The following is a 56125-nucleotide window of genomic DNA, read 5'->3' on the forward strand; positions in this document are numbered from 1 at the left end:
AGGACAACCTGCGCCCCTTCATCGAGGAAGCCCCCGAGTACCTGGTCGACGCCGAGGGCAGCCCGCTGCTGCGTGACAGCGTCTTTACCGCCATCCAGCGCGCCGAGCAGATCCGCCAGGCCTACTTCGGCCGCGACGGCGTGCTCGACGTGGAGTTCGCCCTGGAGCCGGTGAGCCTCAGCCCCGACAAGCGCCGCAGCGTGATCAATATCGATGGCCAGATCATCGATTACGCCCACAGTGCCAGCTCACGGGTCTCGATGATCTGGCCCAACGCCCTGCGCGGCGGCAACGAGAGCCGCATCACTCTGGTGCCGAGCCAGGTCAACCGCTCGCCGCGCAGCCTCAGCCGTGATGGCGCCTGGGCCTGGTTCCGCCTGCTCGACGAGGCCGAGATCACCAGTGCCAGCGAGCGCGACCTGGAGCTGCGCTTCCAGGTCGACGGCGGCTCGGCGCGCTATCGCCTGTACGCCACCGGCTCGCGCAACCCGTTCACCCGCCCGCTGGTGGCCGGCTTCCAACTGCCCACTGCGCTGTATGCCGAAGGAGGTTTCGATGTTGGCAGCCTTTAAGCGCCTGTTCGCTAGCGAACGCCAGAAGGCGGCACCTGCCAGCGCGGTAGAGGAGACGAAGGGGCTGGAAGCGGCCGCGATGGAGGACATCGAAGGCTTTCTCGAGGCCGCCCGGCGTGCCGATACCCAGGGGCACTCGCCCTGGGTACTGCGCGATGAGGCCCGCCTGACCACGCTGCGCCGGGCACTGGAGTTCACCGTGCAGCGCGGCCAGTGGCTGCAGCGTGACGGCGGCAACATCGCCCGCTGGCAGGGCCGGCTGCTCAAGCTGCGCCACGGCGAAGGCCCCTCCCTCGGCATGCTGCTGGCTTGCCGGCCGGATGACGAATCGGCCTGGCAGCTGCGTTTCTTCTTCGTCGAGAAGGAGTGGCAGGGCAGCGGCCACGGCGCCCGCCTGCTGCGGGCGGCGCGCCACAGCCTGAGCGGCGTGCCGCTGAACGTACGGCTGCCCCTGGCCTGCCAGGCCGCCGTACGCAGCCTGGAGGAAGCTGGCTTCCAGCGCATGCATGTAAACGCCTTCGAGGTGGCCAGCTTCGAGGCGCCCGCCGAGTGGGACTAGCCCGCAGCCAGCACGCATAGACAGGAGAACGATCGATGGGACGCAAATTCGTACTCGTGGGTGACATCGGCACCGACCATGACGGCTTTCCGCCGACGCCGGTCACCGCGGGCAGCCCGACCGTGCTGATCGACGGCAAGCCGGCGGCGCGCCTGGGCGACCCCCTGGCGCCGCACGACAAGCCCAAGCACCCCACCCACCCGCGTGCCATCGCCGAAGGCTCGGGCAGCATCCTGATAGACGGCAAGCCCGCCGCCCTCACCGGCCACGCCGTGGACTGTGGCGGCGTGGTGATCGGCTCCGCCAGCGGGGAGGGCAGCTGACGTGGCCAATCAAACCGGACTCCAATTCACCCTCGAGCTCGCCGGGGCTGACTCGGCCGACCTGGCGGTGGTCGACTTCTCCCTGGAAGAGGCGCTTTCCGCGCCCTTCACCCTCAAGCTGCGCTTCGCCAGCCGTAACGGCAGCCTGTCGGCCACGGCGATACTCGATCGCCCGGTGACCCTGACGATCTGGCAGGACGGCGAGACGCTGCGCCGGGTCAACGCCATCGTCAGCGAGTTTGGCCGCGGCGACCGCGGCCACCGCCGCACCATGTACTCGCTGGTCGCCCGCCCGGCGCTGTGGCGCCTCGGCCTGCGCCACAACTCGCGCATCTTCCAGCAGGCCTCGCCGCTCACGGTCATCAATACCCTGTGCGACGAGCGCAGCCTCACCGATATCGCCTTCGCCGCCACCCGGGAACCGCAGGAAAGGGAGTACCTCACCCAGTACCGGGAAACGGATCTCGCCTTCCTGCAACGCCTGGCCGCCGAGGAGGGGCTGTTCTACTTCCATGAGTGCTTCGAAACCGACGGCGACACCCCCAGCGCCGCCCACCGCCTGGTGTTCGCCGACGCCCCCCAGGCGCTGGCCCACCTGGGCGAGCGCAGCTACCACGGCCGTGCCGGCGGTACGCCGCCCCAGCGCCACGTACGCAAGCTCCAGCAGCTCGCCCGGGTCGCCCCGGCCTCAGTCACGCTCAAGGACTACTCATTCAAGAACCCCGCCTATGCGCAGCTGCACGAGCATGTGGGCGATGAGCTCGAGGCCCATGGTCAGCGAGACGACTACGAACACTACGACTACCCCGGCCGCTACAAGGCCGACGCCTCCGGCGCGGCCTTCACCCGCATTCGCCTCGAGCACTTGCGCAACGACGCCCTGACCTGCCGTGCCGAAAGCGACCTGCCCGAGCTCGCCCCGGGTACGCGCTTCACCCTCAAGGGCCACGACCTCAGTGAACTCAACCGCGACTGGCAGGTGGTGGAGGTCACCCACCATGGCAGCCAGCCCCAGGCGCTGGAGGAGGACGGCTTCACCCAGGGTGATGCGGCAGGGTTGGGGCAAATGACCAAGTTCGACAACACCCTGGTGCTGACCCCCGCCGACCGCGCCTGGCGCCCCAAGCCCAACCCCAAGCCCCGGGTCGACGGCCCGCAGATCGCCTTCGTCGTCGGCCCCGAGGGCGAGGAGATCTATTGCGACGAGCACGGCCGGGTCAAGGTGCAGTTCCCCTGGGATCGCTACGCCGAACCCAATGAAACCGCCAGCACTTGGGTGCGCGTCTCCCAGGGCTGGGCCGGCGGCGGCTATGGCAGTATCGCCATTCCGCGGATCGGCCACGAGGTGGTGATTTCGTTCCTGGAGGGCGACCCCGATCAGCCGCTGATCACCGGGCGCACCTACCACGCCGTCAACACGCCGCCTTACGCGCTGCCCGAGCACAAGACCCGCACCGTCCTCCGCACCCAGAGTCACCAGGGCGAAGGGTTCAACGAACTTCGCTTCGAAGACCAGGCCGGCGAAGAGCAGATCTGGCTCCACGCTCAGAAGGACCTGGAGCTGCTCACCAACAACGACCGCACCGAAGAGATCGGCAACGACAGCTTCCTCACCGTGCATCACGACCGTATCGGTGAGGTCGATGCCAACGATCACCTGACGGTGCACGGCAGCCGCCACACCCAGATCGACGGCGACGACCACCTGATCGTCGACGCCAGTCGCCACGAGAAGGTCGGCCGCGCGCAGCTCGTCGAAGCCGGCCAGGAGATCCACCACAAGGCGGGCATGAAAGTGGTGATCGAAGCCGGCGCCGAGATCACCCTCAAGGCCGGCGGCAGCTTCGTCAAGCTCGACCCCAGCGGCGTGACCATCGTCGGCAGTCAGGTCAAGATCAACTCCGGCGGCAGCCCCGGCTCCGGTTCAGGCCAGGCGGCCCAGGCACCGGCGCTACCGCGGGAGGCGGAGGCAGCGCCCGAGTTCACCCCGGTTCAGGCGCCTCAGCATGCGGCATTGCTACAACAGAAAGCGCTGTGTCCCGTATGCGAAAAGGATGGTAGCGCGTGACGGATATGGTGAGCTGGTTGTTTTCCCAAGGGCTGACGGGTGGCCCGTGGCGTTGGCCCGTCGAGCAGCACGTATACCTGCTGCTCGACGGCGTGCGTATCCAGGAGCTACCGCGTCGGCTTTATGAATGGTCCGAAGGGCTGTTGGAGGCCGATCTGCTCTACGCGGGAACCCCTTGGGCGGCGGTCAGTAACGTTTCTCCTTGGCTGGTACGGCTATCTGGTCCTGATGACCCGGTATTGCAGCGTTTCCTCAAGGAAGGGCTCGAGCCGGAATGGGGTTATCTCATCATCAGCCAAGCCAGCCTGCTGGAAGTGGCCGATCATCTGCGCCGCCTGGTGCAGGTCGTACACCCCAGTGGAATTCCGATGCTACTGCGCCTGGCCGATCCAGCCGTCATGTCAGCTCTGCTAACCGCTGAAAGCTCACCGGCACATGTCCCTTGGGGGGCTATCGATCAGATGGTCGTGCCCAATGCCGTGACGGAAGAGTGGGGCTATGGGTCGCCCGCTCAAGTGCAAGCTGACCCTATTGCACTAGACAGCGAAGGCTACCGGCTGTCAGAAGTGCAGCTTGCCCGGCTCCAGGCCTGCGATCTGCGTCGAGATACACGCCAACTGCTGAGCTTCGTCGAGCGTCATTGCAACGACTGGTTGCCGGACACGCCGAAGTCGCAGCGATATGCCTGCCTTGAGCGGGTTATCGGCGAAGCCCGCGACATGGGCTTCAACACGCCTCGCGAATGGGCGCTGCTGTGCACCCTGATGGCACGGCTAGGAACCCTGACCTGGCATGACCATACCGACACCCCTCTTTATCACGAGCTGAGCGATAGACGCCTGGGCGGAATCGAGCGTCTCGAGGCTGCTTTGAGCGCGGCCACAACCTCACAATCCCATGTTACGACATAGGAAGCATGTCACATGTCTGCCTTCGAGCGACCCAATGATGACCGCGACAACGGCGCACTGGCCGCCTATGAGCTTCCCTGCCGAGTTAGCGACGAAGGCGCGACCTGCCCGCTGATCAGCGGCAAGGTGCAGCTGCTGCCGCTGCGTTATGGCTTGGTCGAGGAGCTGGTACCCGGATGTTCCACGCCCTACACCCTGAGTGCGAGGCCGCTGGGCATTCGCCTGCTGCGTAACGGCTATCTCTATGTACTTGATGGCGAGACCAACGAACTCGCCGAGTACGAGTTTCGTGAACAAGGCGATGAGATTACCGGTGGCAAGCTCGAATACGAGACGGATCGGACACTCTACGTCTGCTTCTCCGAAGTAAAGTGGACCGATGCCAAGCGTGCCCAGGTACTGGAGAGCGAGGAAGATCGCGATGCCTTCATGCAGGCAGTCGACCTTTCCGGCGCCAACCCCGTTTCCGGTGGCGGGGAGCACCTGCTCACCACTGCCCAGGCGGAAGAGTGGGTGGCGGAATTCGCCGAAGAGGTCGAGCTGGAGCAGCCCGAAGGCGGCCATGAGCAGGAAGGCGAGGCCTACCACTGGGAAAACGACCATTACTACCACAAGTCTCGCCTTGGCAAGCTACTCAAGCAGCATGAGGTCGAGGACCGTGACGAGTGCCTGTGCCTGATTGTGCGCGACGATATCGGAGTCATGCGCGATCTGGCGATGTATCAGGACAACGTGGTGGGGTGGCATGAAGCCTGGTCAACGGAGGAAGGGGGAAAAGCAAAACGGGATTACGTGCTGGGCAGCTACATCGACTCATTGATTACGGTAAACGAAGACAGACTGCTGCTCCGTGCTCAAGGAGGTGATCAAGAAGTGGTCGCTCTATTGGATGATACCAACGAAGATCAGAGGCAGACCATCTATGACCATCTAATTGCTCGGAGAGATCATCGGGGTGCGATCCCCATGGGAACAGAAGCGCATTGGCGACATGAGCGTTTTTCAGACAATGAGTATGTTCAAACATTTCTAGCCATGCACGATGCCTTGGGTGAAGGGCTCTATACAAAACACAGAGATTTGATCAATCGTCTCAACCTTGAGACCTTCCATACCTTGAATGGGCGTAACCTCGGCCAGCGTGGCATTAACCAACTGATCGATCGCGGCCGGATGGAGCAACGCTTGGAGGCCGAGGGTGCGAAGCTATCCCGCTGGAGTGCAGCCCTCGATGCCTTGAGTCATGATCGTGCTGACATGCTATGCCAAGGCCTCTTCCACAGGGCCGCCTGGTATTTCGATCCTCAGGACGAAGTGCAGCTAGAGCTGGCATTCATGGCCCAATATTCCTGTACTCGGGATATCTGCCGCAACGACGAAACCATCGACAGGATCGGTGACTGGTTGGAGCAACATCCGGAATACGATCGGCCGCTCTTCCACACCCTCTCACTACAAGATCAAGGCGCACTGGCTATCGAACTAAGCGGCCTGGTCTCGGCGAGCTACGGTGTGGGAACGCGCTCCATCGAACTGCTAGAGAATCTCGAAGAGTGGGCGAATCGCCTGCACCAGCTAGAACAGGGCAAACTGCCCGATATCGCTGAACTGCCGGAACATATACGCTCTACTGCCATGCTGTCCCAGGAAAACCTGACGCCCGCAGTTAGCCGTGGTATCGCGCGCTCTATGGAAACGCTTGCACAGGCCTTGGATGGAGCCGGCTCTTTGCCTCCGCTTGAGGAAATTTTTCGTGATCTACCCAAGGCTCTGGGTCAACGCTTGATGAGTGCCGCCCGGGAAGGGCGCATTACCTTCCAACTTGCCAATGAAGGCGAAGTGGCAAACTTCCGCCGTTTGCTGCAGCAAGTATTGGCATTGAGGATCAACTTAGGGCGCTTGAATAGCCAGACCTCTCAGATGCGTGATCGTAGGCAGCATGGCACAGAGAACTACCACCACCTGGAGCAGGAAAAAAGGCAGGTTCAACAGCGTCTCACTCCCTTGGAAGAGCAGTTGGCCCGGGCCATCAGCCCGGTGGAAGAGTTGCCAGCCGATGCTGAGCGTCTCGCTTCTCCAGGTGAAGCTTCTAGTGCGGGTAAAGCGCGCGCCGGACTTATCGTGGCGGCCGCTGGCGGCGGGGTTACCAGTACGCAGCTACAGCAGACGGGAAGCATGATTCGCAATATGAGACAGGGCTACCGCTCGGCATCGCCAGTGGCGAAGGGTGGCGATGCCTTGTCTCTGCTGGTTTTCCTGGCCCAAGCGGTCAATCTTTGGGCGACGATCAAGGAGTCGAAGCGCTCCGGGACTTCCGATCTATTGATGGAGAGTGAGGAGTCGAAACTCTCGCAGGCTTTTTTTGGCACGGCAGCGGCAGGCTTGTTGGCTGCTCAGGCAATCGGCCATACCGCTCTCTCCAGCCATGCCCAGGCAATGACTCAAGCCCTAGGTGAAAATGCTTCGGGCACCAAGGCCGTCTATTCGCAGATGGGGCGCCTGCATCTCGTGATTGGTTTTGCTGGCTACCTTGCCGGTTTTGTTGCAGCGCTCTATAGCCTTGGCAACGACTTCAGCAACTGGCAGTCGGCGCTTCGCAGTGACAACCGTGTCGCCCAATATGGCGCCCTTACCGCTGCAGGCGGCAGTGCCGGATTGGCAGGCAACTTCGGTTATGGGTTTTATAGATCCGCCGATACAGGCATCGCTGTATTACGTCGGCGCATTACCCTCGAGGTGGCAGGCAAGTACCTGGGCCAAGTGCTGGCCCGGGTCAATCTGCTGGGTCTTTTCTTCTTCCTGCTCCAGTTGGGCGGCACCTGGGTCTACAACCGCTACAACCTCGATCGGCACGACCGCTGGCTGGAAACCACGCCTTGGGGCGCTGCCAGCCGGGATGCCTCTCTGGAGGCCTATTCCGACGAGCTGCTCTCCATTAACCAGGCGGTGCATGCCACCCTGGCTAGACGCGACGACCAGTATAACGTGGGTATCATACTGCCCAGCCTCGCCAAGGAGGCGTTTCAGACTCCCTTGGGCGGGCGGCCCACGGTACGGATTTCCTTCCAGGCCTGGCAGATACACCCCGAGCCCCGGCATCGCCGTGCTGGGCCGGGGCCGGCGCAGCCAGGTGAGCTATGGAGTCCAATGACCGGGGACTTTGGGCCTTCCCTGCGCTTGCTTACCACAGCTAGCACAACGGGAGTCGCCATTCGGGGTGTTATGCCTCCACGACGCTTTACGCCGGAACACTATGCGGTGGCCGTTCGCCTGGAGCGCTTGAATGATAATGGGGAGTACCAGACCAATGCCCATGACATTCAGCTGATCTATCTGAATCCCTCGCTGGGCACGGGGCCGGGTTCTCACTACCAGCCAACCGATAGCATGACGGCACCCATCGAGCCCAATGGCTGGTACGCTATCGATCCGCGCACCATGGTAATGAATCCGTAAACGGGAGCCTACATGGCCAAGAAAAAAGGCCTTATGAGGCCTGACCCAACCAAACCACAGCAAGCTGGCAATATTGAACGCTTGCCAGGTGGCAGCATCACCTTTCTGGCGCCTCTACCCCTCCCAACGGGAGAGCCGGCGCTTAACGAAGGGGCTGTCAGTGAACTCAATGACACATGGCTGGACTATGGAGCCGGCTGGTTCGGGGTATTTGGCAACCAGCTGTTGTTAAGTGGCATGTCCATAATGACTCTCATGATCATTGTCCTTTTTCCAATGGTGCTTTACCCATTTGTGCCAGAGCGGGTGTTTCATGCCTTTGTCGATAATGCTGTAAGAGATGCAATACTTGTAGTGTTGCTAATACTGTTTTTGGGCATCTTTTTAACGATAAAACACTTCCATATCAGGAAAAATTCTATTCCGGCACGCTTTCATCGCCAACGACGTGAGGTATGCTTCGTTCCGGAAAAGAAGAACGGTGATGGACATGAAGCGCCGGTTTTTGTGCCCTGGGAATCACTTCGAGCGTGGGTGTTTGAGACGCGAGGCGTCACTCAGTATGGTGTGCAGCAGCAGTACGGCATGGGTATCGGCTATGTGCTGCCCGGCACCGACCAGTGGGTGAAAACGGAGTTCATGACGCCGGCCCTGCCTTTGGCCCTTGCCGAATGGGAGGCGCTCCGCGGCTATATGGAATACGAGATCAACTCGCTCGACGAGATCCAGACCCCCCTTGCCATCCGGGAAGAAGGCGATCCCCCCTGGGAGGGAGCGCATACCATTCGCAACGCCCATCGCCGGCTTCACCGGCGCCGCCGTAACGGAGAGGTAGGCTGGTTCTATACTTTGGGTTGGTACCTCTATCACCTGCTCACTTTCTGGACCCTGCCGGGCTACCTGGCTGAGTTGGAAACGTGGCTACTCAGACGCTCCGGTACCAAGTCACTGCCACCGGAGATGGTGGAATGGTCCAAGCCACTCCCCAAGGAGCAGTGGGCCAAGCCCAGCGAGGAGCTGGTGCGTTTGTCGGAAGAGGTTCGGCGGATTCGCCAACGCGACCCGCAGCGGTCCATCGAAAAAGTGTTCGCCGAGGCTTATCGTCGCCAGGGAGTCGAAGCCTGACGATGACCAAGCAACGCAAGGTTTTTCTGGGCCCCCCTCAACCTCAGCGCGCAGTCTAACAGCGCAGCGAGAAGTTCATCGAGAAGGGCGACATCGAGGACCACCATCGTCGCGCTCGGCTCACATGCCCTGCCGTTAGTGGCCAACGTGGCCTGACGGTCAATTATCTTGGCTAAGACAGCAACGAAAAGCCCGGCCTTGCGGCCGGGCTGGATCTTCGCTTCCTTACACATCCTCCTCGGGCATCCTTCCACCCCGAGCATCCTTGGATATCGAGTCTTCCTGACTCGGTCGTCCCTGCCTGAGCCTCCGTGCCCAGTACGGTTTCATTCTCCAACACGACGTGGCTTGCCGCATTAACCTGTAGCAAGTCACGTGCATCCCCTGGCGTGCGCTTCATTTCCACTTGATGTTGCAGCCCATGGAGGGCATCTGCTTGGCATCCGGTGCCTGACCGGCCAGTACCGCATCCGCCGCGGCACGCAGGTCCTTGCCGGTTATCGGCGTTTCCTTGCTGGGGCGGCTGTCGTCGAACTGGCCGCGGTAGGCCAGCCGATGGTCCCGGTCGTAGAGGAAGAAGTCCGGGGTGCAGGCGGCCTGGAAGGCGCGGGCCACGTCCTGGGTTTCGTCCACCAGGTAGGGGAAGTCGTAGCCGCGTGCCTGGGCTTCCTCGACCATGCGCTCGGGGCGGTCGGCCGGGTGCGCCTCAAAATCGTTGCTGTTGATGGCCACTATTGCGAGGCCCCGGGCTCGGTACTCGCGAGCGAATTCGGCGAAGGCATCGGCGATGTGTTTCACGAAGGGACAGTGATTGCAGATGAAGGCCACCAGCAGGGGCGTGTCGCGGAACTGCTCGCTGTCGACTTGTGCTCCGTGGGGGTCGGGCAAGCGAAATGCGGGCAGTGTGCTGCCCAGTTCCGTCATGTTCGAAGGCGTCAGTGACATGGGTGCGAAGCCTCCTGTTGGTTTGAGGACTTACTGGTTGAGGGTTTTGTCCAGCAACAGCAATGCAGACTGCCACGAAGCGGCATCGGCGGCCGCGTTATAACCCAGTGGCAAGTCGAACTCCTTGGCCAGCGCGTCGGCGCCGGGGTTCGTGAAGCCGTGGAGGGCCTGGGGGTAATTGATCACGTCGATATCGGCTCCTTGTGCTTCGAGCGCTCGCGCCATGGCCGACAGGTCGTTACGTTCGACGAGCGAGTCTGCGCCGCCATTGTGGATCTGCACGACACCGTTGAACTCGCCGCGTGCAGAGGCGGCCTGGGTGGGGCCGCCGTGAAAGCTGATGACGGCCTCGAGCGGCATGCCGGACAACGCCATGTTCATGACCACGCTGCCTCCAAAGCAATAACCGAGGGCCGCCATGCCGGTATCCGCCACGGCAGGATGCTGGCGCAGCTGAGACATCGCCGCTTCGAACCGGGCGCGTGCGGCTGGCCAATCCTGCATGACCTGCGAGGAGAACTCGCCCGCCTGATCGGGGTGCGTGGCGACCTGCCCGCCGCCATACATGTCGACGGCCAATGCGACGAAACCCAACGCGGCGAGCTGATCGGCACGAGCACGGGCATAACCGTCGAGCCCCCACCACTCGTGCACCACCAGGACGGCCGGCCGCGGCTTGGTGTCGTTGACGTTGCGGGCCAGGTACCCCTGATAGGTCTGACCCCCGGTCGTATATTCGAACGTCTCGCCTTCGACGCGAGGCCCCCAGGAGGTGATGAGTTCCGATTCCGACTCAGGCTCCGACTCGGTTTCGGCCCCTGTCGGCAGGCTGCTTTCCTGAGCCATGGCCGGGCCTGTCATCGACCCTGCGATCAGGCACAAGAGCATGAGTAATGGGCGCATGCGAAGCTCTCCTTGCTCGTTTTTCTTGGTGACGTCGCGGAGACGGAAGGCGTTTGTCTTCCACCCTTTACTAACATAGCCGCCCATGGAGGTCCGCGTATACCGCCCACGCCTGATGCCTTCGGTCGGGGCCGGTATGCCTGGGAGCAGACAGCATGACGCCGCGGACCTTATCGGCTCGCGGCGTGCGCCCAAACGAAAGCCCGGCCTTGCGGCCGGGCTGGATCTTCGCTTCCTTACTTCCGCCTCGAGCTCCCTTCCGCTCGAGCTTCCCTGGATCGAGTCGTCCTGACCCGGTCGTCCCTGGCTGAGCCTCCGTGCTCAGTACACCCCTACTGTGCCAACTCGAGGAGCCCGGCGACGTTAACCTGGGACAAGTGGTGTGTAAGAAATTGTCGATCAGGTTTGTAGGAAATAACTTACAAAAGATCGCTAAAGGCCACGGAGGCATTGGCCGGCCGTCGACGAAGGCGGGTTTTGGGTAGTGGCCCCTATCCGCTTAGCCCCCGAACGGCAGCACCGCGGCGTATACCGCGAAGTAGTGGCAGGTACTGCCGCCGAGCACGAACAGGTGCCAAATGGCGTGGTTGAAGGGAATCGCGCTGATGGCGAAGAAGATTACGCCCAGGGTATAGGTAATGCCGCCGGCCGTGAGGAGGGCGATGCCGGCGGTGGGCAGGCTGGCGCTCAGCTCGTCGCCGGCGAAGAGAATCAGCCAGCCCATGATCAGGTAGATCGCCACCCGCAGCACGCCGAAGCGGTGTGGCCAGGCGAGTTTGCAGGCGATGCCGGACAGCGCCAGGCCCCAGACGACGGCGAGCAGCGTCCAGCCGGTGGGGCTACGCATGTTGACCAAGAGAAAGGGTGTGTAGGTGCCGGCGATCAGCAGGTAGATGGCGCAGTGGTCCAGGTGTTGGAATACGCGCTTGAGCCGTGGATGGCGCACGCCGTGGTAGAGCGTCGAAGCGGTGTAGAGCAGCACCAGGGTCACGCCGTAGAGGCTGATGCCGACGATCTTCCATGGATCGACGTGGGCCGCCATGCAGGCCAGCACCAGCAGCACGATCACGCCGGCCAGGCTCAGCGCCGCGCCGATGCCGTGGCTGATGCTGTTGAGCAGCTCCTCGACGAGGTGGTGGCGATGACCGCCTGAGCTTCCGGTGGGTGGCATGGGCGTCTCCGTCTGGGCGCCCCGATGCCGTTCCGCTCAGGGCTTGCGTTCGATATCCACGTCGCCGGCCTGGGTGAAGTCGCCCAGCGCCATCATGTGGCCCAGCTTGCCGGCCTTGGTGGAGAGATACTGCTCGTTATGAGGATTGAGACCCGTAGTCAGCGGTACGCGTTCCGCAATGGTGACGCCGGCCTGGGTCAGGGCGTCGACCTTGCGCGGGTTGTTGGTCATCAACCGCAGGCTAGTAATGCCCAGGTGCTCGAGCATCGGCACGCAGAGGTCGTAGCGGCGCAGGTCGGCGCCGAAGCCGAGCTGCTCGTTGGCCTCCACGGTGTCGGCGCCCTGGTCCTGCAGGTGATAGGCGCGGATCTTGTTGAGCAGGCCGATGCCGCGGCCCTCCTGGCGCAGGTAGAGCAGCACCCCGCGCCCCTCGTCGGCGATGCGCTTGAGCGCTTCTTGCAACTGGTAGCCGCAGTCGCAGCGCATGGAGAACAGGGCGTCGCCGGTCAGACACTCCGAGTGCACCCGGCCGAGTACCGGCTCGCCGTCGGCCACGTCGCCCAGCGTCAGGGCGATGTGGTCCTTGCCGGTGGCCTCGTCCTCGAAGCCGTGCATGGTGAAGGTGGCCCAGGGCGTGGGCAGCCGGGAGGCGGCGATGAATCGAATGGTCACGGGGTACCTCGGTCAAGACCACGGCGATGCCGGAAGTGAATCCCGCATTCTAGCAGGAACGGCGGCCCGGCTCACGACTGTGCGGCGCTGGCGAACCTGGCCCGGGTCAAGCCGAGCGAAAAATGATGCGCTACAATAGGCCGACATTTCCTGTGGATGACTGACTGCATGGATCTCAAGAACGATCGCTTTCTGCGCGCCCTGATGCGTCAGCCGGTGGACCGCACGCCGGTATGGATGATGCGTCAGGCCGGCCGCTACCTGCCGGAGTACCGCGCCACCCGCGCCGAAGCCGGTGACTTCATGGACCTGTGCCGCAACCACGACCTGGCCTGCGAGGTGACGCTGCAGCCGCTGGAGCGCTATCCGCTGGATGCCGCCATCCTGTTCTCGGACATCCTCACCATCCCTGACGCGATGGGGCTGGGGCTCTACTTCGAGACCGGCGAGGGGCCCAAGTTTCGCAAGCCGGTGCGCTCCGCCGAGGATGTGGCGGCGCTCACGCTGCCCGATGCCGAGCGCGACCTGGACTACGTGATGCGTGCGGTGGCGACCATTCGTCGCGAGCTGAACGGCCGCGTGCCGCTGATCGGCTTTTCCGGCAGCCCCTGGACGCTCGCCACCTACATGGTGGAAGGCAGTTCGAGCAAGGACTTCCGTCACGTGAAGACCATGCTCTACGACACGCCCAGCGTGATGCACGACCTGCTCGATACGCTGGCCAGCGCGGTGACCGATTACCTCAACGCCCAGATTCGCGCCGGCGCCCAGGCGGTGCAGATCTTCGACACCTGGGGCGGCGTGCTCTCCACGCCGGCCTATCTGGAGTTCTCGCTGCGCTACATGGAGCAGATCGTCGCCGGGCTGATCCGCGAGCACGAGGGTAAGCGCGTGCCGGTCATCCTGTTCACCAAGAACGGCGGCCAGTGGCTCGAGGACATCGCCCTGGCGGGGCCGGATGCGGTGGGCATCGACTGGACCACCGAGCTGTCCGACGCCCGCGCCCGGGTGGGCCACAAGGTCGCGCTGCAGGGTAACCTCGACCCCAACGTGCTGTTCGCGCGTCCGGCGGCCATTCGTGCCGAGGTGGGGCGCATCCTCGACAGCTACGGCCACGGGCCGGGGCACGTGTTCAACCTGGGTCACGGCATCAGCCAGTTCACCGACCCGGACCGCGTCACCGCCTTCATGGAGGCGCTGCACGAGCTGAGCCCGCGCTACCATCGCGCCATCCAGCACCACAATGCCTGAGGTTCGCTGGCTGCGGTGGCTGGCCTGGGGTGAGGAGAGAAAGCGGCACCGCCTGTGGGCGGTGCTGGCCGTGCTGGCCGCCGTGGTCATCGCCTTCGGTAGCCTGACCCCCGGTGACGAGATGCCCCGGACGCTGCCGTGGGACAAGTTCAACCACTTCGTTGGCTATGCCGGCCTGGCGGTTCTGTCTGGCCTGGCCGGGCTGCCACTGGTGCGGGCCTTCATCGCCGTGACGCTCTACGGTATCTGCATCGAGTACCTGCAGGTCCCGGTGCCGGGGCGCAGCGGCGGCGACTGGGCCGACATCCTCGCCAACAGCCTGGGCGCGGCAGCGGCCGTGCTGTTGCTGGCAGCCATCAGGCGCTATTGGCAGCGACCGTAAGTCACCGACCCCCCGAACGACGACGCCCGCCATCGGCCGATGGCGGGCGTCGTCGTCTCTGGAAGCGGCTCGCTTACGGCACTTCGGCGCGCTCGATGATCACGGGCTCGCGCGGCACGTCCTGGAACGGGCCACGGCTGCCGGTGGGCACTCGCTTGATGGCATCGACCACGTCCATGCCCTCCACCACGCGGCCGAACACCGCATAGCCCCAGGCCTGCCCGGAGTGGGTGCCCTGATGGTCGAGGAAGCGGTTGTCGTTGACGTTGATGAAGAACTGCGAGGTGGCCGAGTGCGGATCGCCGGTACGCGCCATGGCCAGGGTGCCGCGCTCGTTGCGCAGGCCGTTGTCGGCCTCGTTGCTGATCGGCGCGCGGGTCGGCTTCTGCTGGAAGTCCTGGTCGAAGCCGCCGCCCTGGATCATGAAGCCGTCGATCACGCGATGGAACAGGGTGCCATCGTAGTGACCCTCCTGGGCGTAGGTCAGAAAGTTCTCGACGCTCTCGGGGGCTTGATCATGAAAGAGTTCGATGGCGATGGGGCCGTGGTTGGTGTGCAGCACCACGTCGGCAGCGTTGGCATGGGCGGCGGCCAGCGGGAGGCTGGCGGCGGCGAGCAGGGAGAGGAGAGTTCGCTTCAGCACGGGAGCTCCTGTTGTTCGTGGTGGGTGGTGCAGCGAGTAAACGGTGCGCCTAGCTTACGTCCGGATGCGCCCGCTGTCAGGCCTTCGCCACGCGATCCGGGGCGCGACATCCGGCCACGCCGGATTGTTTGACGTGGATCACAACCCGCTCCGGAAAAGAAGTATCGGGTATGGTCTTTTTGCAGCGTTGGCCGGACCATGCCTGCATGCCGGCCGAGGCAATGCCCACCACCTTGATCTTCAGTCCTGCTTGCCTCGGCCATAACGTTCCTCGGTGACCGGCTGCGCCCAGGCGCGGTGCCGGAAGACGGGAGGTGTCGGCCCATGGTGGCGGAACTCGGAAACTTTGCCCTCGTCCTGGCGCTGTGCCTGGCCCTGGCGCAGAGCATATTGCCGCTGGTGGGGGTTCGGCTCGACGATGCCCGCCTGATGCGCAGCGCCCGCTTCCTCGCCAGCGGCCAGTTCGTCTTTCTCTCGCTCTCGTTTGCCGTGCTGGCCTGGGCCTTCGTCGCCGGCGATTTCACCGTGCGCTACGTGGCCGGCCACTCGAGCCTGGACCAGCCGCTGCTCTACCGGTTCACGGCGGTGTGGGGCGGGCACGAGGGCTCCCTGCTGCTGTGGGTTCTGCTGCTGGGGGCATGGGGCGTCGCCGTGGCCGGCTTCAGCGACTCGCTGCCGCGCGAGATGCTGGCCCGGGTGCTGGCCGTGCTGGGCATGGTCGGGGTGGGCTTCATTGCCTTCACGCTGTTCACCTCGAACCCGTTCGAGCGCATCGTGCCGGGGCTCCAGGACGGCCGCGGCATGAATCCGCTGCTGCAGGACCCCGGCATGATCCTGCATCCGCCGCTGCTCTACATGGGCTACGTGGGCACCGCGGTGGTCTTCGCCTTCGCCATGGCCGCGCTGCTCGGCGGCCGGCTCGATGCCGCCTGGGCGCGCTGGTCGCGCCCCTGGACCACGCTGGCCTGGGTCTTCCTCACCCTGGGCATCGCGGTGGGTGCCTGGTGGGCCTACTACGAGCTGGGCTGGGGCGGCTGGTGGTTCTGGGATCCGGTGGAGAACGCCTCCTTACTGCCATGGCTCACCGCCACCGCGCTGATGCACTCCCTGGCGGTGGCCGAGAAGCGCGGCGGCTTCAAGGTCTGGACCCTGCTGCTGGCCATCGTCACCTTCGCCCTCACCGTGCTCGGCGCCTTCATCGTGCGCTCGGGGGTGATCACCTCGGTGCACGCCTTCGCCACCGACCCGGAGCGCGGCGTGTTTCTGCTCGGGCTGCTCAGCGTCACCCTGCTCGGCTCGTTGATCGTCTACACCTGGCGGGCGCCCCGGGTCGGGCTTGGTGGCGCTTTCGCCGGGTACTCGCGCGAATCGCTGCTGCTGGCCAACAACGTGCTGCTGACGGTGGCCTGTGCGGCGGTGTTCATCGGCACCCTCTACCCGCTGGCGCTGGATGCCTTCGGCCTGGGCAAGATCTCGGTGGGTCCGCCCTACTTCGATGCGGTGTTCGCTCCGCTGATGCTGCCGCTGCTGCTGCTGGTCGGCCTCGGCCCGGCGGTGGCCTGGAAGCAGGCGAATCCGGGGGAGACCTTCCGCCAGCTGCGCTGGGCGCTCTTGATCAGTGTGGTGGCCGGCGGGCTGTGGCCGCTTGCGCTTGGCGCGTGGCGCCCGATGACGGCGCTGGCGCTGATGCTCGCCACCTGGATCGTGATCACCGCGCTGCAGGACATCAGAAAGCGCCTGGGCTCGGCACGTCAGCCGCTGCCCGTACGGCTGCGCAAGGTCATGCGGCCGAGCTTCCTCGGCATGCACCTGGCCCACATGGGGCTGGCGCTGGTGGTGGTGGCGATCGCCATGGTCAACACCTACGAGGTCGAGCGCGACGTGCGCCTGGCGCCGGGGCAGAGCGCCTCGGCGGCGGGCTTCGATTTCACCCTGCAGCGCATGGAACGCATGCGTGGCCCCAACTGGGAGGCCGATCAGGCGGTGGTACAGGTGGCCCGCGACGGCCACGCGGTGGCGCGGCTCACGCCGCAGCGGCGCTACTACGACACCCACGCGGGGATGCCGATGAATCAGGCCTCGCTCGATCGCGCGCCGACCCGCGACGTCTACGTCTCGCTGGGCGAGCGACTCGACGGCGACGCCTGGAGCTTCCGGCTCTACTACAAGCCCTACATGGCCTGGATGTGGTTCGGCGCCATTCTGCTGGCGCTGGGCGGTCTGCTGGCGGCGTGCGACAAGCGCTACCGCCTGGCGGGGCACCGTGTCACTCGAACGCCGCACGAGCCGGTGGCCGCTCGGCCCCGGGAGGTGGCGAGCCGATGACATTGCGTATGCTGATTGCGCTGGCGGCTACGGCCGCCCTGCTGGGGCTGCTGTTCATGGGCCTGGGCATCAACGCCCGCGACCTGCCGTCGCCGCTGGTGGGCAAGCCGGCGCCGCCGTTCGTGCTGGAGTCGCTTGAGGATGCCAGTGTCACCCTGACCGAGCAGGACTTCATCGGCGAGGTGGCGCTGGTCAACGTCTGGGCCACCTGGTGCAGCACCTGCCGCGCGGAGAAACCGCTGCTGATGGAGCTGGCCCGTGGCGGGATTCCCATCCACGCCTTCAACTATCGCGACGAGCGCGAGACGGCACTGCGCTACCTCAGCGTCAGCGACAACCCCTACCGCACCATCGCCTATGACCCCGTGGGCGACGCCGGCATCGACTGGGGCGTCTACGCCACGCCGGAAACCTACGTGCTCGATGCCGAGGGGGTGATCCGCTACAAGCGCATCGGCCCGCTCACGCGGCAGCTGCTGCTCGACGAAGTGCTGCCGCTGATCGAAAGATTGAGAGCTGAGGCCCAGCGTGCCAGCGAAGCCAGGAGGGGGGCGCCAACATGATTCCACGCCTGTTCTGTCTGCTGCTTGCCTGGCTGTTGCCCGCCGGGCTCGCCATGGCGCTGGCCATCGGCCAGCCGCTGGAGTTTGCCAGCGAGGCCCAGCAGCGCCAGTACGACACCCTGGTACGTGAGCTGCGCTGCACGGTGTGCCAGAGCGAGACCATCCACGAATCCAACGCCGAACTCGCCGCCGACATGCGCCGGCGGGTCCACGCCATGACCCTGGCCGGGCACGATGCCGACGCCATCGTCGCGTTCATGGTCCAGCGCTACGGCGACTACGTGCGCTATCGCCCGCCGCTGCAGGTCAACACCTGGTTGCTGTGGGCCAGCCCCTTCCTGCTCATGCTCGGCGGCGTCCTGGTGTGGTGGCGCATCGTCGTCGGCAGGCGAAGCATGGCCGAGCGCCCCGGTTTTACCGCCCAGGAGCGCGCCATGCTCGACCGGCTGCGCCAGGCCGATGAGTTGAGGAGGTCTTGATGAACGGACTGTTCCTATTGCTGGCCATGAGCCTGTGCGGCGTGGCGCTGGGCTTCGTGCTGGTCCCCCTGCTGCGCGCTCCCCGTGGTGAGCGCAGCGAGTCTCGGTGGGCGATCAACCTGGCCGTGCACCGCGACCGGGTGAGCGAGCTGGGGCAGGACCTGACGACGGGCACGCTGACCCAGGCCCGGCACGACGCTGCCCTGGCCGACCTCGAGCGTGAGCTGCTCGACAGCGGCGCCATCACTGTCGATGAGCGCCCGCGCGGCGAGAACCACGGCCTCCGGCGCGCGCCGCTGGTGGCCGCCTGCACCAGCGTGGCGCTGCTCCCGTTCATGGCGACCGGGCTCTATCTGACGGTGGGGCATGCTGACGAGGTCTTCGCGACTCAGTCACCTGGAGCGACGATCGCCGAAGCCGAGCCGCTTTCTGAAGCCGACCGGCGCCGCGAATTCGAGCATCTGGCCCGACAGCTGCAGGGGCGCCTGGCGCAGGATCCGGCCGACCTGAAGAGTTGGATCCTGCTGGGCCGGACCCTGGAATTCCTGGGCAACCTGGAGGCTGCCGAGCGTGCCTTCCGCGAGGCCGAGGCGATCCGCGCTGACCTCGACCAGCTGGACCAAGCCGCCGGTAGCCCTTCCGCAGAGGCGTCGGCAAGGAGGGAGACATGAACAAGACGTTGAGCCGCGAGGCCCTGCAGGCCGTGCGCCAGGTGCCGCTGTTCGCCGGCCTCGAGGACGAGACCCTGGCGCTGCTTACCGACGGCGCCGTGGAGCGCAGCTATCGACGCGGTGCACTGCTGTTCCGCAAGGGAGAGCCGGCGGATCGCTTCTACGTGGTGCTCGACGGCTGGGTCAAGCTGTTTCGCGAGAGCCCAGACGGCAACGAATGCATGGTGGGGCTGTTCACCCGCGGCGAATCCTTCGCCGAGGCGGCGATGTTCGACCGCCTGGGGTTTCCGGTCAATGCGGCGGTGGCCGAGGAGGCCCGGCTGCTGGCGTTCACCGCCGACCACTTCCTCCCCACCCTGGAGCGCAACCACGGCCTGGCGCTCAACATGCTCGCCAACCTTTCCGGCATGTTGCGCTATCTGGTGCGCCAGCTCGACCAGCTCACGCTGCAGCCCACCTACCAGCGCCTGGCGGCCTTCATCGTTTCGCTGTGCCCCGCCGAGGAGGGGCCGGCCAGCGTACGGCTGCCCTGCGACAAGCTGCTGATCGCCGGCCGGCTGGGCATGAAGCCGGAGAGCTTCTCGCGGGCCATGGCGAGGCTGCGTGAGGTCGGCGTGAGCTGCGAACGCAACTGCGTTCACGTCGAGAACGTTGCCGAGCTGCGGCGCTTCGCCAATACCACCGAGGAGGCGCCGCTCTCGCCGTTGCCGGGCGCGGCGCAGAACACCTCGCGCGCGGCCATGCTGCGTCCCTGCCGCTGAGCCGCACTGGTCGCGGCCGCTTTCCCCTCTCGCGACACGGCCCGCGCGGCGGGTCGCCGCTCGCCGTGACTTCTTTCCCCTCACCCTGACATAAGTCAACTCCTGGATGCATCAATTGACAGTGGTCAAGTGAGGCGAAAGGCAAAGTTGCTACTAATGGCGACAGGTGGGGGGTGGCTTGAGGCCATGGTCGCTGAGCACGCAGAAGAACAGGTCATGCCGGGCACCCGCCAGCCACACCCGAAGGGGAAACCAAGCGAGGCACGATATGCAGATGAGAGCTTTGAGCAAGGGGATCTTCGCCCTCAGCTTCCCGCTGACCGCCATGGTGGGCATGGCCCAAGCCGCGGCCCCGGAGTTGACTGCCGAGGAGCAGGAACGCGCCAACACCATCTACTTCCAGCGCTGCGCCGGCTGCCACGGCACCACGCGCAACGGCGCCACCGGTCCGAACCTGCTGCCCGGAACCACCCAGGAACTGGGCCAGCGTCGCCTGGAGAGCATCATCACGCTGGGTACCGAAGGCGGCATGAACAACTTCGACGGCATCCTCTCCGCGGATGACATCACGCTGATCTCCAAGTACATCCAGCACGACCCGGTCGATCCGCCGGAGATGTCGCTGGCGGACATGAAGGAGCGCTGGCAGGTCTTCGTCGCGCCCGAGGATCTGCCCACCGAGCCCCAGCACGATCTGAACTGGGAAAACTTCATGGTCACCATCCTGCGTGACCGTGGCGCCATGGGCATCATCGACGCCGACACCAAGGAGCTGGTCACCGAAGTCGAGACCGGCTACGCGGTGCACGTGGCCAAGGAGAGCTCCGACGGCCGCTTCTGGTACGTCCAGGGCCGTGACGGCCGCCTCTCCAAGATCGACCTGTGGATGGACCCGCCGCAGGTCACCGCCGAGGTCTTCATCGGCTACGACGCGCGCGACGTGGCGGTCTCACACTACGGCGAGTGGAAGGACAAGTACGTCATCGGCGGCTCCTACTGGCCGCCGCACTTCGTGATCGCCGACGCCGAGACCATGGAGCCGCTCAAGGTGGTCTCCACGCGCAGCTACGACACCCAAGGCAACTTCCGCAACGAGGCCCGCGTCGCGGCGCTCTACAACACCCCGCACGCACCGACCTTCCTGGTCAACGTCAAGGAGTCCGGGCAGGTCTGGCAGGTCGACTACAGCGACATCGACAACCTGCGCATCGACCAGATGGAGACCGCCGAATTCCTGCACGACGGCTTCTTCGACCCCACCGGCCGCTACTTCCAGATCGCCGCCAACATGAGCGACAAGATGGTGTTCATCGACACCGAGACGCGCAAGTTGGTCAGCATGCTGGAGACCGGCACCAAGCCCCACCCGGGCCCGGGCGCCAACTGGGTCGACCCCGAATGCGGCCCGGTGGCCGGCACTACCCACCTGGGCGAAGGCCTGTTGACCTTCTGGGGCAACGACCCCGAAGGGCATCCCGACCAGGCCTGGCAGATCTGCGACCAGATCGAGACCGACGGCCCGGGGCTCTTCGTGCGCACCCATCCCGATTCCGACAACGTCTGGATCGATCAGGCCATGCACCCCGAGCCCGACGTCAACCAGTGGGTCATGGTCATGAACAAGGAGACCCGCGAGCTGACGCCGATCCACGTCGCCGACCGTCCGCTGGAGCATGACGCCGTGGCGGTGCACATGGAGTACGACCAGACCGGCACCGAGGTGTGGGTCTCGATCTGGGCGCGTGGTGACGGCCACCAGAACGACGGTGCGATCGTCGTCTTCGATGACAAGACGCTGGAAGTGAAGGCGGTCGTCGAAGGCCTCAATACGCCGACCGGCAAGTTCAACGTCTACAACCGCAAGCACCACGTCGGCTGATCGTCATCGCCGACACCGCCGGGGCCCCAACGGGCGCCCCGGCCCCTTCACCAGCCGCTCCCTCCTTGCGGAACGGCTGGTGAAGGGGCCGACACAACAGCGACGACCAGGCAGCGGCCGTCGAGGGTAGGCACCCGCGTCACGACACTTTGGGAGAAAGACCATGGGGGAGCGACCACGCAACTGGCGCAGAATCACCATCCTGGGGGCATCGTTGGGTGCCGCCGTGCTCTTCTTCGTTGCCGGTATCATTTTCTGGGGCGGCTTCAATACCGTGATGGAGGCGACCAACAGCTACAAGTTCTGCAGCAGTTCCTGCCATGAGATGAGCTGGGTCCACGAAGAGTACCTCGATCGTCCGCACTACCAGAACGCCACGGGGGTGGGAGCGGCCTGCTCCGATTGCCACGTGCCGGATGCCTGGGGACCCAAGATGGTGCGCAAGATCCAGGCCAGCCGCGAGGTATGGCACTGGATGCTGGGCTCGATCGATACCCAGGAGGAGTTCGAGGCCAAGCGTATCCACTTGGCGGAGAACGTGTGGCGCTCGATGCTGCGCACCGATTCCCGCGAGTGTCGCAACTGTCATGACTGGTCGGCTATGGACCTGGAGCAGCAGGCCGCCCGCGCCTCACGCGAGCATGCCCGTGCCTTCGAGCAGGGCATGACCTGCATCGAGTGCCACCAGGGCATCGCCCACCAGCTGCCCGAGGCATGGGACGAGTCGCCGGTCTGGGCGGGTCGCTTCGAGGTCGCCGAGGCTGACGACAGCCAGACCGCACCGCTGGAGGCCGAGGACCTGGGCGAAGCCGCTTCGGTTAGCGAGAACCTAGCCGCAGCGCTCGACTGGGAGGCGGTGCCGGCCACCGACCTGACGCTGTTCCTGCCGGGCCAGGCATCCATCGAGTGGATCCAGGACGGCAGCGAACACGGCGGTGGGCGAGCCTTCAGCTTCGGTGATCGTTGCCTGTGGTGCCACCAGGGCGAAGAGGCGGACATCGGCGCGCTGGCCGTCGCCGGCGAGAAGATCGAGACCTTCGACCTGGGCGACAAGCGTGGCCACGTGCCGATGAGCGTCAAGGCCGCCTTCGATGACGACTACCTCTACCTGCAGTTCCAATGGCAGGAGGGCGAGCACGCTCCGCTGCCCTTCGTCGAAGGCGGCGTGATGGACCCGGACAACCCCTTCAAGCTGACCGTCAGCCTCTCCGACGACCGTGTCGACATGGCCGAGCGGGCGGGCTGCTGGACCAGCTGTCACCACGATTCCGCCTACATGCCGGATGCTCCGGAAGCCGAAGCGCTGGCGACGAGCGAGCTTGCCGAGCGACTCGACCTGATGAGCGGCAACGGCGTGACCAAGTACCTCACCGAGAGTCGCACCGAGATCGAGATCAAAGGACGTCGCGGCGCGGCCCGCGGCGGTTGGGACAAGCTCAAGGCAGAGGGCGAGGTCCAGGAGCTGCTCGACGCCGGGGTCTACCTCGACCTGGCGCGCTACAACAGCGGTGATGGCTCGGTCGAGTCGGGTTACGTCCTCGACGAGCGCCATTTCAGCGACAGCCAGGCCATCGCCTTCAGCGCCGAGGAGCAGGACGGTGTGTGGACCGCCTATCTGACCCGCGCGCTCAAGACCGGCACGGAAGGCGACAAGCCGCTCGACCTGGAGCGCCTCTACAGCCTCAACGTGGCGCTGCACGACGACCATGCCGACTCGCGTTTCCATCACGTCTCGTTCCAGTACGGCCTGGCCTTCGGCGTCGAGAATCCGGACGAGGCCTTTGGCGAGGACATGGTGGAGATCAATGCCACGCGGGTCACACCCTGACGCCCCGCAGGGAAGGAGGTTGCGATATGAACAAGCGGCAACGTCGATCGAGCATGGCCCTCCTGGCCGCCGCCCTGCTGAGCGGGGCGGCGCAGGCCGGGGGCAACGTGGTCGAAGTGGAGATGCGCGACTACGGTTTTCATCCCGCCGAACTCGAGGTGGAAGTCGGCACCACGGTGCGCTGGGTCAACGCCGAGAAGCGCACCAGTCACGACGTCTATTTCGCCGACGAGGATCTCGGCTCGGAGCGCCTGTTTCCCGAAGAAAATTGGGAGCGAACCTTTGACGAGCCGGGTACCTACCCGTACCACTGCCGACCTCACGAGAGTCGCGACATGGAAGGGGTGGTCGTGGTGGTACCGGCCGAATGATTCGACTATTGCACCATTTACTACAAACGCCGGCACGGTCGGCGTTTGTAGCCGTTCATGCAAGAGGAGCGACTATGCGACGACACCTGCAAGCGTCGGCCTGGCTCGGCGGCAGCCTGGCCACCCTGGCCTTCAGCGCCGCCCTGGCGGCGGAGGGGCCGGCCGGCTATCGCAGCGCCGACTTCGGCATGGCCTTCGACGAGGTGATGACCGAGCTGGAGCGCGATGCTGCCGTGGCCAACCTCAGCGTCAGCGAAACGGAGGACGGCGACCGCCTTATCGACGGCGAGCTGCAGGACGAGGCTGCTCCGCAGACCGACCTGCGTTACGTCTTCCCGGCGGGCAGCGACGCCCTGGCCCTGGTGGTGGCCTTCCATCCCGAGGTGGAAGATTACGTCACGGTGAAGGCGCAACTCGAGGCCCGCTATGGCCAGCCATGGGAGGCCGAGATGACCGAGTGGTGGTTCGAACAGCTCAAGGGGGGCATGCCGCAGGAACCTAGCAGTCTCACCGTCTGGGGCGGCGATGGCAGCGAGGATACCGAGCGCGGCCGTTTCGTGCGCCTGTGGTCGTTCGAGGATTACCTCACGGTGGAATATCTCGACACGCAGCTGTTCCCTAGATGAGCCCCAGGAAGGGCACCAGCGTCAGGGCCAGCATGGCCAGCACCGCCAGTGCCACCAGCAGCATCTGAACGGGATGCTGCCACAGGCGCCGCCACAGGGTCGGCGCGTCTCCCTGCGCGACGCGGTCGGCATGCTCCTGCTGTACACGCGCTTGCCGCTCGACCTGATAGCGCTCGAGGACCTCGCGCGCCGCCTCCAGCTGCGCGGGGTCGCGCAGCCAGATGGCATCGACCCCCAGGCGCCAGAAGCCGGCCTGGGTCTCGTAGGTGTCGAAGCCGTGCTCGTCGAGCAGCCGGCGCACCTCCCAGGCTTCCTCGTCGGTGACGTTGGCCAGCCGGAACAGCAGTGTCGCCATCAGCCGGCCGCCTCGCACTGCCGTTCGGCGCGGGCGATGGCCGCGTCCGCCCCCGCCAGATCGAAGCTCATGAACCAGTAGTCCTCGTCGCCGCGGTCGAAGCGCAGGCGCAGCGTCTCGCCGCCGCGCATCTCGTCGAGCAGCAGGTCCTGGGTGTCGAGATAGAAGTTGACGTAGAAGCCGCGGTCGCCGCGCTGGGTGATGAACTCCGCCATGCCGCTGTGGATCGTCTCGTGGTCGACCCGCAGGTCGCCGGGTACCAGGTTGGCCACGCGGCTCTCGGGCTGGTGCTCCTCGAGCTCGACGCGCACCTCGAGCCACGGCAGGTCGCACACGCCGGGGGTGTAGTTGACGCTCAGGATCGAGTCGCTGTAGCTGGTCTGCTCGAGGGCGCGAAAGTGGCGTTCATCGCCCAGCGACAGCGTCACGGAGTGCCAATTTTCGTGCTGTTCGGCATCGCTGACGTTGTAGTTGGTGGCGAATGCCGGCCCGGCCAGGGCCAGGCCGGCCAGCGCGGCAGCGAGCGGGGCGGTAAAACGCATGCGGGGTCCTCGCAGATCGATGCGCTCGAGCCTAGCACGCCGTGCAACGGCTGTCCCGCTGGACTCAGTGCCCGCCGCCGTGCCCGGCCATGGCGCCCATGGCATCGCCGCCGCCCAGTTCACCGCGGCTCAGGCGGGCCAGCAGGTCGAGGTCGATATCGTCGAAGGCGTAGAGTTCGCCGCCGTGGGTCTCGGCGAAAGCCTCGGCGTGATGGCGCTCCCTGAACGAGGCCAGGGTATGGCCCATCGAGCCGCGCTGGTCATGACCCGCCACGTACCACGCCTCGCTGGCCAGAATGAAGGCGGCGTCGTCGGGCTTGGGCCAGGGCGCGGCAGCGACGTCGTGCACGTAGGCATGGGAGAGGCGGGTCTCGTTCTCCGGCTGGCGCAGGAAGGCGAACAGCTCCGCGGTGGAGCAGAACTTCAGCGCCGAACCCTGCTTGTCCAGGAACGCCTGACCCTTGGGGCCGGGGTGCTCGTCGATCAGCATCCCGCACACATGGCAGCTGTCGCCGGACTCGATGGGCTCGGCAGCGGCCAGGGCGACGGGCTCCGACTCGCCGCAGCCGGCGAGCAGCAGCGGCAGCAGGAGCAGGGGCAGCAGCAGGAAACGGGGCATGGCAGGGGACTCCAAAAAAATAAGCGGGCTCAGGCCGAGCGGTGACGGAAGCGCATCAGCGCCAAGCCCAGGGGCACCAGCACCCAGGCCATCAGCAGCGGCAGCAGCACGGCGGGGCGGAAGGCGCCGCCCTCGGCGATGGAGGTCAGGCCGGTGTAGCTGCGCGCCGCCTCGAAGCCAGCCAGGTTGATCAGGCGGAACAGCTCCGTGGGGTTGAGCAGCAGCAGCCAGGGCAGCCAGTCGCCACCCTGCTTGACGCTGACCAGCAGCGCCAGCAGGCCCAGGTCGAACACCAGCACGAACAGGAACCACACCACCAACGCCAGGCCGGCGGCGCGGGCCTTCTCGCTCACCCACACGCTGATCAGGTAGGCGAAGGCGATGAACACCCAGCCCAGCAGCACGCTGCTGGCAATCAGCAGGCCCATGCCGGCGGCGAGTTCGCCAAGTGCGACGCCCTCCGCGCCCACGGCGATCACCGCGCCGGCGATGCCGAAGCCGAGCGCCGTGGCGCTGCCCAGGATCAGGCCGTGGCCGAGGAACTTGCCCAGCAGCAGCGCGGTGCGACTCACCGGGTAGGTGAGCAGCAGCAGCAGGGTACCCGCCTCCTGCTCGCCGACCACGGCGTCGTAGGCCAGCAGCAGGGCGATCAGCGGGATCAGGAACACTGCCAGGGTGGCGAGGCTCACCAGCGTGGTGGCCAGCGAGGTGAAGCCCAGCCCGCCGCTGGCCGCGGCGCCGAACCAGGCGATGCCCACGGCGAGCAGGGCCAGCACCAGGGTAATGGCCAGCACCCAGCGGTTGCGCAGGCCGTCGCGGAACTCCTTGCCGGCCAGTGTCAGGATGGCGTTCATCGAACCTCTCCTTGGACGGGGGCGAGCCCGGCGGAGAAATGGGTGTAGAGGTGTTCCAAGGTAGGCGGCAGCAGCTCGATGTCCTCGACCCCGGGGTGCGTGGAAAGGTGGCGCAGCACGGCGAGCTTGGCATCGGCGGGCACCGAGAGCGACACCTCGTGGCCGTTGAGCGGCCGCGCCTGGATGCGCGTGTCGTTCCAGGGCCGCTGCCAGTCGGCGCCCTCGAGCCGGCCGCGGGCGCGAATGGTCATCGGCAGGGCGGCCTCGGCGCGCAGGGTCTCGAGGCTGCCCAGCGCCAGGCGGCGGCCACCGCCGAGGATCAGCGCGCGATCGATGTAGGGCTCCACCCCCGGCAGCACATGGGAGGAGAGCAGCACCGTGCAGCCGCGCTCGCGCAGACTGCGTACCGTCTCGTAGAAGTCGCGGGTGGCGGCGGGGTCGAGCCCGGTGGTGGGTTCGTCGAGCAGCAGCAGGCGCGGCTCGCCGAGCAGCGCCTGGGCCAGGCCGAGGCGCTGGCGCATGCCCTTGGAGTAGGTCTTCACGCGGCGCTTGGCTGCCGCGCCCAGGCCGACCTGCTCGAGCAGGTCGGCGACCTGGCGGCGGTCGACGCGCTTGAGCCGGGCGAAGAAATCGAGCACCTCGCGACCGCTGAGCTGTTCATAGAAGCTGACGTTCTCGGGCAGGTAGCCCAGGCGGCGGCGCAGCGTCTCGGCATGGGCACCGTCGGGGGCGCCGCCGAGTACGGAGAGCTCGCCGGCGCTGGGCGAGAGCAGCCCCAGGATCAGCTTCATGGTGGTGGTCTTGCCGGCGCCGTTGTGGCCGAGCAGGGCGAGCACCTCGCCCTCGCTGACCCTGAGGTCGAGGGCGTCGAGGCGCACCACGTCGCCGTCGCGCCGCGTCACGCCGTGGAATTCGATCACCGCGTTCATGAGTCGGTGTCTCCGAAGTCGGGTTCTGTCATCAGGGGGGCGCTGTCCTTCACGCCCTGAGGGCGGAAGACGGGGAACTGACGCTGCACCCAGCGCAGGGTCAGCACCGCGGGGCTGTGCATCAGCAGCCGCGCCGCGGGAAAACGCCACAGCAGGCGGTCCATGGCGTCGTTGGGCTCGTAGGGCGTGTCGCCCAGCCCGTCGCCGGCGAGATCCCAGCCCAGGTAGTCGCTCCAGTAGTTGCCGCGGCCCTCCTCCGACCACTCCTGGGTGCGCGTGGCGACGTACATCACCTGCTGGCGATTGTCGACGAAGGCGTTGCTCACCACCGTGTTGTCCTCGGAGCCGGCGGTCAGGTGGATGCCGATGTCGCTGCCGGCCAGGCGGTTGCCCTCGAAGCGGTTGAACTGGGCGTTGTAGACGAACAGCGCCTTGCCTTCGCTGCCGCTGACCAGCGCCTGTCCGCCCGCGTCCGCTGCCGCACGTACACCCTCGACACGGTTGCCGCGAAGGGTCGAGTAGGTGATGTTGTTCATCAGGATGCCGTAGTTGAGGTCGCCCTCGGAGCGGTTGTCGACGACCGTCAGGTGGCGCGACTGCATCAGCGCATAGCCGGTGCGGGTGTTGCGGGTCAGGTTCTGTTCCAGGCGGTTGTCGTGGGCATACATGTAATGCACGCCGTAGCGCAGGTCCTCCATCACGTTGCGTCGCAGCAGGCTCTGGCTGCTGCTGTCGATGTAGATACCGTCGCGCACCTCGCGGATGTCGTTGCCCTCAACCCTTGCGCCTTGCACGTTGTAGAGGTGGATGCCGTTGCCGCGGTCCTGCGAGCGCAGCGAGGTGTTGCCGCGAATGACGTTGTCTCGCACCTCCACCTCGTTGGCAGAGTCGAGGCGAATGCCGAAGCCGGGGCCGGTGAGGCGCGAGTGGCGAATGACGCTGCCGGTGGCGCTGCGCTCCACCAGGATGCCACTGTCCATGGCGGTGAGGTCGCGGCCCCAGTTCTCGATGGTGAGGCCGTCGATCACGCTGCCGGGGGCGGTAATGATGACGCCATGGCCGTTGCCGCCGGCGTCGATCACGGCGCCGGGCTCGGCTTCGACGGTCAGGGTGCGGTCGATCGTGAGCGGGCCGGGGTAGCGGCCCGCCGGCAATAGCAGGCGGTCGCCGTCGCTGGCGCGTTCGACCAGCGGCTGCAGCGATTCGCCCGGGCTGGCCTGCCAGTCGGCAGCCAGCAGCACGCCCGGCAGGCTCAGCCAGGCGGCAAGAATCGGGATCAGGACGCCGAGGATCGGTCGTCGGGTCATGCATTTCTCCAAACTTATAGGGTGCCGGGACCAGGCCGTATTTGCCTTCAACCTGGTCCCGGTGCCCTCAAGGCAGCCAGAGCGTCATCTGGCCATTGCCTGTCACGCCTTCTCGACCAGCATGCGGCCGGTCATTTCCATGTGCATGGCGTGGCAGAACCAGTTGCAGTAGTACCAGTGCACCCCGGGCTTGTCGGCGACGAAGGTGACGCTGGCGGTCTGCTGCGGGCCGATCTCCATCTGCGCGCCGTGGTTGACCATGCAGAAGCCGTGGGTCAGGTCTTCCACCTGGTCGAGGTTGGTGATGACCACGGTGACCTCGTCGCCCTGCTTGACCTTGAATTCGGTCAGGCCGAACGTCGGCGCCACGGAGGTCATGTAGACGCGTACCTTGTTGCCGTCGCGCACGACCTTGTTCTCACGCTCGACGTTGACGCCATCGGCCTCGGCCATGGCGATGGTATCGGCGAAGAAGGGATCGTCGCGCCGCCATACGCGCACCGGGTTGATCTGGTCGGCGCGCACCAGGATGCAGTCGTGCGGCTCGGCGTAGGTCGGGCCGTCGTGCACCAGCTTCATCTCGTCGCCGCTGATGTCGATCAGCTGGTCGTTCTCGGGGCGCAGCGGGCCCACCGGCAGGAAGCGGTCCTTGGAGAACTTGCACAGCACCACCAGCCACTTGCCGTCGGCATCGCGCGACTCGGTGAGGCTGGCGTGGTTGTGGCCGGGCTGGTAGTGCACATCCAGCTTCTGGCGGATGTAGTTCACCTCTTCGCCGTTGTAGTGGCGAATGGCGTCCTCGATGTGCCACTTCGCCACCTGGCTGTCGATGAACAGCGTGGTGTAGGCATAGCCGCGACCGTCGAAGGTGGTGTGAAGCGGCCCCAGGCCCAGCTCGGGCTCGCCGACCACGGTGTCGCGCGGCTCGATGGCGTCATTGAACAGCTCGGGCAGCCTGTCGATCGCAATGATGGTCACGGTCGGCGACAGCTTGCCGTTGGCCATGAAGTACTTGCCGTCCGGCGAGGTGTTCAGGCCGTGCGGGTTCTTGGGCACCGGGATGTAGCGGGTCAGCGCCGAGCCCTTGCGACCGTCGAGCACCGGCACCGGCGAATCGCCCAGGGTCTCGTACTGGCCGGCGGCGACGGCGGCCTCGATCGCCTCGACGTCGAACACCACCACCCAGTCACGCTCGGCGCTCATGGTCTCGGAGAGGGTCATGCCCTTCTCGGAGTTGTAGCAGGTCGCGGCGACGAAGCGGCCGGTATAGTCGGCGTCGGTGTTGTCGAGGTTGCCGTCGACGATCACCTGCCAGGCCACGTCCATGCTCTCCGCGTCCACCGCGTTGAACATGGTCCAGTAGTTCTCCGGGTTCTCCATGTCCCGGCCGTCGTTGACCTGCGGGATCGGCATCTCGGCGTTGCAGAACACGTACTTGGTGTGCGGCACCTTCTGCAGGCGCAGGCCGTGGATCGCCTGGACGTTGGGAATGGTGGTGATCTTGTCCGTCTTCATGATGTCGAGACGGATACGCGCCACGCGGGTGTTGGCCTTGTCGTTGATGAACAGGTACTTGCCGTCGTAGCGGCCGTCGGTCATCGAGACATGGGGGTGGTGGCTGTCGCCGTTGAGGAAGCGCGCGGAGTCGCCGAGGATGCGCCGGGACTCGTTGCTGATACCCCAGCCGGTGGCGCTGTCGGCGTTGAATACCGGGATGCGCATCAGCTCGCGCATGGAGGGCACGCCCAGCACGCGGACTTCGCCGGAATGGCCGCCGCTCCAGAAGCCGTAGTATTCGTCGAGTTCCCCCGGTGCCACGCTGCCTGCTGCAGCGCCAGCGGCCTGGGCCTGACGGCTGCTCATCAGCGCACCGGCGCCGAAGCCGCTGGCCAGGCCGGCCCCGGCGACGCCGGTCACCGCGCTGTTGCGCAGGAAGTGCCGGCGACCGAGGTTCTCGATCTGCTTCTTGTCACTCATGGTTCAGTCCTCTTGGTGGGTCGGAATACGCTGCAGCCGGTCGACGGCCTTGGCGGGTTCGTGGAGCTCGACCTGGCCCTTGTCGCCCGACACGCGCGCCGCCTTCTCGTAGCGCTTGCGGCGCTTGATCATCGGCGGGCAGCGGCGGTCGTCGTGGTAGGTGATCTGGCAGTCGAGACAGTAGTGGCACTCGTTGGCGTTGATGTGGCCGTCGGGATGGATGGCGGCCACCTCGCATTCGTTGGCGCAGATCTGGCAGGGCGTGCCGCAGCTGCCGCGGTGGCGCTTGAGCCAGTCGAACAGGCGCAGGCGGGCGGGGATGGCGAGCCCCGCGCCCAGCGGGCAGACGTAGCGGCAGTAGGCCTTGTGCGTGAAGGCCGAGATCGCCACCAGGCCCAGGGCATAGAGCAGGAAGCCCCATTCGCGCTGGAAGCGCAGGGTGATGGCGGTCTTGAACGGCTCCACCTCGGCGTAGCGCTCGGCCTGCCCCAGCGAATGCAGCGAGACGGCGAACAGCGCCAGCAGGATGATGTACTTGATCGCCCACAGCCGCTCGTGCAGGCCGAAGGGAATCTCGAACTGGGGCACCTTGAGCTTGCGTGCGGCCTTGTTGACCAGGTCCTGCAGCGCGCCGAACGGACACAGCCAGCCGCAGAACACGCCGCGGCCCCACAGCAGCAGGCTCACCGCGACGAACGACCAGAGGATGAACATCATCGGGTCGATCAGGAACGACTCCCAGCTGAAGCCGGTGATCAGCGAGTTGGTGAAGGTGAGCACGTTGACCACCGAGAGCTGCGCCAGCGAGTACCAGCCGATGAACACCAGGGTGTAGACCAGGAAGCCCAGGCGCAGCGGGCGCATGATGCGCGGGTAGCGCACCAGCACGTCCTGGAACAGCATGATGCCGGTGAGCACCATGAGGCCGGCGCCGAGCACGGCGATCTGGAACGCCTTGTCGCGCCACACCTGGACCCAGATCGGCTCCTCCTCGGGCGGCACGGGCCGCTCGATGTAGGCCTCGGGCACGCTGTAGTCGGCGCTGAAGCGGCTGAACTCGGTGTCCAGCGGGCCCGAGGCGCGGCGCACCAGCAGCTCCAGCTGCCACGGCCGGCCCGGGTCGAAGGCGGCACTCTCGCGCACGATGAAGATGTCGCGCTCGGCGAAATCGGGCGCGCCCTCGATCGCCAGATTGCCCAGACGGATGTGGTCGCGGTCGTGGAAGCTGACGGTGGCGTTGCCCTGGCTGAGTTCCAGGCGATCGAAGATGCCGCCGCGCACGTAGCCCGAGCCCTTGAACGAATAGTCGCCGCGGCCCATCACCGCGATGGCGTGCTCGCCCTCGTCGAGTTCGGCCATCAGCCGCTCGTAGACGTTATCGCCGAGCAGGTTGCGCCCGGCGGTGGGCGGGTTGAGGTAGGTGTAGAACAGCTCGATGAAGGTGCGCTCCGCCGGCTGGGGCGTATGCAGGTAGTGCTCGGCGGGCGTGCCGACGAAGGTCTCGTCCACCTCGCCGTGGCTCAGGTGAAGACGGCGGATGGTGCCGTCGCCGGTGAGCGTTTCCCAGTCGGCGGGAGCGTAGACGTCCTCGAGCACCCGGGCCGCCGGCATGGCGGAAGGGTCGGCGATCAGCCCCTGCTCGGCGGCCACTTTGCGCGCGGCGCGCAGGATGGTGTCGCTGACCACGATGACGGTGACGGTGGCCCCGGAGATAGCATCGAGGTTATCGCCGACCTTGAGCCGATCGTTGACGTGGGCGCCCACATGCGCGTCGGCGAAGCCCTCCAGCTTGGTCTCGGGGATGCCCACCAGCATGATGGGCTCCTCGTGGCCGAGGATGTCGGCCAGGACGATGCGCCCCTCCAGGTCGATGCCCACCAGCAGGTTGACCGGCTTGCCCGAATAGGCGGGGATGGGGGCGATATCGACGCTCTCGAAGACGTAGCCCAGCGGCGTTCCCGTCTCGTCCTCCACCGTCAGGGCGGGCAGCGTGCCCTCGGCCTGGTTCAGGCGGGCCACCTCGGGGAAGCCGGGGCGAACCTGCTCCAACTCGATGGCCAGGGTCGGCAGGGAGAACAGCAGCATCAACAGACCGATCAGCCAGATGGGAGCCAGGGGAGACGGGGTGCTGCGCCGGGTGGGCATGGGCATTCCTTGAGACGGCTGCCTTGCGGTGAAGATCGCTCGCGTGGCGCTCTTCAACAGGCATGTAGAATATTTCTTTTGCGACTTGAAAATGCCCGGAGCGAATCTGACCAGGCGGTTATGGCGCTATCATGCCAGTTGATTCACTCGCTCGAATTGACATGGATCATGTCCCCCATAAGGCGGCTCGGCTCTGAGGGAGTAACCCCAAAGGGGTAGTAGGCGAGACGCTGCATGGCGACACGCAAAGGGGAAGCAGGCGCTGCGAGGGACAAGGCGAAGGCGGGGCGCATGACCGCTGATGCGGCATGGCGCCCCGCCTCACTGGCGGACTTGGCCGCCGGGGTGCTGGATCGTGGGGTTACATCACCGGCTCGACCAGGAAGTCAACCGCGGCCTGTACCTCCTCGTCGCTCAGGCCCATCTGGCCGCCCTTGGGCGGCATGGCGCCGAAGCCCTCGATGGCATGGGTGTAGAGAGTATCGATGCCCTGTTCCACGCGGGCAGACCAGGCGTCGGCGTCGCCGCGAATCGGGGCGCCGGCGGCACCGGTCATGTGGCAGGCCATGCAGGCCTGATTGTAAACGGCTTCGCCGTCGGCCTCCGCCTGGGCGGTGGCGGCAAACGCCAGGGCGGCGGTGCCGGCGAACAGGGCGGCAGTCAACTTCTTCATGGTTTCTCCTGTTTCTTTTGGTTCACGGTGAAGCCAGTGCGGAGCGAGAGCTCGCTGACATCTGGTTACGTTAGAGCGCCATGACGAATCTTGGCACACTCAGTTGGAACTGGTGGCGATCTGCATCAAGCGGGCGAGTTGTGGCTGCCGCTTGCCGAGCATGTCGGCCAAGGTATATTGGTCGAGGACGCCCATGAAGGCGTCCATCGCCTCATTGAGAATCGGCTTGAGCCGGCAGGCCGGCGTGATGACGCAGTCGTTGCTGTCGCGGAAGCACTCTACCAGGCCGAGTTCGTGCTCGGTGGCCCGCACCAGTGCGCCGAGGGTGATCTCTTCCGGGGCGCGGTTGAGCAGGAGGCCGCCGTTCTTGCCGCGGATGGTGGTGATATAGCCGCGATGGCTGAGATCCTGCACCACCTTCATCAGGTGATTGCGCGAGACGCCGAAGCTCTCCGCGATTTCATGGATCGTGGAGCGCTCCTCGCCCTTGACGGCGAGATAGATGAGCACGCGCAGCGCATAGTCGGTGTAGCGGGTCAGGTGCATGGCAAGTCCGAAAGTGGCTTGATAAGCATCAATTAAAGTATGCTAGAACCTTCTTATCATAGCAGTGCTCACCTGATGGCGTTCGCTTCCTCGGGGTGTGGCATCGGGTCGCGTCAGTACGAAGGTGACAACGCAACAGAAGATCGCTGCCGTTGTGATCAGGACATGGTTGGGCGCGCTACCCAGCCATAGTAACAGCCAGCTCAGGGCCAGCAGAACCGCCGTCAACCACTTGGCACGCCTGGGAACGGCCCGCTGGTGCCGCCAGGCCTGCAGAATCGGCCCCATCCGTGGATGCTGCCACAACCAGTGCGCCAGGCGCGGTGACGCCTTGGGCGCCGCCCAGGCGGCCAGTAGCAGGAACGGCGTGGTCGGCAGTAGCGGCACCACCAGACCGGCGGCTCCCAGGCCGATACTGACATAGGCCAGTGTGCGCCAGCCAAGGCCTACCAAAGTGTTTCTCATGGCATCCTCGCGATAGGACAGCGAAGCGGTTTTCAGCAACGCCTCTAAGTAGTATTTTATATACATGTTTAATGTTCTTGCCAAGTCCGGCATCGATGCGGCCGACGCCGTTGCCCTCCGGCTCCCCGCCTGGCGCTGGCTGTTCCCGCTGGCGGCGCTGCATGCCGCCCTGATGGCGCCGCTCTCCCTGCTGGCGCTGTTCCATGGCTGGGCGCCGGTGCAGCTGGCGTCGCCGGCGGCCCACGCTCGCGAAATGTTGTTCGGCTTCGCCCTGGCGGTCATCGCCGGCTACCTGCTGGGACCCCTGCCGCGGCGCCAGCTGGGCATGCTGGTGGCCTTGTGGCTGGTGGGGCGGCTGGGCGTGCTGGACTGGCCGGGGGCGGTCGTAGCCTCGCTGGCCGATGGTGTGTTCGCCCTGTGGCTGGCCGCCCGCCTGGTGCCGCGCTTCATCGCCGCCAAGAAGTGGCGCAACCGGCTGCTCTCGCCGCTATTGGGCATGCTCTGTCTGCTGGCGGTGGTGACCCTGACCTGGCGCTACCTCGACGACATGCCGACCACCGCACCCCTGATGCACCAGAGCGTGCTGTGGCTGGTGCTGCTGATGACCTTCATGGGTGGCCGTGTCATCGCGCCGGCGGTCAACGGCTACCTGATCCAGACTTGCCGTCAGGCCGGCGCCGGCGTGCAGCCGCGCATCGAGGGGGCGCTGATCGTGCTGCTGGGGCTGGCGGCCTTTCTGGCGCCGTGGGAGCCATTGCATCCGCTGGCAGCCCTGCTGGTGCTGGCGTCGGGCGTGCTGGTGCTGTGGCGCATCCGTGGCTGGCAGCCGGTCCGATGTCGTGCCAGGCCCGACCTGCTGGTGCTGATGCTGGGCTACGCCTGGATCGCCATCGGGCTGGTCCTGCTGGCCCGCAACTGGTGGGCGCCACAGCACGCCAGCACGGCGCTGCACGCTTTCACCGTCGGGGCGCTGGGTACGCTTGCCAGCGGCATCATGCTGCGCCACGTGATTCTGCGGGCGAAACGCCGCCCTGAGCAGGAATGGGCGCTGCTGCCCCTGGCCGGGCTGTTCGCCGTGGCGGCAGTGCTGCGGCTATGGGCGATCGAGGCCGGCAGCGCCTGGCTGGCGCTGCTGTGGGCCTCGGCCCTGAGCTGGGGCCTGGGCTGGCTGCTGGTGGCCTGGCGGCTGCGCCGCTGGCTGAGGCTGGTGGACGCGATGCCGGCCGCGACGCGAAACCGACAAACTTGACCCGAGACAAGAGAGGGGCGAGCTGTCGAGACGGTGCCAGCGGCCGGTGTCATACTCACAGGCATTGGCATGGCACGCTCCATGCCGTGGTTTCAAGAGGCTGTTCCGATCATGCAAGACGATCTGCTGTTCAACCGCCCGCTGGTGGAGAAGTACGACCGCCCGGGTCCCCGCTATACGTCCTATCCGACCGCACCCCAGTTCCACGCGGCCTTCGCCGAGGACGACTACCGTGCCGCCGCAGAGCGCAGCAACCGCGTCGCCGCGCCCAAGCCGCTGTCGGTCTACGTGCACATCCCGTTCTGCAAGAGCCTGTGCTACTACTGCGCCTGCAACAAGATCATCACCCACAACACCGAGCGGGCGGCCGAATACCTCGAGTGGCTGAAGCAGGAAATCCGCGTGCAGGGGGCGCTGTTCGACGAGACCCGGCGCATGACCCAACTGCACCTGGGCGGCGGCACCCCCACCTACCTCAGCAACGCCCAGCTCGGCGAGCTGATGGCGGCCCTCGATGAGGCCTTCCACTTCGCCGAGCCTGCGGCGCGGGAGTTTTCACTGGAAGTCGATCCACGCACGGTCACGCCAAGCCAGATCCACGAGCTGCACGGCCTCGGCTTCAACCGGCTGAGCTTCGGCGTCCAGGATTTCGACCCCGACGTGCAGAAGGCGGTCAACCGCGTGCAGAGCGAGGAGCAAGTCATCGAGCTGGTGGCCGCCGCCCGTGAGGCCGGCTTCCAGTCGGTCAGCGTCGACCTGATCTACGGCCTGCCGCTGCAGACGGTAGCCAGCTTCGACGCCACCCTGACGAAGATCATCGCCCTGCGCCCGGATCGTATCGCCGCCTACAGCTATGCCCACCTGCCGGAGCTGTTCAAGGCCCAGCGCCTGATCCGCCCCGAGGACATGCCGCCGCCGGAGCGTAAGCTGGAGCTGCTGGAATTGACCATCCGCCGCCTGACCGCGGCCGGCTACGTCTACATCGGCATGGATCACTTTGCCCTGCCCGAGGACGAGCTGACTCTGGCCAGGGAGAACGGCACGCTGCAGCGCAACTTCCAGGGCTACTCCACCCACGCCGACTGCGACATGATCGGCCTGGGCATCACCTCCATCGGCAAGGTCGGCGACAGCTACAGCCAGAACGTCAAGGAGACCGCCCAGTACCAGGCGCGCCTGGAGAGCGGGCGGCTGCCGGTGATGCGCGGCTATCGCCTCAACGACGACGACCGCCTGCGCCGCGACGTGATCAACGCGCTGATGTGCCACGGCCACATCGATTTCGCCGCCATCGAGGCGCGCCACGACATCGCCTTCCGCGACTACTTCGCCGATGCCCTCGGCGAACTCGAGGAGATGCAGGGGGACGGCCTGCTGACGATCCGCGACGACGCCATCGAGGTGCTGCCCGCCGGGCGCCTGATGATGCGCAACATGGCGATGGCCTTCGACGCCTACCTCAGGCCCAACGAGGGCCGCTTCTCACGGACGGTGTAAGCCACCGCAAAGGACCAGCGGCGTCTGGTGACGCCGCTCGGTTGCCGCTTGGGGGCGGCCTTGTACGCCTCTCAGGCAGGGAGCGAGAGGGGCAACGCCAAGGTTTCGCTTGTGGGGCGATACTTGCGCATGATGTAGCGCAGGCGCTGCATCACGTCGAGGTTGGCCGACTCCATTTTCGCCAGTGCCTGCATGGCCGCATGCGTCTCGCCGGCGTGGAACCGCCTGACGGCTTCGATCGCCTGCCGATGCACTTCGCGATGCGGCAGCTCCAAGGCGCGGAAATCCTCGTCATCGCGGAAGCGAGCGCTGCCAGTACCGGCGTAGTACCAGCGCCCCAGCGCACATTGGGTCTCGTCGGGCAATTCGTCCGCCGTGGCTGAAGAGAGCCCCATCAGGATGCGATAGACCGCCAGCTTTACCTCGAGCTCCTCCAGGTTGGCCAGTTCCACTTCGCTCAGCATGGCGGAAAAAGCCAGGGCCTGGCTGCTCTCCTCACTCAGCGACAGCAGATGCTCGGTTCGTTGCATCACCTGGCTGGCCTCGCTGCTCAGCCGCTCGGCTTCGCTGGCATTATGGTGCATGGTCGAGTCCACGCTGCCCGTCTGGGCGAGGATGTTGCCGGTCAATCCGCCGATCTGCTCGGTGGCACCGCCGGTGCGTGTGGCGAGCTCGCGGACCTCGGTGGCCACGACGGCGAACCCGCGCCCGGCATCGCCGGCACGAGCGGCTTCGATGCTGGCATTGAAGGCCAGCAGCGTGGTCTGCAGCGATATCTCCTCGATGAGATGCACGAAGTCGCCGATTCTGTCGGCATCACCGCGCAGCGTGCTGACTTGTTCGGCGGCGCGGCCGATACGCTGATTGAGGCCGCGCAGCTCCTCAACCATGCCGGTTAGGGCTTGCTGGCTGTGCCGCGATTCCTGTGCGGTATGGTCGCTCACGCGCTGGTTGCTGACGAGTAGTCCGGAAAGCTCCGAGAAGGACTCGCGCAGGGCGACCAGCGAATGGCCGAAGCCGGTGAGGTTGGTGAAGAGCTGATGGTGGATTTGGCGCTCCGCCTCGAGATTCTCGACGCGAGCCTGCAAGCGTTCTCGCTCCTGGAGGAGTGCTGCAGTGTCGCCAGCCCCGGGCTGGGCTCGTTGCCAGAGTCGCATGGCGTCTCCTGTCGTCAGGTAGGACTCATCGAATGGGGAGAGACGCCCGCCTGACGGCGGGCGAGGGGCGAGCATGAGAGCTTCAAACGCGTTCGAACAGCAGGTTGTTCTCCAGATGGATGTGCTCCATCAGGTCTTCGCGGAACTCGCGCAGGCCGGTATAGAGGGCACGCCAGGTGGTACAGGCGCCCTTGGGCGGGGTGATGTCGTCGGTGAGCCGCATCACCTGCTCGAGGTTCTCGCCGTGGTCGTCGTGCTCGTGGCGCATTACCGCGATCGGTCCCTGGGCCTGGGCGCCGAGGCCGCGGCGCAGCATGGGGAAGAGGATCTGCTCCTCCTTCTGCATGTGGCTCTCCATTTCCTGATAGATCACCAGCAGCAGGTCGGCGAGGCCGTTGGGGCAGTTGTCGCGGTCGCCGTGGACCTGCTCCACCCGCCGCGCCATGCGGATCAGCTCGGGGAGCTGTTCGCGGTGCACGTCGTGATAGCGGGTAAGAATGTGATCGATCAGCTCGTCGTTGCTGGCCTCACGCCAGTCGCGCTGTTCGCTGCTGACGGCCGGCAGCGCCTCGAGCTCGGCAATCAGCTTGTCGAGGCGCAGGCCGGCGCGCTCGGCCGCCTGCTGCAGGCTGATGCGCCCGCCGCAGCAGAAGTCGATGTTGTGGGTATGGAAGACACGGGTGGCGCCGGGCAGCGACAGGGCGATGCGGCCGACGGTCTGTTCGAGCAAATTCATGGTGGTACTCCTCGAAGGGTGAAGGACACCCTGCCTAGAGCAATCGGCGTGCCAGTTCTGACTTTTCAACAACTTGTGGATTTAATGGTAAAAAATACCCTGTTCAGGTAAGGTGTTTTTCACCTCGTTTGGGTAGATTTCACCATGCTTGATCACTCGCTTCTCGCCGACCTCGCCGCTGACCTGCCCAGTGCCGTGCGCCTGCAGCGCCTGGTGCGCACCCTGCGCGAGGGCTTCCGCTGCGGCGCGGTGTGCCTGCTGCGACTGCAGGACGACGTGCTGGCCCCGGTGGCCCTGGACGGCCTGGTGCGCGAGGCGCTCGGCCGGCGCTTCGAGGTGGCACGCCATCCGCGCCTGGCGGCGATTCTCGCCAGCCGCCGTTCGACCCTGTTTCCGCCGGATTCGGCCCTGCCCGACCCCTACGACGGCCTGGTCGAGCAGCAGCCCGGCGAGCCCCTCCACGTGCATGACTGCATGGGCATCAGCCTGCACGTGGAGGGCGAGACCTGGGGCGTGCTGACGCTGGATGCGCTGTCGGCCGGTACCTTCGACGAGGCGGCCTGCCTCCTGCTCGAGCGCTATGCCCTGCTGGCCGAGGCCGCGGTACGGGTCTCGCGCCTGGAGCAGGAGGTGCGGGCGCTGCGCATGGCGCACCAAGGCGCGCACGCGCATGCCGAACCGCGAGAGGGAGGCGAGATCCTGGGCCACAGTGCGGTGCTGCAGCGCCTGCTGCGGGAGCTCGACGTGGTGGCGGACGCCGACCTGCCGGTGCTGCTCAGCGGTGAGACCGGCGTGGGCAAGGAGCTGTTCGCCCGGCGCCTGCACCAGCGCTCGCCGCGCCGTGAGCAGCCGCTGATACAGGTCAACTGCGCGGCGCTGCCCGAGACGCTGGCCGAGAGCGAGCTGTTCGGCCACGTGAAGGGGGCCTTTTCCGGCGCCACCGCCGACCGGGCGGGGCGCTTCGAGGCCGCGGACGGCGGTACGCTGTTCCTCGACGAGGTGGGCGAGCTGCCGCTGGCGATCCAGGCCAAGCTGCTGCGTGCGCTGCAGAACGGCGAGATCCAGCGGCTGGGCGAGGATACCCCGCGCCGGGTCGACGTGCGCATCATTGCTGCCACCAACCGTCATCTGGCCGACGGCGTGCGCGACGGCCACTTTCGCGCCGATCTCTATCACCGCCTGTCGGTCTACCCGGTGGCGATCCCGCCGCTGCGCGAGCGCGACAGCGACGTGCTGGTGCTGGCCGGTCACTTCCTCGAGATCAACCGGGCCCGGCTCGGGGTGCGTAGCCTGCGCCTGGCGGCAGCGGCGGAGGCGGCGCTGCTCGATTACCCCTGGCCGGGCAACGTGCGTGAACTGGAGCACGTGATCAGCCGCGCGGCGATCAAGGCGCTGGGCCAGGGCGCACGACGCGACGACATCGTCACCCTCGTGCCAGAGTGGCTCGACCTGCCCGTCGGCCAGCCGGCCGGGGCCCCGGAGCCCTGCGTGCCGGAGGCGGCCGAGGCGGGGCCGACGCTCAGGGCGCAGGTCGCCGAGGTGCAGCGCCACGCCATCCGTCGCGCCGTGGCGGCCTGCGACGGTAGCTGGGCGAAGGCCGCCCGCTCCCTCGAGGTCGATCCCAGCAACCTGCACAAGCTGGCCAGGCGGTTGGGAATGAAGTAGCCTTCGGCTTTTCAAGACTGTCTGTCTGGTTATATACTGAACTATCTAGTATTCCATTTTTGAATATATCTTTGTTCCGGACGCTCATATGCAGCTTCAGTTCGAACGGGTCACCAAGTCCTTCGGCGACCTGAGGGTGATCGACACTTTCGACACCACCATTCGCGACGGCGAGATCGTTGCCCTGGTCGGCCCGTCCGGCTGCGGCAAGTCGACCCTGCTGCACATGGTGGCGGGCCTGCAGTCGGCCACCGAAGGCGAAGTGCGAGCCGACGGCAAGCGGGTCGAGCGTCCGGCGCCCGAACGCACCCTGGTGTTCCAGGAGCATGCGCTGTACCCGTGGATGACGCTCAGGCAGAACGTTGCCCTGGCGCTGGAGTTCCAGGGACGACCGGCGGTCGAGGCACGCCGGCAGGCCACCCAGTGGCTGGCCCGAGTCAAGCTCGACGGCTTCGAGGAGTACTATCCGCACCAGGTCTCGGGCGGCATGCGTCAGCGCTGCGCGCTGGCCCGGGCCTTCATCGCCCGACCCAAGGTGCTGCTGCTCGACGAACCCTTCGGCGCACTGGACGCCCTGACCCGGATGACGCTGCAGAGCGTGCTCAAGGAGCTGATCGAGGAGGAGCGCCCCACCGTGGTGCTGGTGACCCACGACGTCGACGAAGCGCTCTACCTCGCCGACCGCGTGCTGGTGTTCAGCCATCGCCCGGCGCGGGTGCTCGAGGCGTTCAACCTCGGCCACATCCCCAAGACCCACGACCTGTCCGCCTTCGCCGATATCCGCCGGGAGGTGCTCTCCCTGCTCGGCATCGATACCCAGGCCGAGGCAACCGAACGTCAAACCGAGAAAGGAGACGTGCAATGACACGCTGGCTCATCGCTCCCCTGCTGTCCCTGCTGCTCGCCGCCCCGCTGTCCGCTGCCGAATCGCTGCGGGTCGGCTACGTGCGCGTGATGGATGACGCCCAGGTGATGCTTGCCCAGGAGGCCGGACTCTACGAGAAGTACGGGCTCGATGCCGAGCTGATCGAATTCAGCTCCGGTACCGATCTGATCAAGGGTATCGTCGGCGGCCAGCTCGACATCGGCGTGCTGGGCTTCTCCAACGCCTTCACCTGGGCCGGCCGCGGCGCCGACCTGCGCATCGTCGGCGGTGCCCAGCGCGGCTACCACGCGCTGCTGGCCCGCGAGGATGCCGGCATCGACGAGGTCGCCGACCTGGCCGGCAAGAGCCTCGCATCCCAGAAGCAGGGCAGTACCGCGGACATCGTACTCAAGGGCGTGACCCTGGCCGATGCCGGCCTGTCGCCCGATGATCTCAACATCATGGGCGTGGCCCCCTCGGTGGCGGTGCAGTCGCTGGCCGGCGGCCGCGTGGATGCCGCCTTCCTGTTCGAGCCCTATGCGCGCATCGCCCAGCTGCAGGCGCCGGTCAAGGAGATCTACGAGATCGGCGAAGTGTGGCCCTTCCCGTGCATGGTGGTGATCACCTCTGCCGAAACGCTGGAGAGCCGCCGCGACGTGCTGTGGGCGGCGATGGACGCCCAACGCGAGGCGATCGACATGCTCGAGAACTCGCCCGAGGAGGCCGCGCCCTACATCACTCACTACTTCGTCAACGACGACGTGATCGAGGCGCGTGACGGCAGCACCGTTTCCAGCGAGGAGGTGATCGCCCAGGCCATTGCCACCAACGACTTCAGCGCCGAACTCACCGACGATGACATCGCGCGCATGAAGGAGCTAGCCGAGATCATGCAGGACCAGGGCATCCTCGACGGCGAAGCCGCGTTCGACGTGGATGCGCTGCTCGATCTCTCCTGGCAGGAAGAGCGCGAACTGTGAGCATGGGCAATACCGCGACCGGCGTGGCCAGCAAGCGCGCCTACCTGCTGGCCATCGCCCTGATCCTGTTCTTCTGGCAGGTGGCCGCCTGGTTCCTGCCGAGCTTCCTGATGCCCGACGTGCACGTGGCGATGGTGCGCCTGTGGCGCGAGCTGGGCAGCGCCGAGTTCTACCATGGGCTCGGCAACAGCATGGGGCGGCTGGGCGCGGGCTATGGCGCGGCGCTGCTGGCCGGGATCGTGCTGGGGCTGGTTGGCGGTACGCTGAATGCGGTGCGCAGCACCCTCAAGGCGGCCATCATCATCCTGCAGTCGATCCCCTCGATCGCCTGGGTGCCGCTGTTCCTGATCCTGATGGGCTTCGGTAACATGCCGATCATCATCGTGGTGGCCGTGGGGGCCTTTTTCCCCACCGCGCTCAGCGTGATGAATGCCACCGAGAGCGTCGAGCGGGTGCATATCGATGCCGCCCGCGTGATGGGCGCATCGCGCATGCAGCTGCTCAAGCGCGTCTACTTCCCGGCGGTGACCCCCGAATTGATCACCGGCGCCCAGCTCGCCTTCGGCAACGCCTGGCGGGCCCTGATCTCGGCCGAGATGATCGTCGGCTTCAGCGCCGGGCTCGGCAAGTCGCTGGCCTACTCGGGCGAGATCGCCGACATGACCGGCGTGATGACCAATATTCTGGTGATCGCCGTGCTCGCGGCGGTCATCGACCAGGTCATTCTCGAGCGCATCAAGTACCGCCTGCTGCGCTACCAGTACCTCTGACGAAACACCGGCAAGCGTCGGTTGACGGCAACGAACCGGGGTGCCATGCGCGGCGCCCCGGTCCTTTTTTGCCGCCGGTCCTGCGAGCCTCGACTCCCTGCGTTGCCGCTTCACTGCTCTCCCGCCGTCTCCGCGTGCCAGCTTCCCGGCGCTGCCGCTTGGGGATCAGACAGTTACCCGAAGTATCATGGCTAGGGTTAAAATAACGTCTAGATGTGGTGCTTGCTCCGCCGGGCCTGACTATATATGGTAGCCAAGGCCCCGGCTGGGGCACTGGCACGAGCTTGACGCATATCAGTGCAGGCCGGCGGCGTCGGGCTTAGGATGATCGGTTTCATGGCCACCTGGCCGCACCGAATCCATGGGTTCGCTCCACCGGAGAGTCGCTATGCTTCCTCTTACTCTGTCGCGCTTGCCACGCCCCCCGGCCCCGACTCGACTGATTCGTGCCATCGATCCCCGCGTGCCGCTGGCGGTGAAGCGTCAACTGATCGAGCCGCTGCTCAACCGCACCTTCGCCGAACCGTTGGCAGAGGGCGAGTTCGATGTGCTCGAAGGGCGGCGCATCTCGCTGCACATCGAGGACCTGGCCGTGGCGCTGACGCTCACCCTCGAGGCGGAGCGCTTCCGTCTCAGCCCGGAGGCGGGCGAAGCCACCATTCGCGGCGGCTGGCGCGAGTTCCTGTGCCTGGCGACCCGGCGCGAGGATCCCGATGCGCTGTTCTTTCAGCGCCGGCTGGTGATCGAGGGCGATACCGAGCTCGGCCTGATGGTCAAGAACCTGCTCGATGGTCGCGAGGAGGGTCTGGCTCAGGGCCGGCTCGGGGAATGGCTGGCGCGCTTCGAGCGCATGGCGCGCCGGGAACGTTGAACGATTTGAACTTTTGACCCTTACTGGAGATCCCCTGCATGAGTACTTCCACCAAGGCCGTCAAGACATCCCACGAGGTGCCTATGCAAGCGCCCTCACGCGATATCTGGGACTCCAAGTATCGCCTCAAGGATCGTCATGGACGCCCCGTCGACAAGGACGTGGCAGCGACCTGGGACCGCGTCGCGCGCGCCCTGGCCGCGGTGGAAGGCGACAAGGCCGAGGAGTGGCTGCCCAAGTTCCGCTGGGCGCTGGAGAACGGCGCCATTCCCGCCGGGCGCATCATGTCCAATGCCGGCGCCGAGGACTACAAGCCGGCGGTGAGCCTGATCAACTGCACCGTCTCGCGCACCATTCGCGACTCCATGCACGACATCCTCTCCTCGGTGGTGGATGCCGGCATGACCCTCAAGGCGGGCTGCGGCATCGGCTACGAGTTCTCCACCCTGCGCCACAAGGGCGCCTTCGTGTTCGGTGCCGGCGCCGGCACCAACGGCCCGCTGGCGTTCATGGATATCTACGACAAGATGTGCTTCACGGTGGCTTCGGCGGGCGGTCGCCGCGGCGCGCAGATGGGCACCTTCGACGTCGGCCACCCCGACGTGCGCAGCTTCATCGAGGCCAAGCGCGAGGCGGGGCGCCTGCGTCAGTTCAACCTCAGCCTGCTGATCACCGACGAGTTCATGGAAGCGGTGAAGAACGACGCCGACTGGCCGCTGGCCTTCCCGCTGCACGCCGGCGAGAAGGATGACGTCAAGCCCGAGGACCTGATCTACCGCGACTGGCCGGTGATCGAGGACGACTACACCGTCGACGCCGAGGGCCGCGTGGCCTGTCGCGTCGTCGAGGTAATCAAGGCACGTGAGCTGTGGGACACCATCATGCGTTCCACCTACGACTTTGCCGAGCCGGGCTTCATCCTGATCGATCAGGTCAACCGCATGAACAACAACTGGTTCTGCGAGGAGATCCGCGCCACCAACCCCTGCGGCGAGCAGCCCCTGCCGCCGGAGGGCGCCTGCCTGCTCGGCTCGGTCAATCTGACCCGCTTCGTCATCGACCCCTTCGGCAAGAAGCCGCGCTTCGACTGGGAGCGCTACCGCCAGGTGGTGGCGATCTTCACCCGCATGCTCGACAACGTGGTCGAGATCAGCGGCCTGCCGCTCGAGGGCCAGCGCCGCGAGATCGAGGCCAAGCGGCGTCACGGCATGGGTTTCCTCGGTCTCGGTTCGACCCTGACCATGCTCAAGATCCCCTACGGCTCGCCGGAGTCGCTGGCCTTCACCGAGGAAGTGAGCCGCAACCTGGCCCTCGAGGGCTGGAAGCAGGCGCTGGAGCTCTCCCGCGAGAAGGGCATGGCGCCGATACTCGCCGAGGACTTCGAGATCACGCCGAAGATGATGCGCGAGCGCCCGGAGCTGGCGAAGGACGGCTACGAGATCGGCGACAAGGTGCCGGGGCGCATCCTGCACGCCCGCTACAGCCGCTACATGCAGAAGGTCGCCGAGGTGGAGCCGGAGCTGGTCGCGGCGCTCGCCGAACACGGCGCGCGCTTCACCCACCACAGCTCCATCGCGCCGACCGGCACCATCTCACTGTCGCTGGGCAACAACGCCTCCAACGGCATCGAGCCGTCGTTCTCGCACCGCTACTTCCGCAACGTGATCCAGTCGGGCAAGAAGACCAAGGAGCAGGTTGAGGTGGTGTCGTTCGAACTGGCGGCCTACCGCCACTTCATCGCCAGCGACGCGGTGGAGAGCGATCTGCCGGATTATTTCATCACCGCCGACGCGGTCAGCCCCAAGCAGCACGTGGCGGTACAGGCGGCGGCCCAGGTGTGGGTCGACTCGGCCATCTCCAAGACGGTCAACGTGCCCACCGAGTTCCCCTTCGAGCAGTTCAAGGACCTCTACCTGGACGCCTACGAGAGCAAGCTCAAGGGCTGCACCACCTTCCGCTTCAACCCCGAGGCGTTCCAGGGCGTGCTGGTGCGCGAGGACGATCTCAAGAACACCACCTACGTGTTCGAGCTGGAGAACGGCGAGACGCTGGAACTCAAGGGCGACGAGAAGGTGGTCTACGACGGCGAGGAGCACAACGCGGCCAACCTCTATGACGCACTGAAAGAGGGTACCTATGGAAAGTGGTAGCCGCTCGATCCGTTTCCGCGTCGTGAAGACAAGTATTGAAGGAGCCTGCTGATGGCCGTCGAAATCAAGTCCAAGATCGTTTCCTACAGCGTCAAGAAGGCGGTGGAAGCGCCGCCGCTGGCCGACGAGAACCCGCTCACGGTACGCATCCCCTCGCGCCCCGAGGGCACCCTCGAGGCCGTCTCAGAGAAGATCTCCTACGTCGGCGCCGAGGGCCGCAAGAAGGTCTACCTGTTGGTCTCCTTCATGCCGGTGGAGGGCGTGCTCGACGGCAAGCGCGTGGTGATCGAGCGCCCGGTGGAGTTCTTCTTCCCCTCCGGCCAGCTCTCCAGCGAACACCAGTGGATCACCGCCACCATGCGCAGCCTGTCGCTGGCCGCCCGCGGCGGCTACGTCACCCAGGCGGTGGCCGACCTGCGCAAGGTGGCCTGGGACAAGGGCCTGGTGCGCTGCGGCATGAACCGCTGGGGCAAGCCGATGTTCCACGACTCCGAGGTGGCGGCCATCGCCTGGTCGATTCAGCAGATCCTCTACCGCCGCGGCTTCCTCGACCAGGACGGCAACCAGGTGCCGGCGGAGGAGCTGGTGAGTCGCTACGCCCATCGCCTGGCGCACGGCCACCCCTGGCAGCCACCGACGCCGGAAGAGGAAGCCAAGGCCGAGCAACAGGCCAAGGCGGCAGTCGCCGACGAGAAGGGCGACGGCCCCACCGTGGTGGGGCACTGCCCGGAGTGTCGCGGCGAGCTGATCATGATGGATGGCTGCCCGACATGCTATGCGGGCTGTGGCTGGTCCAAATGCGGGTAGGTTAGGCGGAAAACTGGCTGCGCTCGGCCATACAACACCACCCACCGAAGCCGGACTTGGTCCGGCTTCGTCGTGTCCGGGGTCAGGCGGCGACGATCCTGGGGCCGCCGTTGGCCTGCGGCAGTGCCATGTCGCCGTCGGTGATCACCACGTCGAAGTCGTCGAGGCGGGCGAAGTAGGCGGGGCGCACCTGGCCGATCTTGCTCTCGTCGACCACCAGCAGGCGTTGCTCGGCGCAGGCGATGGCGGCCTGCTTGGGGGTCACCTCGTGGAAATGGAAGCAGCTCACGCCGCGTTCGGCGTGCACCCCGGCGGCGGAGAGAAAAGCGCGGTTGATGCCCAGGCGCTTGATCGCCGCGTTCATGTCGTCGCTGCCGAAGGACTGCGAGCTGGCATGATAGAGGCCACCGAGAAGCACCAGGCGGACCTCGGGCATCCGGCTGACCGCGTTGGCCACGTTGAGGGCATAGGTCACCACGGTGAGCCGCTCATGGGCGGCAAGCTGGCTCACCAGGGGGAGCAGGGTGGTGCCGCAGTCGATGAACAGGGTATCGCCGTCGGCGATGAAGCCGGCGGCGCGCTCGCAGAGTCGTCGCTTGGCCGGGGCGTGGGCGTCCTTCTGCACGTCGACGTCGTAGACCGGGCCATGGTGCGGGTGGCTGGCCATCACCAGGCGTCCGCCGAGCAGGCTCATGGCGCCGTCGCTCGCGGCCAGGTCGCGGCGGATGGTCATTTCTGAGACGCCGCAGAGGCGGGCGGCCTCGCGAAGATGGAGGGTACCGCTGACGGCGAGCGCCTGTTGCAGTCGGGCCAGGCGCATGGCGCTGCGGTCGTTCATTCGCTGCTCCCACCTTAGTCACTGATTCGAAGATTGCTTTGGCCGACCTATGCTGAGCCAAGCGATGGCGTTTTTCCACTCCGGCAAGCCGGGCGCTATGCTTGTGCTGCAAGGCTTCCCATGCCCGTTCATGTCGAGTGTACTACGTCCATGATTCGCTCCATCCTGGTCGTTTGCCGAGGCAACATCTGTCGCAGCCCCGTGGCCGCAGCGATGCTCCAGCAGCGCTTGCCCCATTGTCGTGTGAGTTCGGCTGGGCTGACCGCACTGGTCGGCCAGGGCGTCGAGCCCAGTGCGCGTGCGCTGGCCGAGGCCGCCGGGCTCGACGTCTCCCGGCACCTGGCCCGGCAGCTCGATGCCCGCTACCTCACGCAAGCCGACCTGATCCTGGTCATGAGCGACGAGCAACGGCGCCTGATCGGCGATCGCTGGCCCCAGGCAGTCGGCAAGGTCATGCGCCTGGGTCACTGGCTGGAACACGGTCGAGGCTGCGACATCCCCGATCCTTATCGACGTTCTCCGGATGCGTTCCAGTGGACGCACCAGCTGCTCGATGCGGCCAGCAGTGAATGGGCGCAACGGCTGTAAGCTGCTGGAGCCGTGTCCACGGCTGATATCCAACCTTCTGTTGTACTTCCGTAGTTGGAGCTTTCGCTCCGGCGAAGGGCAACTCCGCCTCATTTTCCTACCTGATTTTTCCCATACGTCCTGACCGATTTTTGCTGCCTTTCGTGAGCGCCTGTTTTCCGCCGATTTTCAGCACGAGGCTGAGCCAAAAACCATCTGGTGACGCCGAAACACCAATGTAACCTGAATGTATCCTCGGCTTCATCATATCGTCACAGTCGATGTATCCGTAATGTTACAAAATGTAATTGCGGGTCGAGACGATGAACCGGATAAGAAAAATGAAACGGCTCACGGATGACTTGACAGAGAATCCGGGGCGGTAGCGTGCTTTTGGGATCCCGTGGGGGATGAAATAATGACAACGTTAGCAGAAGACAACAAAGCGACTTGGGCATTCGGGAAGACAAAAGGTTGGCCCCGGCTGGCAGGGACGGCGCGACTCACCGTTTCCCTTGTCCTGCTGCTCGTATTGCTCGTGTCGGCCGGGTGCGCCTTTGCTCCGGGGGGGCATATCGATGAGAGCCGGCTCGACGAGTCACTCGACTCTCGTGTCGACATCGAACCGATCACGCCTGAGCTGGTGATGGGCATGCGAATGGTCGAGCCTGCCTCGCGCCCGCTGCCCCCGGAGCTTGAGCGCGAACTCCAGCAGTACGAATATCGCCTCGGCCCGGGCGACGTGGTCAGCGTCATCGTCTACGACCACCCGGAACTCACCATTCCCGGGGGGAGTGAGCGTTCGGCGGCGGAAACCGGCAACCGGGTGCGGCCTGACGGCACCATGTTCTATCCCTACGTGGGACGGGTCCAGGTGGCCGGCATGACGCTGGAGGAGCTGCGCGGCCTGCTCACCCAGAGACTCTCACAGGTGATTACCGACCCCCAGGTGGAAGTAGGCGTCGCCGCCTTCCGCTCGCAGAAGGTCTATGTCAGCGGTGCGGTGGAGCGGCCGGGCGCCCAGCCGCTCACCATCGTGCCGCTGACCGTACTCGATGCCCTCAGCGAGGCCGGCGGGGCACGTAACAACGCCGACTGGCACAACGTCATCCTTACCCGGGATGGTCGCGAGGAGCGTCTCTCGCTCTTCGCCATGCTGCAACAGGGCGACCTGACCCAGAACCGGCTGCTGCGCGACGGCGATCTGCTGCACGTGCCCTCTTCCGAGAACCAGAACGTGGTCGTGCTCGGCCAGGTACTGAGGCCCGGCGCCATACCCCTGGGCAACGAGCGCCTGTCGCTGACCGACGCCCTGGCCCGTGCCGGCGGCGTCAACGAGAGCCGTGCACAGCCCTCCGGCATCTTCGTGGTGCGCGGCAACCCGCCGGAGAGCGAGAAGCTGGCCACGGTGTATCAGCTCGATATCAGCGATGCGACTCGCCTGATGCTGGGCACGCGATTCCCGCTCAATCCCCAGGATGTGGTCTATGTCACTTCCGCTCCACTGGCGCGCTGGAACAACGTGATCTCGCTGCTGCTGCCTTCGGTTACGCTGCCGGGTGATGCCGCCAGGTCCGTCGACAGGGTGGGTGATATTTGAAAGGCATGGCTCATTTACGCCTGAAGAGGTCTTGGATATGACCATATTTCCCAACCCACCTTCTTCCGCCCAGGCGCCTGCAGAGAGCAACGATATCAGCCTGAGGAAGCTGCTCGACATGCTCGTCGAGAAGAAATTCCTCATTGTTGGCATCACCGTTCTCTTCATGCTGGTGGGTTATTTCTACTCCAGTTCCCAACCGCGTATCTACCAATCCGATGCGCTGGTCCAGATCGAGAACCGGGGAGCCATGCTGGGCCTGCTGGAGACCTTGGCCGTAGGCGATCAGGTGAGCAACCCGACCACGGCCGAGCTGGAAATACTCAAGTCGCGCATGGTCATGGGGGCCACCGTGGACCGCCTCGACCTGGCGATCGACATCGCACCGCGGCGGCTGCCCTGGGTAGGGGATTTCCTGGTCCATCACGGCCTCCAGCACGCCTGGTTCGAGCGCCTGGTGCCGAATTTCGTGCTCGGCTGGCTACCCGGCCCGGCCGGTGTCGAAGGCTCCCCCTTCGTATGGGCGGGAGAGACGCTGCGGGTCGCGCGCTTCGAGGTGCCGTTGGAGCGAGAGGGCATGGGGCACACGCTGCGGGTGACCGGCGAAGGGGACTATGAGCTGTTACTGGCGGGGGAACTTGTGCTGGTCGGTCGAGTCGGGGAGACCGTCAGCAGCGAAACGGGGTACCGCCTCTTCGTCAGCCAGCTCGATGCGCACGTCGGCGCCGAGTTCGGGCTCAGACGCGTGTCGCGGCTCAAGGCGATAGGCCAGCTCCAGGGGCGTTTCACCATCCTGCCCCAGGGCAAGGACTCGGGGGTCTATCAGCTGTTGCTGGACGGCACCGATCCCGAGCTGACCCAGCAGACCCTGGATACCCTCACCGGGGTGTTCCTGACCCAGAACGTGCAGCGGCAGTCGGAGGAGGCCGAGCAGCAGTTGGCCTTTCTCGACGAGCAGATCCCTCAGGTCAACGAACAGCTGACCGAGGCCGAAAATCTGCTCAACGAGTATCGTGCCCAGCGCGACTCGGTGGACCTCACCTTCGAGACGCAGAACCTGCTCAACCGCCTGGTAGCGGTGGAGAACCAGCTCACCGAGCTGGCCCTGGCCGAGGCGGACCTGGCCCAGCGCTTCCGCCCGACCCATCCCAACTACCAATCGCTGCTGCGCCAGCGTGCGCAGCTGCAGGCCGAACAGGAGCGCATCAACGGCCTGGTGGGCGACCTGCCCGAAACCCAGCAGGAGGTGCTGCGGCTGACCCGCGACACCCAGGTCAACCAGCAGGTCTACGTCCAGCTGCTCAACCAGCGCCAGGAGATGCGTCTGCTCAAGGCCGGCACCGTGGGCAACGTGCGTATCCTCGATGACGCCGTGATGCGGAGCGGCACGATTGCGCCGCGGATCGCCTTGATCACGCTGGTCAGTGGCATGATCGGGGCGCTGTTGGCGGCGCTGGGGGTCATCCTGCGCTTGCTGCTCAGCCGGGCGATCAAGAGCCCCGACCAGCTCGAGGAGATCGGCCTGCCGGTCTATGCCACCCTGCCCGACTCGGCGGAGCAGACCAGACTGACGCGGCGCGTCCGCCCTGCCGGCCTCAAGGCGACCCAGGAGGTCTTCCGCGGCCTGCTGGCCCTGGAGCAGCCCGAGGAGGTCGCCGTCGAGGCCCTGCGCAGCCTGCGCACCAGCCTCTACTTCGCCATGCTGGAAGCGGGCAACAATCGGCTGATGATCGCCGGGGCCGGGCCCGGGGTCGGCAAGAGCTTCATTGCCGCCAACCTGGCTGCGGTCTGTGCCCAGGCCGGGCAGCGGGTGCTGCTGATCGACGCCGACATGCGGCGCGGCTGCCTCCACCATGCATTCCGTGACAAGGGCGTGCCGGGACTGTCGGAGCTGCTCGCCCAGCGTATCGAACTCGACGAGGCGATCCGTGAAAGCGAGATTGAGGGGCTGCACTACGTGTCGCGTGGCACGCGCCCGCCCAACCCCTCGGAGCTGCTGATGCAGCGCAGCTTCCATGGCTTCCTGCAATCGGTCAGTGCGCGCTACGACCTGGTGATCATCGACACCCCGCCGGTGCTGGCGGTCACCGACGCCGCCGTGGTCGGCAAGCTGGCCGCCACCAGCCTGATGGTGGTGCGCTTCGGCGTCAATCCGCCGGCCGAGATCAAGGCCGCCAAGCGGCGTCTGGAAAGCGCCGGGGTGCGGCTCAAGGGCGCCATCCTCAATGGCCTGGAGCGTTCGACGAGCAGCCATTACGGACATTACGGCAATTATCTCTACGCCTACCGGTGACAAGGTATGTTGCGACAGCTTCGCGAACTCTACTCGCTGTTGGCGCCACGTCAGCGGCGCCGCCTACTGCGACTGCAGGGGTTGATCGTCCTGATGGCCTTTGCCGAGGTGGCCGGTGTCATCTCCATCGGGCCGTTCATGGCCCTGGTCGGCGACATGAGCCGCTTGCAGGGCGAGGGGTGGCTGGGCCAGGCCTACCGCTGGAGCGGTGCCGACAGTCCGCAGCACTTCCTCTCCCTGATGGGCCTGGGGGTCCTGCTCGTACTGCTGGTGGCCGCGCTGTTCTCGATGTACACCACCTGGCGGCTGTCGCTCTACGGGGCCCAGGTGGGCGCCGAACTCTCCAGCCGCCTCTATCGCTACTACCTGCATCAGCCCTGGCTGTTTCATGCCAGCGGCAGCAGCAGCCGGCTGATCAACCGTGTCGCCCAGGAGACCCAGCGGGTCACCACCAAGATCCTGCAACCCTGCATGCAGCTCAATGCCAAGCTGGTACTGGTGACCTGCATGTCGCTGACGATCCTGGTCTACAACCCGGTCGTGGCGCTCGGCGGCATCGCCATCTTCCTCGCTGCCTACTTGCTGTTGTACAAGACGGTGCGTCGTTTCCTGATCAACAACGGCCGCCGCGTGTCGCGCTCCCAGGCCAAGCGCTTCAAGCTGATGACCGAAGGGTTCGGGGGCATCAAGGATCTTCTGCTGCTGCGCCGTCAGGCGACCTTCACCACCCAGTTCGAGCGTGCCAGCCAGAAGGTGGCCCGTGGCATGGGCGTGACCCAGGGGCTCTCCGATGCGCCACGCTACGCGATCGAGCTGGTGGCCTTCGGCTCGGTGATCCTGCTGGTGCTCTATCTGCTGAACGTGCATCAGGGCAACCTGGGCACGATCCTGCCGGCACTGTCGATCTACGCCCTGGCGGGCTTCAAGATGCTGCCGGCCTACCAGAAGATCTACGCTTCCGTCTCCAACATCCGCAGCCACCTGGCCGCCTTCGAGGCGGTCCGCGACGACCTGGTCGCGAGCCGCGGCTATGCCTCCGAAATGGCGCCGGAGGGCGCTTTCCATCCGCTGCCCCTGCGCGACGGCATACGCCTCGATCGCGTGCATTTCCACTACCCGGGCAAGCGCGAGGCGGCGCTCAGCGGCCTGAGCCTGAGCATCCCCGCGGGCAGCCGAGTGGGCTTGGTCGGCGAATCCGGTTCGGGAAAATCGACCGTGGTGGACCTGCTGCTTGGGCTGATTCAGCCGCAGAAGGGAAGGGTACTGGTGGATGACGTCGTGCTGACGGAGGAGAACCTGGCGCGCTGGCAGGCCGGTGTCGGCTTCGTGCCCCAGCACATCTTCCTGGCCGATGCCTCGATCCTCGAGAACGTCGCCTTCGGTGTGCCGCGCAGCGAGATCGATGTCGCCCTGGTGGAGAAGGCGGTGAGCATGGCACAGCTCGACGTCATGGTCGCCTCGATGCCCGATGGTCTCGAGACGCGGGTCGGCGAGCGCGGCGTCCAGCTCTCCGGCGGCCAGCGGCAGCGCATCGGCATCGCCCGGGCGTTCTACCGTCAAGCGCAGGTGCTGGTGCTCGACGAGGCGACCAGTGCGCTGGACGGCATCACCGAACAGCGCGTCATGAGCGATATCGAGGCGAGCGCCGGCCACTGCACCCTGATCATGGTCGCCCACCGCCTGTCCACGGTGCGCGACTGCGACGTCATCTACATGATCGACAAGGGGTGCGTCGTGGACAGCGGCACCTACGCCGAACTGGCCGAGCGCAACCATGCCTTCCGCATGATGGCCAATCTCTAGCGAGAGGAGCGCCAAGTCATGAACCAGATCGCCGCCGCGCTGCTCTTCTTCGGCTTGAGCCTGTCGAGCCTCTATGTCTTCTCCAGCGGGCTGCCCCAGCCGGCGGACTTCGTGCTGCTCTGTTTCGCCGGCCTGATGGCGCTGTTGGCCCTGGGCGATGAGCGGCATCCGGTCCCGCCCTTCGCCTTCTGCTGGGCCCTGCTGCTGCTGTGGGTACTGCTGGTCAGCCTTGGCTGGGCGTGGGTGATGCAAAGCAGCGCCTTCTTCCTCTACCCGCTCTTCTTCCTGTTCAATTTCCTGGTGGGCATGGCGCTGTTGCGTTTCCTGCGGGTGTTCGGCGAGGCCGGCCGGGGGCTGGTGCGCAACGCGCTCTCCATCGCCCTGCTGATCGCCGCCATGGAAGTGGTGTACCAGCTCGGCACGGGGGTCGGCCGGACCACCGGCAGCTTCAACAACCCCAACCAGCTGGCCTTCTTCTCGCTCTGCGCCATGCTGATGCTGATGTTGCTCGACGACTTCCGCCCCCCGCTGCGGCCGCTGATGCTGGCCGGCCTGGCGGCGGCGGTGGTCAACCTGCTGGCGGCTTCGTCGCTGGGCGCGATGGGCGGGGCGGTGCTGGTCGGGCTCGGCTGGGCCTTTGCCAATGCCGGGCAGTTGCGCCACTTCGCACGACTGAGCCTGCTCGTGCCCCTGATCCTGATGGCCGTGCTGGTGGCGAACCTGCACTCGGAGGGGCAGGTACAGCGTAACCTGCAGGCACGACTGGATCGGGCTTCGACGAAGGTCGAGAACATGGTCGAGGAGCGCCGCTTCGATCGCCTCACCCACTTCCCCGAATATGCCATCCTCGGCGCGGCGGAGGGCGAGCGTCAGCGCTTCGCGCCCTATCACGGCAACGAGATCCACTCCTCCTTCGTCGGCATGCTGTTCGCCTACGGCATCCCGGGGCTCGGCCTGCTGCTTGCCATCATCTTCATGGCGCTGCGCCGTGCACCGTTCTACGTCTGGATGGGGATGGCGGGGCCGCTGGTCTACTCGCTCAGCCACAACGGCCTGCGCACGACCCTGTTCTGGCTGGTGCTGGCGGTCTGCTGGCACTGCTATCGGCACGGCCGCGAAGGGCGGTCTTCCCTTGCCACGGTGGCGGCTCCCATGGCGCCAGTGAAGGAGCGTTGACGCATGGCTTGGTGTCTGGACCGGAAGAGATGGGGAGGTGTGGCCGGCGCGCTGCTCGGGCTCGCCATGGGACAGCCGGCGCTGGCGGCCGAGGTGCCGGTGGTGCGCGCCCAGGGCGAAACCGTGGCGGTCGCGAGCCGCGGAGACGCCGCCGACGACCCGGCGATCTGGCGCCACCCCACGGCGCCCGAGCGCAGCCGCATCC

The 56125-nt window shown here is 65.9% G+C and carries 52 protein-coding genes (2 of these 52 cut by a window edge); 33 read left to right on the forward strand and 19 right to left on the reverse strand.

Features of this window, described 5'->3' with window-relative positions:
- The 7 genes in view from tssM to HNO51_RS20915 are tightly spaced (at most 35 nt apart) and all read left to right on the forward strand, a layout consistent with a single transcriptional unit that may run on beyond the window.
- Positions 1-572: the 3' portion of a type VI secretion system membrane subunit TssM gene (gene tssM / locus HNO51_RS00520; protein ID WP_242597172.1), read on the forward strand. The gene continues 3082 nt to the left of window position 1, outside the view; the window shows 572 of its 3654 coding nt (coding positions 3083-3654); its start codon lies off the left edge, out of view; its stop codon occupies positions 570-572.
- Positions 556-1131, forward strand: coding sequence for a GNAT family N-acetyltransferase (locus HNO51_RS00525; RefSeq protein WP_197449156.1), 576 nt, complete (start codon positions 556-558; stop codon positions 1129-1131). Before tssM ends, HNO51_RS00525 begins: the two co-directional genes overlap by 17 nt.
- Before the next feature lie 35 nt (positions 1132-1166).
- Positions 1167-1454 carry a type VI secretion system PAAR protein gene (locus HNO51_RS00530; protein WP_197449157.1) on the forward strand — a complete coding sequence of 96 codons (288 nt, stop codon included), beginning with the start codon at positions 1167-1169 and terminating at the stop codon, positions 1452-1454.
- Between the two features lies 1 nt (position 1455).
- Positions 1456-3522 carry a type VI secretion system Vgr family protein gene (locus HNO51_RS00535; RefSeq protein ID WP_197449158.1) on the forward strand — a complete coding sequence of 689 codons (2067 nt, stop codon included), beginning with the start codon at positions 1456-1458 and terminating at the stop codon, positions 3520-3522.
- 5 nt (positions 3523-3527) lie between these two features.
- On the forward strand, positions 3528-4433 hold the full coding sequence (locus HNO51_RS00540) for a DUF4123 domain-containing protein (protein WP_234283692.1): 906 nt from the start codon (positions 3528-3530) through the stop codon (positions 4431-4433).
- A 12-nt stretch (positions 4434-4445) separates the two neighbouring features.
- Positions 4446-7889 carry a toxin VasX gene (locus tag HNO51_RS00545; protein ID WP_197449160.1) on the forward strand — a complete coding sequence of 1148 codons (3444 nt, stop codon included), beginning with the start codon at positions 4446-4448 and terminating at the stop codon, positions 7887-7889.
- 12 nt (positions 7890-7901) lie between these two features.
- Positions 7902-9014: a DUF6708 domain-containing protein gene (locus tag HNO51_RS20915; RefSeq protein ID WP_234283666.1), complete on the forward strand. Its 1113-nt coding sequence runs from the start codon at positions 7902-7904 to the stop codon at positions 9012-9014.
- Between the two features lie 396 nt (positions 9015-9410).
- Here the strand turns inward: HNO51_RS20915 and HNO51_RS00555 are convergent, their stop codons facing one another.
- The 4 genes from HNO51_RS00555 to ribA form a co-directional block, all read right to left on the reverse strand.
- Entirely contained in the window at positions 9411-9959 is a 549-nt protein-coding gene (locus HNO51_RS00555; RefSeq protein WP_197449161.1) for a thioredoxin family protein, read from the reverse strand.
- Positions 9960-9989: 30 nt separating this feature from the next.
- Positions 9990-10862, reverse strand: a complete 873-nt coding sequence (locus HNO51_RS00560) for a dienelactone hydrolase family protein (protein ID WP_209538249.1) — start codon at positions 10860-10862, stop codon at positions 9990-9992.
- A gap of 499 nt (positions 10863-11361) precedes the next feature.
- A complete protein-coding gene (gene trhA, locus HNO51_RS00565) occupies positions 11362-12033 on the reverse strand; it encodes a PAQR family membrane homeostasis protein TrhA (RefSeq protein WP_197449163.1) in 672 nt (223 codons plus the stop codon).
- 36 nt (positions 12034-12069) lie between these two features.
- Positions 12070-12705 carry a GTP cyclohydrolase II gene (gene ribA, locus HNO51_RS00570; RefSeq protein ID WP_197449164.1) on the reverse strand — a complete coding sequence of 212 codons (636 nt, stop codon included), beginning with the start codon at positions 12703-12705 and terminating at the stop codon, positions 12070-12072.
- Positions 12706-12873: 168 nt separating this feature from the next.
- Here ribA and hemE point away from each other — a divergent pair, with 168 nt between their 5' ends.
- Entirely contained in the window at positions 12874-13956 is a 1083-nt protein-coding gene (gene hemE, locus HNO51_RS00575) for a uroporphyrinogen decarboxylase (protein WP_197449165.1), read from the forward strand.
- Positions 13949-14338 (forward strand): VanZ family protein, encoded by a 390-nt coding sequence (locus tag HNO51_RS00580; RefSeq protein WP_197449166.1) that lies wholly within the window; start codon positions 13949-13951, stop codon positions 14336-14338. Before hemE ends, HNO51_RS00580 begins: the two co-directional genes overlap by 8 nt.
- Before the next feature lie 73 nt (positions 14339-14411).
- On the opposite strand, the gene HNO51_RS00585 is transcribed toward HNO51_RS00580, so the two are convergent.
- Positions 14412-14933: a peptidylprolyl isomerase gene (locus HNO51_RS00585; protein ID WP_209539143.1), complete on the reverse strand. Its 522-nt coding sequence runs from the start codon at positions 14931-14933 to the stop codon at positions 14412-14414.
- A gap of 372 nt (positions 14934-15305) precedes the next feature.
- Here HNO51_RS00585 and HNO51_RS00590 point away from each other — a divergent pair, with 372 nt between their 5' ends.
- The 9 genes from HNO51_RS00590 to HNO51_RS00630 all read left to right on the forward strand — a co-directional run bounded on the left by HNO51_RS00590 (position 15306) and on the right by HNO51_RS00630 (position 24484).
- Positions 15306-17306 (forward strand): heme lyase CcmF/NrfE family subunit, encoded by a 2001-nt coding sequence (locus HNO51_RS00590; RefSeq protein ID WP_209538250.1) that lies wholly within the window; start codon positions 15306-15308, stop codon positions 17304-17306.
- On the forward strand, positions 17303-17869 hold the full coding sequence (locus HNO51_RS00595) for a DsbE family thiol:disulfide interchange protein (protein WP_197449168.1): 567 nt from the start codon (positions 17303-17305) through the stop codon (positions 17867-17869). Before HNO51_RS00590 ends, HNO51_RS00595 begins: the two co-directional genes overlap by 4 nt.
- A complete protein-coding gene (locus HNO51_RS00600; protein ID WP_197449169.1) occupies positions 17866-18348 on the forward strand; it encodes a cytochrome c-type biogenesis protein in 483 nt (160 codons plus the stop codon). Before HNO51_RS00595 ends, HNO51_RS00600 begins: the two co-directional genes overlap by 4 nt.
- Positions 18348-19019, forward strand: coding sequence for a c-type cytochrome biogenesis protein CcmI (gene ccmI, locus HNO51_RS00605; RefSeq protein WP_197449170.1), 672 nt, complete (start codon positions 18348-18350; stop codon positions 19017-19019). Before HNO51_RS00600 ends, ccmI begins: the two co-directional genes overlap by 1 nt.
- Positions 19016-19780, forward strand: a complete 765-nt coding sequence (locus HNO51_RS00610; protein WP_197449171.1) for a Crp/Fnr family transcriptional regulator — start codon at positions 19016-19018, stop codon at positions 19778-19780. The genes ccmI and HNO51_RS00610 overlap by 4 nt, the downstream gene beginning before the upstream one ends.
- A 274-nt stretch (positions 19781-20054) precedes the next feature.
- Positions 20055-21659 carry a nitrite reductase gene (locus HNO51_RS00615; RefSeq protein WP_234283665.1) on the forward strand — a complete coding sequence of 535 codons (1605 nt, stop codon included), beginning with the start codon at positions 20055-20057 and terminating at the stop codon, positions 21657-21659.
- A 163-nt stretch (positions 21660-21822) separates the two neighbouring features.
- A complete protein-coding gene (locus HNO51_RS00620; protein ID WP_242597174.1) occupies positions 21823-23487 on the forward strand; it encodes a NapC/NirT family cytochrome c in 1665 nt (554 codons plus the stop codon).
- Positions 23488-23513: 26 nt separating this feature from the next.
- A complete protein-coding gene (locus tag HNO51_RS00625) occupies positions 23514-23858 on the forward strand; it encodes a cupredoxin domain-containing protein (protein ID WP_209538251.1) in 345 nt (114 codons plus the stop codon).
- Positions 23859-23932: 74 nt separating this feature from the next.
- Entirely contained in the window at positions 23933-24484 is a 552-nt protein-coding gene (locus HNO51_RS00630) for a hypothetical protein (protein WP_197449174.1), read from the forward strand.
- On the opposite strand, the gene HNO51_RS00635 is transcribed toward HNO51_RS00630, so the two are convergent.
- From HNO51_RS00635 to HNO51_RS00685, 11 genes are all read right to left on the reverse strand, one after another.
- Positions 24477-24839 carry a DUF6164 family protein gene (locus tag HNO51_RS00635; protein WP_197449175.1) on the reverse strand — a complete coding sequence of 121 codons (363 nt, stop codon included), beginning with the start codon at positions 24837-24839 and terminating at the stop codon, positions 24477-24479. The two genes, HNO51_RS00630 and HNO51_RS00635, sit on opposite strands and share 8 nt — an antisense overlap.
- Complete coding sequence (locus HNO51_RS00640) at positions 24839-25381, reverse strand: hypothetical protein (RefSeq protein WP_197449176.1); 543 nt, start codon at positions 25379-25381, stop codon at positions 24839-24841. The genes HNO51_RS00635 and HNO51_RS00640 overlap by 1 nt, the downstream gene beginning before the upstream one ends.
- Before the next feature lie 64 nt (positions 25382-25445).
- Positions 25446-26000, reverse strand: coding sequence for a nitrous oxide reductase accessory protein NosL (locus HNO51_RS00645; RefSeq protein WP_197449177.1), 555 nt, complete (start codon positions 25998-26000; stop codon positions 25446-25448).
- Positions 26001-26029: 29 nt separating this feature from the next.
- Positions 26030-26854 (reverse strand): ABC transporter permease, encoded by an 825-nt coding sequence (locus HNO51_RS00650; RefSeq protein ID WP_197449178.1) that lies wholly within the window; start codon positions 26852-26854, stop codon positions 26030-26032.
- Complete coding sequence (locus tag HNO51_RS00655; protein ID WP_197449179.1) at positions 26851-27783, reverse strand: ABC transporter ATP-binding protein; 933 nt, start codon at positions 27781-27783, stop codon at positions 26851-26853. The genes HNO51_RS00650 and HNO51_RS00655 overlap by 4 nt, the downstream gene beginning before the upstream one ends.
- Positions 27780-29090, reverse strand: a complete 1311-nt coding sequence (locus tag HNO51_RS00660) for a nitrous oxide reductase family maturation protein NosD (protein ID WP_197449180.1) — start codon at positions 29088-29090, stop codon at positions 27780-27782. Before HNO51_RS00660 ends, HNO51_RS00655 begins: the two co-directional genes overlap by 4 nt.
- 102 nt (positions 29091-29192) lie before the next feature.
- Positions 29193-31067, reverse strand: a complete 1875-nt coding sequence (nosZ, locus tag HNO51_RS00665) for a TAT-dependent nitrous-oxide reductase (RefSeq protein WP_197449181.1) — start codon at positions 31065-31067, stop codon at positions 29193-29195.
- Positions 31068-31070: 3 nt separating this feature from the next.
- Positions 31071-33212, reverse strand: a complete 2142-nt coding sequence (nosR, locus tag HNO51_RS00670) for a transcriptional regulator NosR (protein WP_234283663.1) — start codon at positions 33210-33212, stop codon at positions 31071-31073.
- A gap of 361 nt (positions 33213-33573) precedes the next feature.
- Positions 33574-33885 carry a c-type cytochrome gene (locus HNO51_RS00675; RefSeq protein ID WP_197449182.1) on the reverse strand — a complete coding sequence of 104 codons (312 nt, stop codon included), beginning with the start codon at positions 33883-33885 and terminating at the stop codon, positions 33574-33576.
- A 99-nt stretch (positions 33886-33984) separates the two neighbouring features.
- A complete protein-coding gene (locus HNO51_RS00680) occupies positions 33985-34431 on the reverse strand; it encodes an Rrf2 family transcriptional regulator (protein ID WP_197449183.1) in 447 nt (148 codons plus the stop codon).
- Between the two features lie 42 nt (positions 34432-34473).
- Entirely contained in the window at positions 34474-34896 is a 423-nt protein-coding gene (locus tag HNO51_RS00685; RefSeq protein WP_209538252.1) for a YbaN family protein, read from the reverse strand.
- Between the two features lie 64 nt (positions 34897-34960).
- On the opposite strand from HNO51_RS00685, the gene HNO51_RS00690 reads away from it, so the two are divergent.
- Both HNO51_RS00690 and hemN read left to right on the forward strand, forming a co-directional pair.
- Complete coding sequence (locus HNO51_RS00690) at positions 34961-36145, forward strand: NnrS family protein (protein ID WP_197449185.1); 1185 nt, start codon at positions 34961-34963, stop codon at positions 36143-36145.
- 111 nt (positions 36146-36256) lie between these two features.
- Entirely contained in the window at positions 36257-37642 is a 1386-nt protein-coding gene (hemN, locus tag HNO51_RS00695; RefSeq protein WP_197449186.1) for an oxygen-independent coproporphyrinogen III oxidase, read from the forward strand.
- Positions 37643-37713: 71 nt separating this feature from the next.
- On the opposite strand, the gene HNO51_RS21115 is transcribed toward hemN, so the two are convergent.
- Both HNO51_RS21115 and ytfE read right to left on the reverse strand, forming a co-directional pair.
- Positions 37714-38799, reverse strand: a complete 1086-nt coding sequence (locus HNO51_RS21115) for a methyl-accepting chemotaxis protein (protein WP_276571214.1) — start codon at positions 38797-38799, stop codon at positions 37714-37716.
- Positions 38800-38881: 82 nt separating this feature from the next.
- Complete coding sequence (gene ytfE, locus HNO51_RS00705) at positions 38882-39535, reverse strand: iron-sulfur cluster repair protein YtfE (protein WP_197449188.1); 654 nt, start codon at positions 39533-39535, stop codon at positions 38882-38884.
- 144 nt (positions 39536-39679) lie between these two features.
- Between ytfE and norR the strand changes: the two genes are divergently transcribed.
- The 7 genes from norR to HNO51_RS00740 all read left to right on the forward strand — a co-directional run bounded on the left by norR (position 39680) and on the right by HNO51_RS00740 (position 47643).
- Complete coding sequence (norR, locus tag HNO51_RS00710) at positions 39680-41200, forward strand: nitric oxide reductase transcriptional regulator NorR (RefSeq protein ID WP_209538253.1); 1521 nt, start codon at positions 39680-39682, stop codon at positions 41198-41200.
- 88 nt (positions 41201-41288) lie between these two features.
- A complete protein-coding gene (locus HNO51_RS00715; RefSeq protein WP_197449190.1) occupies positions 41289-42065 on the forward strand; it encodes an ABC transporter ATP-binding protein in 777 nt (258 codons plus the stop codon).
- The gene (locus tag HNO51_RS00720) at positions 42062-43045 is read left to right on the forward strand and encodes an ABC transporter substrate-binding protein (protein ID WP_197449191.1); all 984 of its coding nucleotides are present in this window, start codon (positions 42062-42064) and stop codon (positions 43043-43045) included. The genes HNO51_RS00715 and HNO51_RS00720 overlap by 4 nt, the downstream gene beginning before the upstream one ends.
- A 2-nt stretch (positions 43046-43047) precedes the next feature.
- Positions 43048-43815: an ABC transporter permease gene (locus tag HNO51_RS00725; RefSeq protein WP_197449192.1), complete on the forward strand. Its 768-nt coding sequence runs from the start codon at positions 43048-43050 to the stop codon at positions 43813-43815.
- A gap of 388 nt (positions 43816-44203) precedes the next feature.
- On the forward strand, positions 44204-44686 hold the full coding sequence (gene ubiT, locus HNO51_RS00730) for a ubiquinone anaerobic biosynthesis accessory factor UbiT (protein WP_197449193.1): 483 nt from the start codon (positions 44204-44206) through the stop codon (positions 44684-44686).
- Between the two features lie 38 nt (positions 44687-44724).
- A complete protein-coding gene (locus tag HNO51_RS00735) occupies positions 44725-46836 on the forward strand; it encodes an adenosylcobalamin-dependent ribonucleoside-diphosphate reductase (protein WP_197449194.1) in 2112 nt (703 codons plus the stop codon).
- A gap of 51 nt (positions 46837-46887) precedes the next feature.
- Complete coding sequence (locus HNO51_RS00740; RefSeq protein WP_197449195.1) at positions 46888-47643, forward strand: ribonucleoside-diphosphate reductase; 756 nt, start codon at positions 46888-46890, stop codon at positions 47641-47643.
- A gap of 82 nt (positions 47644-47725) precedes the next feature.
- On the opposite strand, the gene HNO51_RS00745 is transcribed toward HNO51_RS00740, so the two are convergent.
- Positions 47726-48481: a DeoR/GlpR family DNA-binding transcription regulator gene (locus HNO51_RS00745; protein ID WP_197449196.1), complete on the reverse strand. Its 756-nt coding sequence runs from the start codon at positions 48479-48481 to the stop codon at positions 47726-47728.
- 150 nt (positions 48482-48631) lie between these two features.
- Between HNO51_RS00745 and HNO51_RS00750 the strand changes: the two genes are divergently transcribed.
- From HNO51_RS00750 to HNO51_RS00775, 6 genes are all read left to right on the forward strand, one after another.
- Positions 48632-49069: a low molecular weight protein-tyrosine-phosphatase gene (locus HNO51_RS00750; protein ID WP_197449197.1), complete on the forward strand. Its 438-nt coding sequence runs from the start codon at positions 48632-48634 to the stop codon at positions 49067-49069.
- 463 nt (positions 49070-49532) lie between these two features.
- Positions 49533-50648, forward strand: coding sequence for a polysaccharide export protein (locus HNO51_RS00755; RefSeq protein ID WP_234283688.1), 1116 nt, complete (start codon positions 49533-49535; stop codon positions 50646-50648).
- 37 nt (positions 50649-50685) lie between these two features.
- Positions 50686-52941, forward strand: coding sequence for a polysaccharide biosynthesis tyrosine autokinase (locus tag HNO51_RS00760; protein WP_197449199.1), 2256 nt, complete (start codon positions 50686-50688; stop codon positions 52939-52941).
- Positions 52942-52947: 6 nt separating this feature from the next.
- Entirely contained in the window at positions 52948-54744 is a 1797-nt protein-coding gene (locus HNO51_RS00765; RefSeq protein WP_209538254.1) for an ABC transporter ATP-binding protein, read from the forward strand.
- A gap of 18 nt (positions 54745-54762) precedes the next feature.
- Entirely contained in the window at positions 54763-55920 is a 1158-nt protein-coding gene (locus tag HNO51_RS00770; protein ID WP_197449201.1) for a hypothetical protein, read from the forward strand.
- 39 nt (positions 55921-55959) lie between these two features.
- A protein-coding gene (locus tag HNO51_RS00775) for a phytase (protein ID WP_209538255.1) crosses the window boundary here: on the forward strand, positions 55960-56125 show its start. The gene runs 842 nt beyond the window's last position; the window shows 166 of its 1008 coding nt (coding positions 1-166); it begins with the start codon at positions 55960-55962; its stop codon lies beyond the right edge, outside the window.

Source organism: Billgrantia sulfidoxydans (assembly GCF_017868775.1).
GTDB lineage: Bacteria > Pseudomonadota > Gammaproteobacteria > Pseudomonadales > Halomonadaceae > Halomonas > Halomonas sulfidoxydans.

Excerpts from the sequence above, each read along its gene's own strand:
- HNO51_RS00525 (WP_197449156.1), top strand. The coding sequence starts at position 556 with ATGTTGGCAGCCTTTAAGCGCCTGTTCGCTAGCGAACGCCAGAAGGCG.
- HNO51_RS00530 (WP_197449157.1), top strand. The coding sequence starts at position 1,167 with ATGGGACGCAAATTCGTACTCGTGGGTGACATCGGCACCGACCATGAC.
- HNO51_RS00540 (WP_234283692.1), top strand. The coding sequence starts at position 3,528 with ATGGTGAGCTGGTTGTTTTCCCAAGGGCTGACGGGTGGCCCGTGGCGT.
- HNO51_RS00545 (WP_197449160.1), top strand. The coding sequence starts at position 4,446 with ATGTCTGCCTTCGAGCGACCCAATGATGACCGCGACAACGGCGCACTG.
- HNO51_RS20915 (WP_234283666.1), top strand. The coding sequence starts at position 7,902 with ATGGCCAAGAAAAAAGGCCTTATGAGGCCTGACCCAACCAAACCACAG.
- HNO51_RS00555 (WP_197449161.1), bottom strand. The coding sequence starts at position 9,959 with ATGTCACTGACGCCTTCGAACATGACGGAACTGGGCAGCACACTGCCC.
- HNO51_RS00560 (WP_209538249.1), bottom strand. The coding sequence starts at position 10,862 with ATGCGCCCATTACTCATGCTCTTGTGCCTGATCGCAGGGTCGATGACA.
- trhA (WP_197449163.1), bottom strand. The coding sequence starts at position 12,033 with ATGCCACCCACCGGAAGCTCAGGCGGTCATCGCCACCACCTCGTCGAG.
- hemE (WP_197449165.1), top strand. The coding sequence starts at position 12,874 with ATGGATCTCAAGAACGATCGCTTTCTGCGCGCCCTGATGCGTCAGCCG.
- HNO51_RS00580 (WP_197449166.1), top strand. The coding sequence starts at position 13,949 with ATGCCTGAGGTTCGCTGGCTGCGGTGGCTGGCCTGGGGTGAGGAGAGA.
- HNO51_RS00590 (WP_209538250.1), top strand. The coding sequence starts at position 15,306 with ATGGTGGCGGAACTCGGAAACTTTGCCCTCGTCCTGGCGCTGTGCCTG.
- HNO51_RS00595 (WP_197449168.1), top strand. The coding sequence starts at position 17,303 with ATGACATTGCGTATGCTGATTGCGCTGGCGGCTACGGCCGCCCTGCTG.
- HNO51_RS00600 (WP_197449169.1), top strand. The coding sequence starts at position 17,866 with ATGATTCCACGCCTGTTCTGTCTGCTGCTTGCCTGGCTGTTGCCCGCC.
- ccmI (WP_197449170.1), top strand. The coding sequence starts at position 18,348 with ATGAACGGACTGTTCCTATTGCTGGCCATGAGCCTGTGCGGCGTGGCG.
- HNO51_RS00610 (WP_197449171.1), top strand. The coding sequence starts at position 19,016 with ATGAACAAGACGTTGAGCCGCGAGGCCCTGCAGGCCGTGCGCCAGGTG.
- HNO51_RS00615 (WP_234283665.1), top strand. The coding sequence starts at position 20,055 with ATGAGAGCTTTGAGCAAGGGGATCTTCGCCCTCAGCTTCCCGCTGACC.
- HNO51_RS00620 (WP_242597174.1), top strand. The coding sequence starts at position 21,823 with ATGGGGGAGCGACCACGCAACTGGCGCAGAATCACCATCCTGGGGGCA.
- HNO51_RS00625 (WP_209538251.1), top strand. The coding sequence starts at position 23,514 with ATGAACAAGCGGCAACGTCGATCGAGCATGGCCCTCCTGGCCGCCGCC.
- HNO51_RS00630 (WP_197449174.1), top strand. The coding sequence starts at position 23,933 with ATGCGACGACACCTGCAAGCGTCGGCCTGGCTCGGCGGCAGCCTGGCC.
- HNO51_RS00635 (WP_197449175.1), bottom strand. The coding sequence starts at position 24,839 with ATGGCGACACTGCTGTTCCGGCTGGCCAACGTCACCGACGAGGAAGCC.
- HNO51_RS00640 (WP_197449176.1), bottom strand. The coding sequence starts at position 25,381 with ATGCGTTTTACCGCCCCGCTCGCTGCCGCGCTGGCCGGCCTGGCCCTG.
- HNO51_RS00645 (WP_197449177.1), bottom strand. The coding sequence starts at position 26,000 with ATGCCCCGTTTCCTGCTGCTGCCCCTGCTCCTGCTGCCGCTGCTGCTC.
- HNO51_RS00650 (WP_197449178.1), bottom strand. The coding sequence starts at position 26,854 with ATGAACGCCATCCTGACACTGGCCGGCAAGGAGTTCCGCGACGGCCTG.
- HNO51_RS00655 (WP_197449179.1), bottom strand. The coding sequence starts at position 27,783 with ATGAACGCGGTGATCGAATTCCACGGCGTGACGCGGCGCGACGGCGAC.
- HNO51_RS00660 (WP_197449180.1), bottom strand. The coding sequence starts at position 29,090 with ATGACCCGACGACCGATCCTCGGCGTCCTGATCCCGATTCTTGCCGCC.
- nosZ (WP_197449181.1), bottom strand. The coding sequence starts at position 31,067 with ATGAGTGACAAGAAGCAGATCGAGAACCTCGGTCGCCGGCACTTCCTG.
- nosR (WP_234283663.1), bottom strand. The coding sequence starts at position 33,212 with ATGCCCACCCGGCGCAGCACCCCGTCTCCCCTGGCTCCCATCTGGCTG.
- HNO51_RS00675 (WP_197449182.1), bottom strand. The coding sequence starts at position 33,885 with ATGAAGAAGTTGACTGCCGCCCTGTTCGCCGGCACCGCCGCCCTGGCG.
- HNO51_RS00680 (WP_197449183.1), bottom strand. The coding sequence starts at position 34,431 with ATGCACCTGACCCGCTACACCGACTATGCGCTGCGCGTGCTCATCTAT.
- HNO51_RS00685 (WP_209538252.1), bottom strand. The coding sequence starts at position 34,896 with ATGAGAAACACTTTGGTAGGCCTTGGCTGGCGCACACTGGCCTATGTC.
- HNO51_RS00690 (WP_197449185.1), top strand. The coding sequence starts at position 34,961 with ATGTTTAATGTTCTTGCCAAGTCCGGCATCGATGCGGCCGACGCCGTT.
- hemN (WP_197449186.1), top strand. The coding sequence starts at position 36,257 with ATGCAAGACGATCTGCTGTTCAACCGCCCGCTGGTGGAGAAGTACGAC.
- HNO51_RS21115 (WP_276571214.1), bottom strand. The coding sequence starts at position 38,799 with ATGCGACTCTGGCAACGAGCCCAGCCCGGGGCTGGCGACACTGCAGCA.
- ytfE (WP_197449188.1), bottom strand. The coding sequence starts at position 39,535 with ATGAATTTGCTCGAACAGACCGTCGGCCGCATCGCCCTGTCGCTGCCC.
- norR (WP_209538253.1), top strand. The coding sequence starts at position 39,680 with ATGCTTGATCACTCGCTTCTCGCCGACCTCGCCGCTGACCTGCCCAGT.
- HNO51_RS00715 (WP_197449190.1), top strand. The coding sequence starts at position 41,289 with ATGCAGCTTCAGTTCGAACGGGTCACCAAGTCCTTCGGCGACCTGAGG.
- HNO51_RS00720 (WP_197449191.1), top strand. The coding sequence starts at position 42,062 with ATGACACGCTGGCTCATCGCTCCCCTGCTGTCCCTGCTGCTCGCCGCC.
- HNO51_RS00725 (WP_197449192.1), top strand. The coding sequence starts at position 43,048 with ATGGGCAATACCGCGACCGGCGTGGCCAGCAAGCGCGCCTACCTGCTG.
- ubiT (WP_197449193.1), top strand. The coding sequence starts at position 44,204 with ATGCTTCCTCTTACTCTGTCGCGCTTGCCACGCCCCCCGGCCCCGACT.
- HNO51_RS00735 (WP_197449194.1), top strand. The coding sequence starts at position 44,725 with ATGAGTACTTCCACCAAGGCCGTCAAGACATCCCACGAGGTGCCTATG.
- HNO51_RS00740 (WP_197449195.1), top strand. The coding sequence starts at position 46,888 with ATGGCCGTCGAAATCAAGTCCAAGATCGTTTCCTACAGCGTCAAGAAG.
- HNO51_RS00745 (WP_197449196.1), bottom strand. The coding sequence starts at position 48,481 with ATGAACGACCGCAGCGCCATGCGCCTGGCCCGACTGCAACAGGCGCTC.
- HNO51_RS00750 (WP_197449197.1), top strand. The coding sequence starts at position 48,632 with ATGATTCGCTCCATCCTGGTCGTTTGCCGAGGCAACATCTGTCGCAGC.
- HNO51_RS00760 (WP_197449199.1), top strand. The coding sequence starts at position 50,686 with ATGACCATATTTCCCAACCCACCTTCTTCCGCCCAGGCGCCTGCAGAG.
- HNO51_RS00765 (WP_209538254.1), top strand. The coding sequence starts at position 52,948 with ATGTTGCGACAGCTTCGCGAACTCTACTCGCTGTTGGCGCCACGTCAG.
- HNO51_RS00770 (WP_197449201.1), top strand. The coding sequence starts at position 54,763 with ATGAACCAGATCGCCGCCGCGCTGCTCTTCTTCGGCTTGAGCCTGTCG.